Genomic DNA, 54295 nt, shown 5'->3' with positions numbered 1-54295 from the left:
CCCAGCACCTTCACGGCGTTGTCAAGGATTGCAGATTTCTCATTTCGCGATTTCGCTCTCATGTATTGATCAGCCAAGGTACGGATTACTTCACGTCGTGTTTTCATGCTCAGTTTCAAAACACATCCCTTCGGTAACATTTCGATGTGAGTGAACCGATGCCTCTTTAGTAACATTTTAACTGAGTGATCGCGCGGCATTTACTTTGCCCATCGGCTGTGGTATACTATGTAACGTTGTCATGCGGAAGAACATGTTTTTTCCAATCGGCAGCGAGAACCTTGGCTTGGTTGCACGGTTTCACCGCCGGCGACGAGGCTAACGGCGATTTGAGATAAAGGAGGTGAACAGGATGGCATTGACTCAAGAACGTAAACAACAATTGATCCAAGAGCACAGAACTCATGAGTCCGATACCGGATCCCCTGAGGTGCAAATTGCTATCCTTACGGAGAACATTGTGAATTTGACGGACCACTTGCGTACACACAAGAAGGACCATCATTCCCGTCGCGGTCTTCTGAAGATGGTTGGTCAACGTCGTAAGTTGTTGGCTTACTTGAAGAACAAAGACGTAAATCGTTACTCCGCTTTGATTGAGAAACTTGGATTGCGTCGTTAATTAAACAAGTTTGTACAAAAGCAGCCTAGTTGCATGGCGGACGCTGGCGAAGCGTGTGGTGTGCAGCCGGGTTGCTTTTTACAAATTAGGCTTTGTTGCGATAAGCTTCCATGAAGAGCTCCGTCAGGAGCTTTTGTTATGAGGACATTCTTCTCTTGTCAACGCCGCTTCTCATTATGAATTGGTGAAAAGCAGGAAATAATGAACTCAGTACCGAACTTGTATTGGTGATAAGGAGGGATTTCATGCAGACTGAAGTGAGAATGGATTTGGGAGGAAGACCTCTCATTCTGGAAACCGGCCGATTAGCGAAGCAAGCGAATGCGGCGGTCATGGTCCGCTACGGCGATACGGCGGTGCTTTGTACGGTTACGGCTTCTTCCGAACCTAAGGATTTGGACTTTTTCCCGTTAACCGTCAATTATGAAGAGAAACTGTATGCGGTCGGTAAAATTCCCGGCGGCTTTATTAAACGGGAAGGACGTCCAAGTGAAAAAGCGATTCTGGCCAGCCGTTTGACCGACCGTCCAATTCGTCCGCTCTTCCCGGAAGGCTTCCGTAATGATGTGCAAATCGTAAACCTGGTCATGAGTGTGGATCAGGACTGCGAACCGGAAATTGCCGCCATGATCGGGACTTCTGCAGCGCTGAGCATTTCCGATGTTCCGTTTAACGGGCCAATCGGAGGCGTGGCTGTAGGCCGGGTAAACGGGGAATTCGTCATTAACCCGGACGTAGCCCAGCAGGAAGCGAGCGACATTTACGTCGTGGTTGCCGGCACGAAGGACGCTATCATGATGGTAGAAGCGGAAGCGAACGAAGTTCCAGAAGAAGTGATGCTGGAAGCCATTATGTTTGGCCATGAAGAGATCAAACGGATCGTTGCCGTCATTGAAGATCTCGTAAAAGTCGCCGGTAAAGAAAAGATGCAAGTTCAGTTGCATACGGTAAATGAAGAAGTGAACCGTGAGGTTCGCGCTTATGCCCAAGATCGCTTGATTGAAGCGGTGAAGATCGCTGAGAAGCATGCTCGTCAGGATGCGATTGACGCGATTAACGACGAAACGGTAGCTCATTTCGAAGAGAAATACATAGAAACGCCGGAGCTGCTCGCCGATGTGAAGGAAGTACTTCACGACATCGTTAAGGAAGAAGTGCGCCGGTTGATCACTCATGAAAAAGTACGCCCTGACGGTCGTAAACTGGACGAGATTCGTCCGATTGAATGCGATATCAGCCTGCTGCCGCGTACGCATGGCTCCGGTCTGTTCACGCGCGGGCAAACGCAAGCGCTAAGCATCTGTACCCTTGGAGCATTGGGTGATGTTCAAATTCTCGACGGGATTGACCTCGAAGAGTCGAAACGCTTCATGCACCACTATAATTTCCCGCCGTTCAGCGTTGGCGAAGCTCGTCCATTGCGGGCTCCAGGCCGCCGCGAAATCGGTCACGGCGCATTGGGCGAACGCGCATTGTCGAAGGTGATTCCGCCGGAATCCGAATTCCCTTATACGATTCGTCTCGTATCGGAAGTGTTGGAATCTAACGGTTCGACCTCGCAGGCGAGCATTTGCGCTAGTACGCTGGCGATGATGGATGCAGGCGTACCAATCAAAGCTCCGGTTGCCGGGGTTGCGATGGGTCTGATTAAAGACGGCGAACATGTGTCGATCTTGACTGACATCCAAGGGATGGAAGATCATCTTGGCGATATGGACTTCAAAGTGGCTGGTACTGCGGAAGGCGTTACCGCGATCCAAATGGATATCAAAATTGATGGCATTGACCGGCAAATTTTGTCCGATGCTTTGAAGCAAGCAAGAGAAGGTCGACTGTTTATCTTGTCCAAAATGATGGAACGGATCCAGAAGCCGAAGGAGCATCTGTCCCCTTACGCGCCGAAGATTACGATCATGCAAATCAATCCGGACAAAATTCGCGATGTTATCGGAGCCGGCGGCAAGATCATCAACAAGATCATCGAGGAAACCGGCGTGAAGATCGATATCGAACAAGATGGCCGCGTGTACATCGCTTCTACCAATGAAGAGATGAACAACAAAGCGCGTTCGATCATTGAAGGGATTGTCAAAGAAGTGGTGGTTGGCGAGATTTACGTCGGGACCGTCAAACGGATCGAGAAATTTGGTGCATTCGTTGAGATTTTGCCAGGTAAAGACGGCTTAGTGCATATTTCGCAACTCTCAACGGAACGCGTCGCCAAAGTTGAAGACGTTGTGGCGATCGGTGATACGGTAACGGTAAAAGTGACCGAGATCGACAACCAAGGACGGATTAATCTTTCCCGCAAAGCGGTATTAACCGCCGAAACGGACAAAACTCCATCCAAATAAATTTATAATCTATCGACGCAGGCAACCCTTGCGGGAAAAGAGACAGAATAATTAAATTCTGGCTCTTTTTTATTGCTTTCGCATATCCCTAGGCTTGTCAACATATGATGGGGACAAAAACCGTTTAAGGGGATGAGCTGTTAGCATGGGGCGGAACAAGTTTGCAGTCATCGCGATCTGCATTGCGTTGATGATGATATTGGGGCAGTTTGCCGGCATTCGGGCTTTTGTTGCCAAAAGCTCGGGAGAAGACAGCTACGCTTTTCGCCTGATTCATGACTTGACCGGTGACTTGGGCGCTCAGGACCAGCCTGACCCGGCTAGCGGCGGGACAGCGAAGGATACGGATCCGTTGCTGGCCAAGATCCGGGAAGAGGCGGAGAAGCAGCGGATCGAGCCAATTGACGCGGTGGTCGACCGGGTCTGGAAAGCGATTCCCGGCTATAACGGTCGAGAGGTAGATATCGAACGTACCTATGAGAAAGCCAAATTGTTGCCGGAGGGCGCGAACATCGAGTATGTGTATCGGGAGCTACGGCCGAAAGTAAATCTTGAGGATTTAGGGCCGCAGCCGATTTACCGGGGGAACCCGAACAAGCCGATGGCAGCGCTCATGATCAATGTGGCCTGGGGCAATGAATACCTGGTGCCGATGCTGGATACGTTGGATCAGCAGAAGGTCAAGGCGACCTTTTTTCTCGATGGCAGCTGGCTGAAGAAGAACGGGGAGCTTGCGGCTGAAATCAAACGGCGTGGCCATCAAATCGAAAACCACGCCTACTCGCATCCGAATATGAGCCAGCTGGAACAAACGCGGGCACGGCTGGAGATCTCCAAAACGAAGGAGCTGCTGAAGGAGAAGCTGGGCGTGGAAAATCGCTGGTTCGCGCCGCCTTCAGGCGATTATAATATGCAGACCGTCAAGCTGGCAGCAGAGCAGGGGCTGAAGACGGTTTTGTGGACGGTGGATACCGTAGATTGGAAAAATCCGCCCGCAACCAGCATCGTGAGTAAGATTAGCAATAATGTAGGGCCGGGAACGCTGATCTTGATGCATCCGACGGCGGCCAGCCGCGACGCGCTGGAAGGGATGATTCAGGCCATTCGCAGCAAAGGGTTGGTGCTCGGAACCGTGGAACAAACGCTGTCGCCGGACCGAGTGGAAGTTCCTGTGCCGTAGAGTTGAGCTTTCCGCCTTTTTTTGGTAGGATAGGGATGCATTTATTAACGACGCTAACCAACGCATCGCATAACATTTAGGAGGGCCTTTCGTGAAGAAAACGCAATTGAAAAACGGCCTTCGGGTAGTCATGGAGAAGATCCCAACGTGCCGTTCGGTCTCGTTCGGGATTTGGGTCAAAACTGGCTCCCGCAATGAACGCCCTGAGCGGGGCGGAATTTCGCATTTTATCGAACACATGCTGTTTAAAGGGACGGAACGCTACAGCGCCAAGGACATCGCAGAACAGTTTGATGCGATTGGCGGCAACGTTAACGCGTTTACGTCCAAGGAATATACCTGCTATTACGCGAAAGTGCTGGATGAGCATTTACCGATTGCGGTTGACGTGTTGTCCGACATGTTTTTCCGTTCTTTGTTCGATGCGGAAGAGCTGCGGAGAGAGAAAAACGTCATCGTCGAGGAAATCTCCATGTACGAAGATACGCCGGATGATATGGTCCACGATCTTGTAACGCAGGCAGCCTACGGGGACCATCCGCTGGCTCTTCCGATTCTAGGGACGGAGGAGAAGCTGCGCGCTATGGAATCTGAGCATCTGCGAGAATACATGCGTGAGCACTATACGATCGAGAATACGGTTATTAGCGTGGCAGGGAATATCGATGAACAGGTGATTGACCTGCTGGAGCAATATTTCGGTGATTTTTCGAATCGGGGAAGTTCCAGTCCATTGGCTGCGCCTGAGTTCTTGGGCGGATTGAAGTTCCACCGCAAGAAGACCGAGCAGAACCATATTTGCTTGTCCTTCCCCGGATTGCCGATCGGGGATGAGAAGCAGTATGCGATGGTGCTGCTGAACAATGCGCTTGGCGGCGGCATGAGCTCGCGACTCTTTCAGGAAATCCGTGAGAAACGCGGGTTAGCCTACTCGGTGTACTCGTATCACAGCTCGCACGCTGACAGTGGACTGTTTACGGTGTACGCGGGAACCGCGCCGCGTCAAACGAAGGAAGTGCTGGATTTGACCAAGGAGATCCTGCACGATGTGTCGGTGAACGGGATTACTCCAAACGAGCTAAGCAAGGGGAAGGAACAGCTGAAGGGCAGCTTGATTTTGAGCTTAGAAAGCACCGGAAGCCGCATGAATCGACTTGGCAAAAATGAGCTGATGATCGGCAAACATTATTCTTTAGATGAAATGATCGCCCGCATTGAGGCGGTGACGATGGACGATGTTAACCAAGTATTGAAGGGCATGTTTAGTCATCCATTTTCGCTTGCTATGGTGGGGGCGTCTGATCGCGTGATATCGGGAGTTAGGAGAGATGAGCTTGTCGTTTGAAGTGCAAATTAATCGTTTGGCAGGAAATGAAGATATTGAGCTGCCGCGTAAAATGTCGGAGCTGGCTTCCGGCTTTGACCTCTACGCCGCCGTTACAGAGGAGCTGACGCTCCAGCCAGGGCAACGCGCCCTCGTACCGACCGGGATCGCGATCGCGATGCCCGGCGGCTTAGAGGCGCAAATTCGCCCGCGCAGCGGGCTGGCGTTGAAGCACGGGATTACGTGCCTGAATACGCCGGGAACCATCGATGCAGATTACCGCGGCGAAATCAAGGTGCTGCTGATCAATCTTGGTCAGGAACCGTTCGTGATCCGGCGGAATGAACGGATTGCTCAGATGGTGTTCCAGATCGTTCCCGAGGTGAACCTCGTGCAGGTAGACAAGCTGTCGGAGACGGTTCGCGGCGCCGGCGGGTTTGGGCATACGGGCACGAAGTAAGACGCTGAGGCGCGTTCAACCAGAACGGCTTAAAGATAAGGGTAAATAAGGTTCCTATTATCGGTTTGACCGGAAATAGCGAACTTTTTTACCCTTATTTTCTTTCTTTGCGTTCGTAAGTGGCTCACATGACGTGTTTAAAGGTCTCCGAATTTTGCTGAGGTCCGTGGCAAGAAAGACCGTCCACACTTTTTATAACCACCGAGTTCCCCCAGTATTGTTTCGTAAGTGTACAGCCGCGTGCTGAATCTTCATCTCCTGTATCTTAAGAGCATCCCATAATTTTTAACCAATGTTCATTTTCAGTTGGCACTACATTGGTCAGCTCGGACAGCTCGTCTAAGGTTTAGCTCGCTCTAACTCGAATAAAAGATCGCCCCCCTGAAACAGCGGCGTCGAGCGAATGACCATCGGTCCTTCCAAAGTCCAGTATAACGGCAGCTCTAGATTCAAGCAGGCCCTCTGCCTTTAAGCCGCTTTACAGCGCTGCAGTAGAAACGACGGTGCATCCGCATGACGCTCACAAGAACATCAACCCTAACTCCACTTCCCTATCCCATCGATCTGATAGTATCCCGTAACTTCTTACGTTGCTCCTTATGCCATCCATCGATTCACAAATACCTCGGATCGTTTTCCTAGCTTGTTCAAAAGACTGCAGCGGCTGCAATAATATGGAATGTATCCTATAAAATTGCTGGAAAGGTTTGCTATGACGATATACACATCGTCAGCTTCGCAACGCATTCTAGACTTTCACCACTTCGTAGGCCGCGGCATAAGATGGTCTATACTGTGTTGCTTGGAAGGAGTGCCGTCTAAGAATGCTGACCGGAATCACAATTGTATTCCTCGGTGGGGATGCCCGGCAGGTGGAGGTCATCAACAAATGTGTCGAGCTGGATGCTACAGTACGGGTTGTTGGATTCGACCGATGGGAAACACCCCTTAAAGGAGTCTCGCAGGAGACGTTAAGCCCCGGCTTGCTGGCCGGCGCGGACGTAATCATCCTTCCGGTAATCGGTTGCGATGATCACGGTGTCGTCCCGGCGCCGTTCTCTACAGAACAACTGGTCATTAAACGGGAATGGTTTGCCTCCGTCCGAACAAGCACGCTGGTCTATACCGGTATTGCCAAGAGCTTCCTAAAGCAAATGGGCGAGGAGCACGGCTTCCGGATCATCGAGGTGCTCGAACGTGATGACGTCGCCATTTATAACTCGATTCCAACGGCGGAAGGCGCAGTAATGATGGCGATTCAGAACACGGACATCACGATTCACGGTTCGAACTGTATCGTACTTGGGATCGGGAGGACAGGGTTTACGCTGGCAAGAACGCTGCAAGGTTTGGGAGCGAATGTGAGGGTAGGGGTACGTCGTGAAGCTGATGTGGCCAGGGCGGTGCAAATGGGCTGGAAGCCTTTTGTGACAAGGGATTTGGCCGCCAACACAGGGGATGTTGACTTGATTTTTAACACAATTCCGACTATGATAGTCACAGCGCAAATCATCTCGAAACTGCCCCGTACGGCGGTGATTATCGACCTGGCTTCGGCGCCTGGTGGAACGGATTTCCGTTTCGCTGAGAAGCGCGGAGTGAAGGCGATTTTAGCCCCTGGCCTCCCCGGAATCGTCGCTCCCAAATCGGCTGGAATTATTATGGCGAACACGATTTGTCAGTCGATTATGGATGAGTATCAATCACGGGGGGATGAACAGTGAATTGGCAGGGTAAAACGGTAGGTTACGCCATTACGGGCTCGCATTGTACGTTTGCTGAGGTAATGCCACAGATCCAACGATTTATTGACGGAGGGGCGAAGGTTGTGCCGATCATATCCCAGTCGGTACTGACGACCGACACCCGTTTCGGTAAATCGGAGGATTGGCGCAAACAGTTGAAAGATATTACCGGGAATGATATTATTTCTTCAATTGTCGAAGCCGAACCGCTGGGTCCAAGCAAGCTGCTGGACGTGTTGGTTATCGCTCCTTGCACGGGAACGACGACGAGCAAACTGGCGAATGCGATAACGGATAGTCCCGTATTGATGGCCGCTAAAGCCCAGCTGAGAAACGGGCGACCGCTTGTCATCGCGGTGTCGACGAATGACGGTTTAGGTTTTAATTTGGCAAATATCGCGAAATTAATTGTGGCCAAGAACGTATATTTCGTTCCGTTTGGTCAAGACAATCCGACCGGCAAACCGAATTCGCTCGTAGCAAATATGGAACTGATTCCTGAAACATGCTATGCCGCGCTTGAAGGCAAACAGCTGCAACCGTTAATTATCGAACGTTTTCATGGATAACGTTGCGCAGCCGGCATACCATGTATGAAGCACCGTTCGGGTTGTTTCACGCCGTGATCTTTACAGGACGGACTCAATATAGGTGGGAAGTATCGGAACAAATTGCTCAAAGGCGCAGCATGGAATGCCGTATACCATCGCGGAGATCATTGCGGCGAAGGGGTATGTTTTCGAAGCTCTGGGTTCGTTAATCTTGCTATTACTAACGGAATGAAGTCATCGCTTTACTCCGCACTTATTAACTGGAGGAATATCCATGCGCATTTTGGTGCAAAAATTCGGTGGCACGTCTCTTTCGACGAAAGAAGCGAGAGAGCATGTCATCTCACACGTACGCCGGGAACTGGATAACGGTTTCCGGCTCGTCGTGGTGGTTTCGGCTATGGGCCGAAAAGGGGATCCTTACGCAACGGACACCTTGCTTGATTTGGTGTCTGAAGGGGATTGCTATTTACCCCCTCGCGAACAAGATTTACTGATGGCTTGCGGCGAAATTATTTCCGCAGCCAAGCTGTGCAGCTTGCTAGCTGAGCAGCACATCTCTTCGGTCGTCTTGACTGGAGCTCAAGCTGGATTCCGAACGGACAGCCAGTTTGGCAATGCGAGAATTCTGGATATCGTTCCGACACGGGTGCTGGAAGAACTGCAGCAGAAGGATGTCGTGATTGTGACAGGGTTTCAAGGTCAAAATCAAGACGGCGACTTCACAACGCTGGGGCGTGGAGGTAGCGATACCTCGGCTACGGCGTTAGGGGCTGCGTTACACGCCGAAATGGTTGATATTTATACCGATGTGAACGGGATCTTAACTGCGGATCCCCGGATTGTCGAGGATGCGAAGCCGCTGGAATACGTCAGCTACGCAGAAATCTGCAACATGGCGCATCAAGGGGCTAAAGTTATTCATCCCCGCGCTGTAGAAATTGCGATGCAAGCAGGAATTCCGGTACGGGTTCGCTCGACTTTTTCGCAAGGGGAAGGAACATTGGTTGCTAACCCCGAAGGTTTTAAGGACGTACAACTGGGGATTGTGGATCGTTACGTGACTGGGATTGCCTATGTGGCGAACGTGACGCAAATCCGGGTGGAATCCGTTGGCAACGGCCCGCATCATCTACAGCTGCAAGTTTTTAAATCCATGGCAGAGAACGACATTAGTGTTGATTTTATTAATGTGACCCCAACCGGTGTCGTTTATACGGTCTTTGATAAAGATTCGGCGAAGGCAGAAGCGGTGTTGAGATCGCTGGACCTTTCACCGCAAATATGCACGGGATGCGCCAAGGTGTCCGTCATCGGCGGCGGCATTAACGGCGTACCTGGAATTATGGCCAAGATCGTTGAGGCTCTGACCGAGCAGGGCATTCAGATTTTGCAATCGGCTGATTCGAATACTACGATTTGGGTTTTGGTGCGGAAGGACGATATGGTGCAGGCGCTACGAGCGTTGCATGCGAAGTTCGAACTGGGCCGCTAACCAAGCATGTGAATTCATCGCTTAAGGAAATTGAAGGCATACTGAGAAGACGGCAATAAATAAGCGAAGCGGGAGACGGGAGGAGGATATGGCGTGATTGATTTCGGAAGAATGATTACAGCCATGGTAACGCCTTTTAATGATCAAGGAAAAATTGACTGGGACCAAACCGCAAGCCTGATCGACTATTTGGTGGAGGAGCAGCAATCTGACAGTTTGGTCGTAAGCGGAACGACGGGGGAGTCCCCTACACTAACGGATGAAGAAAAGCTTGAGCTGTTTGCCTTCGCGGTAAAACATGCAGCCGGACGCTGCAAAATTATTGCTGGCACAGGAAGCAATGATACTGCTCATTCCGTTCATTTGACGCGTGAAGCTGAAAAATGCGGAGTAGACGGGATTTTGCTGGTCGCTCCGTATTATAATAAGCCGAATCAGGAAGGCCTTTTCCGCCATTTCGAAGCGATTGCGGCTGTAACCAGCCTGCCGGTTATCGTGTACAACGTGCCTAGCCGTACAGTTGTCAGCTTGAGCGTGGAAACGACGCTGCGGCTGGCGCAAATCCCAAATATCGTGGGGACCAAGGAATGCGCGCCTCTGGATCAGGTTGCTATGATCGTTGCCCAGGCGCCGGAGCATTTTAAGGTTTATTCGGGTGATGATGCCTCGGCACTTCCAGCGATGGCGGTCGGAGCTTACGGTGTCATTAGCGTGGCCAGCCATGTCGCAGGCCGCTCCATCAAAGAAATGGTTGCACAATTCTTTAATGGGAACGTAGAGCGGGCAAGCCAGTTGCATCGCGAGCTTCTGCCGTTATTTAAGGTGTTGTTTGAATGCCCGAATCCAGTAGCCGTGAAGTATGCATTAAATGAAACCGGCCATCCAGTAGGAACGGTTCGTTTGCCGCTGGTGCCGCCAAGTGAACAAGAAGCGCAGCGGATTCGCAGCTTCCTCAAATAGCGGCTGTCTATCTTTGAATAACCAGATATGTGCTGTATTCCCAGAAACCGATGCCTGATTTGCAGGCATCGGTTTTTTTGTCGTGGCACAAGGTAAGGTTAGACGTAGGGAAAAGCGCTGACTTGTTTTTTGCCAATTTAATCATGTATAATGAGTTCAAGTGACTGGGTGCGGTGAATTATGAATTAAATGGCTTGTTCAAGAAGTTGGCTTCTGCCAGTGTAAGCGAGTACGGAGAACGTTTTACCAGACCGCTTGGTATGGATGAAGCTGTGGATTTTACTAGAACTTGATTGAACAACCATTTGATATGACTTTGAGAAACGGCGAGTTCGTCTTGATCAAGGCGATTGTTTATTCCTGCAATTTACAGGCTTTGGAATTTAGATGTAGCGTTTGGAGCTATTTCCATAGGGATTTTCGATACGACGTCCATAATAATAGGAGGGTTAGATTCACTTGTCTAAAAAAATAAATAATGAGAAATTGACGATTTTCGCATTGGGCGGCGTCGCAGAGATTGGGAAGAACATGTATGTCGTTCAATATGCCAATGACATTGTTGTCATCGACTCCGGACTTAAGTTTCCGGAAGAGGACATGCTCGGCATCGACATCGTCATTCCCGATATCACTTACTTGACGGAGAACCGCGATAAAGTAAGAGGCATCGTATTGACGCACGGCCATGAAGACCATATCGGCGGTTTGCCTTACGTGCTGAAGAACTTGAACGTTCCGGTTTACGGGACGAAATTAACTTTAGGTCTGGTTGAGAACAAACTGAAGGAAGCGGGACTGCTCGGCGAAACGAAACGCGTATTGATCAATGCCGATTCCGTGATTGAGCTTGGAACAACGATGAAAGCTTCATTCTTCCGGACGAATCATAGTATTCCGGATTCGGTGGGTGTATGCATCGAAACTCCGGAAGGGAATGTCGTTCATACCGGTGACTTCAAATTTGATCATACCCCAGTCAATGATCAATATGCGGATTTGCACCGAATGGGCGAAATCGGGAAGAATGGCGTGCTAGCGCTGTTATCTGACAGTACTAATGCGGAGAGAGCGGGCTTTACGCCATCGGAGAAGAATGTTGGCATCGTACTTAGCGATATTTTCCATAAAGCGAAGCAACGCGTAGTTGTAGCAACCTTCGCTTCCAATGTTCATCGGATTCAGCAAGTCATCGATGCGGCACACGCAACGAACCGGAAGCTGACCATCATTGGCCGCAGTATGGTGAACGTGGTGACAATCGCGGAAGAGTTAGGGTATCTGAACGTACCGGACGGAATCATCATTGAGCCGGAAGAAGTTAACAAGATGGCTGCAGATCGCGTTGTCATTTTGTGCACTGGTAGCCAAGGTGAACCGATGTCCGCCTTGACGCGGATGGCTCGCTCGACGCATCGCAAGGTTGATATTCTTCCAGGCGACACGGTTATCATCGCGGCAACACCGGTACCGGGTAATGAGAAGTACGTAGGCCGGACGATTGATGAATTGTTCCGCCTCGGAGCAGAAGTCATTTACAGCGGATCGAATTCCGGTGTTCACGTTTCGGGTCACGGCAGCCAGGAAGAGCTGAAGCTCATGCTGAACCTGATGCGGCCGAAATATTTTATTCCGATCCACGGGGAATATCGTATGCTGCGGAAGCATGCTTTGCTTGGGGAGTCGGTTGGTATTGATCCAGACAATATCTTCCTGATTGATATCGGGGATACGATTGAGATTCAGAACGGTGTAGCTCGCAAAGCTGGGAAAGTTCCAGCTGGTAATGTGCTCATCGACGGTCTTGGCGTAGGCGATGTCGGCAATATCGTATTGCGCGACCGCAAACTGTTATCCCAAGATGGGATCCTGGTTGTGGTTGTCACGCTGAGCAAGCAAGACGGAACGATCGTATCCGGACCGGATATTATCTCCCGCGGCTTCGTTTATGTACGTGAATCGGAAGGCTTGCTGGAAGAAGCGAACCGTATTGTCTCCAGTACACTGGAGAAGCTGATGAGCGAGAACGTAAACGAATGGGCTTCGTTGAAAACCAACGTGAAGGATGCCCTTGGCCGATTCTTGTATGAGCAAACGCGCCGTAGACCGATGATTTTGCCGATCATCATGGAAGTATAATGATGAATTAACCAACTTAAGCACACAGTCGCCCCTTTCCTGCCGGTTATTATGGACGGTTTCCGCAGGAAAGGGGCTTTTTGTCGTTTTCATGCGATATGGCGTGAGGTTCCTGATTTGAGGTCTCTCTTGCATAGATTGAAGAAGGTTGTCGGCATACTAAGGGCTGCATAGAGCAACGAGACTTCGTCGGATTGCCGACACCGAAAGGAAGGCTTAATCATGGATAAGAACCTAAGCAAATCAAGCGTTCGCAGTGAATCTGAACTTCCGCCAACGACCGAACCGGAGAAAAAAGAAGCCACAGTTCCAGAAATGATTCAGCAGCTCGGGCAAACGGCGGTGCCTACTCCCGGTGAATCGAATGTGTATTGCTTAACGATCATTGGTCAGATCGAAGGGCATTTAGTGCTTCCGCCGCAAAATAAGACAACGAAATATGAACATGTTATTCCTCAATTAGTGGCAGCGGAACAGAATCCGCGGATTGAAGGACTGTTAATTATATTAAATACCGTAGGCGGCGATGTGGAGGCTGGGCTTGCCATTGCAGAGATGATATCTTCCCTGTCCAAGCCTACCGTCACGGTTGTTATCGGCGGGGGACATAGCATCGGTGTTCCGATTGCTGTGGCCTCCGATTATTCCTTGATCGCCGAAAGCGCCACGATGACCATCCATCCGATTCGCATGACCGGGCTAGTGATCGGAGTTCCTCAGACTTTTGAGTATATTGAGAAGATGCAAGAAAGGGTCGTGCGTTTTGTAACAACCCATTCGAAGATATCCGAGGAGAAGTTCAAGGAGCTGATGTTTAAGACGGGGGAATTAAACCGGGATATCGGTACAGCAGTTGGCGGCAGCGATGCAGTGAAGTACGGGCTAATTGATGCCATCGGCGGGATTGGGGATGGATTAGCCAAGCTGAATTCGATGATTGAATCGAAGCGACAAGCGAAGCAAGCAGGAGGGATAACCCAATGACGCATTATACGATCTTGCCGGAGGAGGCTTATTGGGAGAATGCCGAAAACCAGGCGGCGTACGGTGAAATCGAACTGAACGGCGTGCTGATGCAGGTGCGGATGGAGGAGGGCAATCGGGCGACCATCGTACGGCTGCTGCGCTGCCGACTGGAGGATTATTTGAACCCCGATCTGGCGCCCGGGCGGCAAATTACATTTTACCCCACGTTATTAAAGTGAGAATCTATGCCGGCGACGGCATCTTTTCTAGGCCCCCCTCGGTGAATATGGTATAATATTCATCTAGGGGGTGTTTTCGTTTTGCCACGGAAACGGAAGAAGAGGAAAGCTGCGATCGGCAGCATACTGAAATACGAAATATACGGAATCATCCTAATCACTTTATCGATTATCGCCTTGAGCGGGGAGGCTGCCGTAGGAAGGACGCTATCGAAAATGGCTGCGTTGATCCTCGGCAAATTTTATTTTGTGATCCCCTTAATTGGCATTTACATAGGACTAGCTGTCATGATCAACCGGAAATGGCCGAATCGCTGGAACGCTCGCCGCAGCGGTGTGCTGCTGGCAGTGTTAGCGCTGACGCTGATGAGCACCATTTCGGCCATGCAGCATAAGCTGGCGCCAGCCGTGCCTTTATCTACAGGTAATGTGCTGGGCCAGATTCACCGCGATCTGCAAACAGCGTTGTTCCAGCCTGCGGTGAGCGATGCCGGCATCAGCCTGCTGGGCCTGGATATTAGCGGCGGCTATGTTGGTGCACTTGAATTTGCTTTGCTTTATTCTTTGTTTGGCATGGCCGGTGCGAAGCTGATTATGATCGTACTGTTGGCGATTAGCTTCATGCTGGTGACCGGATTATCGTATGTGGATTTATTCCGAATGCTGAATTCCCGATTGGCCGTGCTGGCCGAAAACTTCGGAAAAAAAATGCGCATGCTTCGTCCGATCCCCGTGCGGAACAAAGCTAAACGAGCGGTGAAGAAGACAGAGCCTGTGGTTACCACTTATGATGATTCGGAGGATGAAGAATCTTCTCTCGATGAAGAAGCGGTGCCAACTGCAAGCGGTAAGAAGCCGGTATTTTTCCAGCTGCTGAACTTCAAGGGAAGATCTGATGAACCAGTGGAAGCAGCGCCCATCGAAGATGAGAAGCCTGCGGTCGCGGAGTCTGCTGAGCAATCGGTGGATGCAGGAATCAACTGGAATGAAGTCAACTATATCGGCAGGGATGAGGACGAGTCTAGGAAGTCAGATGGATTCGCTGGCAGTGACACAGGGCCGATTATCCGTGATTTCTTCGACCACATTCAGCAGGAAAGCTTCCATCAAGATGAGGAACCCGATGAGGACGAGCCTGGGCTGCATAGCGCTCTCTCTCCTAGCGTCCCATTCGAGGAAACAGCACAGGATGTACTTGATCCAGTAGGAGGGGATATCTCCGGGGATAATGATAAATCCGGGCTTGGGAATCCTGCAGCCGATATGCTTGAGGGGGCTGGTGAGGCTGAGGGCGACGGACAAGCTGCGGCACCGCCGCCTGCGCCTAAGCCCGCTCCGAAGCCGTACAAGCTGCCTTCGTTCCGGCTTCTGTCGAAACCGGCTGGGGCAGGGAAGTCCGGTGATCAAGCGGATTATATGCAAACCGCGCGGAAGCTGGAAGCTACGCTCGAAAGCTTTGGCGTACGGGCCCGGGTGTTGGAGGTCGTACGCGGACCTGCGGTAACCCGTTACGAAATTCAGCCGGATATCGGTGTGAAGGTCAGCCGAATTGTTAACTTAACGGACGATATCGCCTTGGCTCTGGCAGCGAAGGATATCCGGATGGAAGCACCGATTCCAGGGAAATCTGCGATTGGTATCGAGGTGCCGAACAACGAGGTTTCGCTGGTGACGATGCGTGAGGTGATGGAGACGCCAACGTTTATGGAGGCGGAGTCTAAGCTAAGCATAGCGTTTGGGCGAGATATTTCCGGTCAAACGATCGTGGGCAATCTGGCGAAGATGCCTCACTTGCTGGTGGCCGGGGCTACCGGCTCCGGGAAGTCGGTGTGCATTAACGGCATTATCACCAGCATTCTGTTCAAAGCGAAGCCGGATGAAGTGAAATTTATGATGGTCGATCCGAAAATGGTCGAACTTAATGTGTATAACGGTATTCCGCATCTGCTCACTCCGGTTGTGACCGATCCGCGGCGCGCTTCACTAGCGCTGAAGAAGATCGTGGTGGAGATGGAGAAACGATATGAGTTATTCTCCAAATCGGGAGCGCGGAATATTGAAGGCTACAACCAAATGATGGCGGACCAACCTGAGGCGGTGTTGCCGTATATCGTGGTGATTGTCGACGAGTTAGCGGACCTCATGATGGTTGCAGCCAGCGATGTCGAGGATGCCATCGCTCGTTTGGCGCAGATGGCCCGGGCGGCGGGGATCCATCTGATCATCGCGACGCAGCGGCCTTCGGTAGACGTCATCACCGGCGTAATCAAAGCCAACATCCCGTCACGGATCGCGTTTGGCGTATCGTCTCAGGTCGATTCCCGAACGATTCTGGATATGGCTGGTGCCGAGAAGCTTCTAGGCCGCGGGGACATGCTCTATATGCCGATGGGCGCGTCTAAGCCGATCCGGGTGCAGGGCGCGTTTATGAGCGACCAGGAGGTCGAGGCGATTGTAAACTATGTGCGGGGGCAAGGCCAAGCCGAATACGACGAAAGCCTGGTACCTGAAGTGGATGAAGAAGTACAGGAAACCGAAGAAGTACAGGACGAGCTCTTTGATCAAGCCGTCCAAATCGTACTGGAAGCCAAGCAAGCCTCTGTTTCCTTGCTGCAACGACGGATGCGGGTTGGGTATACTCGTGCTGCGCGTCTGATTGACTCCATGGAGGCGCGAGGAATTGTTGGGCCATATGAAGGCAGCAAACCGCGGGAAGTGTTAATGTCCATCGATCAATATAAAATGGGAAGGATCTCTTCTTGATTCTGTAGAATCGAAGGGGCCTTCCCTTTTCTTTAATTCGTCTAGCTCGAACCTTATGGGTGCATAGGAAGGGACAACGGTTGTCATACTAAAGTTACCCATCCTTGTAGAACAACTTCTAAGAAGAGAGGTAGAGCTAAACGTATGAAGAAAGCAAAGATCTGGTTTGCCTCCGGTTTAGTGCTGCTCTTGTTCGGAATCGGATACGGGGCCGACGTGCTCCGGCATACGCTTACCGAGGGCAAAGTCAATACTTATAAAGCGCAGCCCGCGTTCAGTGAACAGGTTATCGATTATGGAGCTTTCGGGAAGGACGTGTATGAGCTGCAAGGACGGCTCGCTTATCTCGGTTTTTATCATGGGAAGCTGGACAGTTATTTTGGACCCAAAACCCTCGAGGCGCTTAAATGGTTTCAGTCGGAATTTGGCATGAAGGTTGACGGACTCGCAGGTCCCAAAACGAAACTGAAGCTGTACAATGCCACAAAAAACTGGAAGCCAGGCATGGAGTACGCGAATACCGGCGGAAGCAAGAAGTCCCAAGACGGTGCGGCCAATAAGTCCAGTGGCGGCGGCAGCGTCAAAGCCGAATCCGAAGATCTATCCGCCTCTAACACTATGGGGCTGTCGGAGAACGATTTAAAAATTATGGCGAATGCGGTATACGGAGAGGCACGGGGGGAACCCTTCGAAGGGCAGGTTGCCGTAGCTGCGGTTATTTTGAACCGGGTGAAGTCGCCGAGCTTCCCTAACACCGTATCCGGCGTGATATTTCAGCCAGGCGCATTTACAGCCGTTGCCGACGGTCAAATCTGGCTGGAGCCAAACGAACAGGCACGTAAAGCTGTGCAGCAAGCGCTAAACGGCTGGGATCCAACCGGCGGTTGCTTGTATTACTTTAACCCAAAAACGGCGACATCGAAATGGATCTGGTCGCGTCCGCAGGTGAAGACGATCGGAGAGCATATTTTCTGCATGTAAATAGCTAAGTTTCGAAGGAGCAGCCGCTTGTCGTCAGGTTGCTTCTTTCCTTTGAATTGGTATAGAATGGAACTGACTTTCTTGTAAAGGAGTTTTGGCTTTGAACAAAACGCGATTTGAGCGCGGCACCGTAGGCCATATTCGTCTGCATGTCCTGCCGACCAACCGATTCAAAACTTTTGCCATTTCTCTATATGCGGGACTGCCGTTGCAAGAGCAAACGGTTACCGCAACGGCCCTTACTCCGTTCGTACTGCGCCGGGGTACGGAATCATATCCGGAAACGACGCAGTTCCGCGAGCAGCTGGAGCATATGTACGGAGCGGGCTTCGGCTTTGATGTATATAAACGCGGCAATTACCAAATGGTCCAGTTCCGTATGGACACGATTAATGATTCTTTTGTCAAAAGCAACGATTCCCTCTTGGGACAAAGCTTTGCTTTTCTAGGGGAAGTCGTAACCAAGCCGGCGAAGGAGAACGGGGTGTTCCGCACCGCCTATGTGAACTCCGAACGGGAGTCCGTTCGTAAGAAGCTGGAAGGGATCATTAACGATAAAATTCGCTATGCGGCTGAACGCTGTACAGAAGAGATGTTTAAGGACGATCCGTACCGCCTCCATCCATTGGGTGAACGGAGCGAACTGGACGGCATAACGCCCGAATCCTTATACGCCTCCTACCAAAGCTGGCTGCAGCAAGCGCACCTGGATTTATATGTGGTGGGCGACACGACGCTGGCCGAGGTGGAGGAGCTGGTTGCCAAGCATTTTAGCTTGAATCGTTCAACCACTCCAGCATATAAGCCGGAGCAGGTGGATCTTCGAGGGAAGGAAGTTCGGACCGTAAAAGAAGTGCTCGACGTCAATCAGGGCAAATTGAATTTAGGTCTTCGTACACCGATCACTTATGGAGACGATCGCTATGCTTCCTTGCTGCTCTATAACGGCATTCTGGGCAGCTATCCACACTCTAAGCTGTTCCTCAATGTACGGGAAAAAGAAAGCTTGGCATACTATGCCGCCTCTCGTTACGACGGGCATAAAGGCATCGTCAGCATTCAATCCGGCATTGAAATTGCCAATTATGAGAAAGCCCTTCGCATTATCGAAGCGCAGCTGGACAGCATGCGTGCTGGAGAAATCAGCGAGCTGGAGATGAGTCAGACGAAGGCGATGATCCGCAACAGCTTGCTGGAGATGCAGGATTCCGCTTTTGATATGATCGCCTATGACTTCAACCGCGTTCTGTCTGGTAAAGACCGGTCGGCGGAGGAACTGCTTCATCAAGTCGAGCAGGTTCAACCTAAAGATGTTGTAGCGGCCGCGGAAACCGTCCAGCTTGATACGATATACTTTTTGACAGGCCAGAAGGAGGGGTAGGCGGATGGAAACGATACGTTATGACGCTTTGCAGGAAACGCTGTATCGCGAAACGATGGACAACGGTTTGCAGGTGTATGTACTCCCAAAACCGGGCTTCCAGAAAACGTACGCCACGTTCGCGACCAAATACGGCTCAATCGATAACCATTTCCGGGTAGAAGGGCAAGACGACATTTCGGTTCCAGATGGTATTGCCCATTTTCTGGAGCATAAAATGTTTGAGGAGCCTGAAGGCGATATTTTTGCCACCTTTGCTTCCCAAGGCGCTTCCGCGAATGCGTTTACCAGCTTCGACCAGACGGTCTACCTGTTCTCGGCAACGGAGAAGATTGCGGCCAACTTGGAGACGCTGATTAATTTCGTACAGCATCCTTACTTTACCGACCAGAACGTCGAGAAGGAAAAAGGCATTATCGGCCAAGAGATCGGCATGTATCGGGATAACCCGGATTGGCGGGTCTATTTTGGCCTGATCGAAGCGATGTATAAGGTGCATCCGGTTCACATCGACATCGCCGGCACCGTAGAATCGATTGGCACCATTACCAAGGAAACGTTGTATACGTGCTACAATGCGTTTTACCATCCGAGCAACATGCTGTTGTTCGTCGTTGGCGGGGTAGATCCGGAGGAAGTCTTCAAGCTGGTCCGGGATAATCAAGCGAAAAAGGAATACAAACCGCAAGGATCCATCGAGCGGTTGTTTGATCCGGAGCCGCGTGGAGTGTCGGAGAAACGGCGGGAATCCCGCCTGCCGGTGTCGCAGCCAAAATGCTTATTCGGCTTTAAAGAGACGCGCCTCGGCTTTACCGGCGAGGAATTGCTGCGCCGAGATCTGGCTACGAAGCTGGCACTGGATCTGCTGTTTGGGGCCAGCACGAAGCTGTACCAAAAGCTGTATGATCTCGACCTGATCTCTGACAGCTTTGGACATGAATACAACAGCAACCCGAATTACGCGTTTTCGGCGATCGGCGGGGATACGAAGGATCCAGACCGGATGCTGGCTGTAATTAAGGAGGAAACTGAGGCGGTGCTCGCTTCCGGATTCCGTCAGGAAGATTTTGAACGGGCGCGCAAGAAGAAGATCGGCGGATACTTGCGCATGTTGAACTCGCCGGAGAACATCGCTCACGAATTCACCCGTTACAAATTCCGCGGCGGCGATCTGTTTACGGTCCTTCCGATTTATGAATCGCTGACCTTGGAAGAGATTAACGCGCGGCTGCGCGAGCATATCGATTGGGAGCAGCTTGCCGTCTCGATTGTGGTGAGCCCGTAAATGCAGACCAATCATGGGATAGGAAAAAATATCGCGGACATGACCGTCCTCATCACTGGAGCAAGCCGGGGGATCGGCGCCGAGGTGGCGCTGCGGTTCGCTTCGGTGGGCATGAACGTGGTCATTCATTATATGAAATCTCACGAAGCGGCCAATGAGGTCGCCCGCAAATGCTTGGAGCTCGGAGCCAAGGCGTACACGGTCGCGGCAGACCTGCGCAGCAAGGAGCAGATCCTGCGGATGAAGGAACGGCTCGAAAATTACGGGTTGTATCCCGACATATTGGTCAACAACGCGGGCATCTCGCATTATGCACTCTTGTCCGATGTGACCGAAGACGAATGGGACGACATTATGAACGTCAATTTGAAAAGTGTGTTTCTCTGCAGCCAGCTGTTTATGCCGCATATGATCAGCCAACGCTTCGGGCGTATTATCAACGTTTCTTCCGTTTGGGGAATCACGGGTGGCTCTTGTGAGGTTGCCTATTCGGCAGCCAAAGGCGGAGTTAATGCATTTACCAAAGCGCTGGCCAAGGAACTGGCCCCCTCCGGTGTTACGGTGAATGCCGTCGCTCCAGGAGCGGTGAAGACCGAGATGATGGAGCGGTTTGATGCGGAGGAGTTGCGGCAGTTGGAGGAGGATATTCCTATAGGACGGCTGGGTTCACCGCAGGAGATCTCCTCATTAGTTTATTTTTTGGCGCTGCCGGAATCCGGTTATATCACCGGGCAAATCATCAGCCCCAACGGCGGCTGGATTACCTGAGTCCGATGTTTTCACAGGTTTTGGATTAAGTGTTGGAGCTCGGCGCGCGCATAAATTCCCCGGGATTTTCGCATATTACGACTGTTGATTTTAAATCGCCAAGCGAAGGAGGATTTATCATGTCAACAGTACTCAAAAATTTTGATACATGGAAGAAATTCCTGGGTGATCGCGTCAAGCATGCGGAAAATGCCGGCTTCAGCGAAGAGGAAATCACCAACCTCGCATACGAAATCGGCGGTTTTCTGGACGACAAAGTGGATCCGCAAAACGAATCCAACCGCGCGCTCAAAGAAATTTGGGATGTGGGTACGGAAGAAGAGCGGAAGACCATCGCTCGTCTGATGGTGAAGTTGGCCAAGAAAAACGCATAGTTCGATCTTTGGAAAAGCTCCCGCTTCGGGAGCTTTTCCCCCATTTTCTCCGCCCGCTTGCCTTTCAATTTTATTTTATATATCATAAAACACATATGAACATCTGTTATCAGGAATGGGAAGATTTGTTCTTTATAAATTGTTTTCTGCGAATTAGCAGGAATTAAGAACTATTTTGTCGAAAGAGCAAGAGGATATGGAGAAGGTGTCTGGGATGGATGAGAAGCAATGGTACTTAGAATATAAAATACATAAAAATCGCCCAGGACTTTTGGGGGATATCGCCTCCATGTTAGGGATGTTGGAGATCAACATCTTAACGATTAACGGCGTGGAAGGCAAGACGCGCGGGCTGCTGCTCGAGACCAATGATGACGGAAAAATCGAACAAGTCAGTCAGTTATTGAACAAGGTGGACAGTATTACGGTCACCGCTTTGCGGAATCCGCGTCTAGTCGATTTGCTCGCCGTCCGTCATGGACGCTATATCGATCGGGATTCCGATGATCGCAAGACGTTCCGATTTACGCGGGATGAGCTGGGGATCTTGGTTGATTTTCTAGGCGAAATCATGAAACGGGATGGCCATCAGGTGATCGGACTACGAGGGATGCCTCGTGTGGGGAAGACGGAATCGATTATCGCCGGAAGCGTCTGCGCGATGAAACGATGGACGTTTGTATCTTCAACGCTCTTGCGGCAAACGGTACGCAGCCAATTGTCAGAGAATGAAATGGACCCTAGGAATGTATTTATTATTGACGGTATCATAAGTACTCTTCGTTCCAATGAAAAGCATCATCAGCTCTTGCAAGAGTTGATGTCCATGCCTTCCACGAAAGTTATCGAACACCCGGATGTGTTCGTGAAAGAGTCTGAATATAGTTATGACAATTTTGACATAATTATTGAATTGCGTAACAATCCTGATGAGCAAATCGTTTACGATACGTTCACGACAATTTATACGGACGATCTCTAAACGATGAGCCGCATAAAGAAATCATAAGCAGGAGGTGATGGTCGTGTCGGATTTGGGCCAGCAGTTAAGAGAAGCCCGCCTTGCCAGAGGTTTGTCGCTGGATGACGTACAGGAAATGACGAAGATTCGCAAACGATATTTGGAAGCCATCGAAATGGGGGATTATAAGGTTCTGCCTGGTAGCTTCTATGTTCGGGCTTTTATTAAAACGTATGCGGAGACCGTCGGCTTGGACGCGGACGAACTGCTTGCCGAACATCGGCAAAACGTGCCTTCTACAGCTCCGGAACCTACGATGGAACCGGTGATTCAAAAGCGCCGCAGCCGGCAGCACAACGAGCGCAACTCGAAATGGCTGTCCACGACGCTGATGTGGTCGTTTACTGTGCTGATTTTGATTGTTATCTATCTGTATTTCACAGTATGGGGAAATAATAACGATCAAGCGGATAACAATAAGGAGCCGGATCCTACGCCGGTCACTCAGGGGACCAACCAAAATGGCAACAAAACCGGTAATACAGCCAGTGGCGATGCCGTAGGCGGGAACAATGGCGCCCAGAATGGGACAAACAATAGTGCGGAATCGGGATCAAATCAGGGTACCGATACGAATACCGGGAACGCGGGAGACGAATCCCCGACGAATGATACCGATAATCAGGCGGTGACGATCGTACCGGACGGAACGGAAGGTAGCACTACGAAGTTCAAGATTCAAAACCCTGGGACGGGGCCTGTGCAAGTCGTGATTACAGCTAGCGGAAAAAGTTGGGTTGAAGTACGCAAAGGCAACTCTAAGGGTGAGAAGTTGTTTTATGACAACACTAAAGAAGGCGACGTATTAACCTATGATATCGGACCGGAAGGGTTATTCGTCAAATCGGGTAATTCCTCTCAAACCGTGATCACGGTCGCCGGACAAACAATTGAGGATGGAAAGACGACGTCCAAGTTCCTATTGAACCTTGATGACGGAACAGGCGGCGGTACCACAGGGGATACCGGAACGGAAGACGCCGGTATGGGTAGAGACAATTCAACCACAGAAGGCAACGAATAAGCGAGGCTGGCCACAAGCTGATCGCTTATTCGCTTAATCAAAAGCGCGGTGAGGACCATCAGGTCAAGCAGCGCTTTTTTGGCTTTATTCGGCAGTATGGTAATGGCGGCGACGAATGGCTCGACTTTGCGATTTTTTTTACATATAATTTAATTATGTAAAGATTGGAAACCGAGAAAGGAATGTGACTTATGGCTTCGGAAAATTCTTTCGACATCGTTTCAAAAATGGACATGCAGGAATTGACCAACGCAATCGACCAAACGGAACGGGAAATTGCAAACCGCTTCGATTTCAAAGGTAGCAAGAGCGAGCTGAAGCTGGAGAAAGACGAACTGGTTATCGTTTCTGACGATGAATACAAGCTGGGAGCGGTCATCGACATCCTGCAATCGAAAATGATTAAGCGCGGGTTGCCGATCAAGAACTTGGATTACGGCAAAGTGGAACCGGCTTCCATGGGCACCGTGCGTCAGCGAATTAAATTGAAGCAAGGGATCGACCAGGAAAATGCCAAGAAAATTAATGTGCTGATTCGCGATTCCAAGTTGAAGGTCAAAAGCCAAATTCAAGGTGATCAAATTCGCGTAACAGGCAAGAGCCGTGACGATTTACAAGAGATTATTCAGATGCTGCGTAAAGCCGACTTGTCGGTGGATTTGCAGTTCACCAATTTTAAATAGTGCACAAGGGTCTCCTGCAGGGAATATCTAGCTGCGGCAGGCCCTTTTCATATTTTTGACAGCATTGGTCCCGGAATATTATACTTGTAGAGGTTGTTTAATCCTTAAGTTTGACGGGAATTTTGGCTTTCAACGATGGGGGAAATGGTTCATGACAGAAAAGGTAAAAATCGTGACATTGGGCTGCGAGAAAAATTTGGTGGACTCGGAAATCATGTCGGGTCTAATTGAGCAGCGCGGCTATTCCTTGGTGGATAATCGCGAGGATGCAACCGTCATTATCGTCAACACCTGCGGATTTATCGATGCGGCGAAGGAAGAATCGGTAAATACGATTCTTGAGCTGGCCGATTTGAAGGAAAGCGGAAGATTGAAAGCACTGATCGTTTCCGGGTGTTTGACGCAGCGATATAAGCAGGCTTTAATGGAGGAAATGCCGGAGATCGACGGTATTGTGGGGACGGGAGATTTTCACCAAATCAATCGGATCGTTGACGAAGCGCTGAAAGGCAAGAAGCCGGCGCTGGTCGGCAACCCTGTCTTTAATTATGAACAAGCGTTGCCGCGCAAGCTGTCTACAGCCCGCTACACGACCTACGTGAAGATCGCTGAGGGCTGCGATAACAACTGTACGTTCTGCAGCATTCCGATCATGCGCGGGAAGTTCCGCAGCCGTTCCATGGAATCGATTTTGGAGGAAGTCCGCAGCATGGCGGCCCAGGGCGTTAAGGAAATCAGCCTGATTGCGCAGGATTCTACCAATTACGGTACCGACTTGTATGGCGAGTTTAAGTTGGCAGAGCTGATGGATCGCGTCACTCAGGTGGAAGGCGTGGAGTGGGTGCGGTTGCATTATGCTTATCCCGGCTTCTTTACGGACGAGCTGATTGAGATGATGGCGACCAATCCGAAAATCTGCAAATACGTGGATATGCCGCTACAACACAGCGAAGACTCCATCTTGAAACGGATGCGTCGGCCTGGCCGGAATCGCGACATCCGCGAGCTGGTTGCAAAGATTCGTGCGCGGATACCGAACGTTTCTTTACGTACGTCTTTGATCGTTGGGTTTCCAGGGGAAACGGATGAAGATTTTGAGCGGTTATGTGAGTTTGTGCGCGAGATCAAGTTCGACCGCCTTGGTGTATTTACCTATTCCAAGGAAGAGGATACGCCGGCATCACGTTTGCCGGATCAAGTGGATGAAGAGGTCAAAGAATGGCGGGCGAATACGCTGATGGAGATTCAGCGGGAGGTTGCAAACGCCAACAGCAGTAAGTACATCGGTCAGGTTCTGGACGTGCTGATCGAACGTTATGACGGGCGTAGCGACGTTTACGTCGGCCGCTCGCAATATGACGCTCCGGAAATCGATGGCGAAGTTTACGTCACGAATTGCCCGGTCGGGCTAGGAGAACTGACCAAAGTGCGAATTACGCATGCTTTTGATTATGATTTGTCCGGGGAGGCTGTCCTGTGAATTTGCCCAACCGTATCACATTAGCTCGTATTTTCATGATTCCGGTGATGCTGGTCTTCTTGCTGTTGGATGCCGGATGGCTCGCCTATGAGCTGACGCTTGGCGAGTACTCGTTGCCGGTAAACCAACTGATAGCGGCAGTGCTGTTTATTATCGCTGCCAGCACGGACGGAATTGATGGTTACATCGCTCGTAAATATAATCTGGTCACCAATTTAGGTAAACTGCTTGATCCGCTTGCAGATAAGCTGTTGGTAGGAACGGTGCTGATTGGTCTTGTGGCCTTGGGCAAATGCGATGCCTGGATTGCAGTTATCATTATCGCCCGTGAGTTTGCGGTGACCGGCTTGCGCGAAGTTGCGCTTCTGGAAGGCTCCGTCATTGCGGCCAGCAAGTGGGGCAAGGCGAAGACCATCACGCAGATCATCGCGATTTCGGCGTTGCTATTGAACAATTTTCCGTTTGAATGGTTATCGATCCCGTTTGATGATATCGCGATTTGGCTGGCGGCAATCATCACGTTGTATTCAGGGATTGATTATTTCGTGAAGAATAAGAGCGTGCTTTCTTTTTCCAAAGTATAAATGGATTTTGGGAGTTAAGGCAGAACACTGAAGGAGGCATGCGAAAATGAAAGCGGAAATTATTGCGGTAGGGACGGAGCTGCTGCTTGGTCAAATCGTCAATACAAATGCACAGTACTTGTCTCAGGAGTTAGCCGCGCTTGGGCTCGATGTTTATTTCCAAACGGTGGTTGGCGATAATATGAATCGACTGGCCGAGGCGGTAAAGACGGCATCGGGGCGGGCGGATGTGCTGATCCTAACCGGCGGGCTGGGTCCAACCCAGGACGATCTTACGAAGGAGGCGCTGGCTGAGGTACTCGGTCGGACGCTATACATCGACCCGGAAGCGATGGCGAATATCGAGCGATTCTTCCAAGACCGCGGTGTCCCAATGACGGAGAACAATCGCCGTCAGGCGCTCGCCATTGAAGGGGGCACGCCGCTTCCGAATGAAACTGGTCTGGCGGTGGGCAATGCGATTGCGTTGAACGGCAAGTTCTATATCGTATTGCCTGGTCCGCCAAAGGAAATGAAGCCGATGTTCGAGCATCAGGCGAAGCCTTGGATTTTGAAGCATGTGCTGACCAGCGAGATGCCGATTTTTTCGCGAATGCTGAAGTTTGCGGGGGTTGGCGAGTCTGCCTTGGAGACCAAACTGCTCGACCTGATTCAGGCGCAAAGTGATCCTACGGTGGCGCCCTATGCGAAGGAAGGCGAAGTTACGATTCGCATCTCCACTAAAGCGGCAAACGAGCAGGAAGCGGCGGTGAAGCTGGATGCCATGGAGCGTGAGATTGCCTCGCGGCTGCCGGAGCATTTGTACGCGAACGTGGATGAGCCTATCGAGAAGACGATCCTCGATTTAATGGCTTCGCGCGGTCTTACGTTGAGCGCAGCCGAAAGCTGCACCGGCGGCCTACTCATGGAGATGTTCACCGCATTGCCCGGCAGTTCAGCCGTGTTTACGGGCGGGATCGTATGCTACTCCAATGCGATGAAGGAGAAGTTGCTCAACGTGCCGCATGACCTGCTTGAAGGTGAAAATGCGCCAGGCGCAGTCAGCTCGGAAACGGCCAAGTTCCTGGCGGAGCAGGTGCGCCTGACTGTAGGCACCGACATTGGGCTGTCGATCACCGGCGTGGCAGGGCCTGCTCATTCTGAGCGCAAGCCTGTGGGGCTCGTGTATGTTGCGATTGCGCGCGAGGGTGCGGATACTGCCGTCTTCGAACTGAACCTCAAGGGCAACCGTGAGATCATTCGACTGCGCGCTGTGAAGTCGCTGTTCTACCAATTGTGGCGGGTCTTGCAGGGAAGATAAGGTGGGCTTTTCACTGTACAGCAGCTTAGTGTATAGTGGCTTATTTTTACGCATTATCCCGATCAATCAGGGGAAGGGCAGGAGTGCTTTGCAATACGAGCGGGCTCAATGTTCCAATGTTCGTTCGTTGCTTTGCAACTCTTGTGTTTTGGAAGAATATGACATATAATCAAGATACGGAAGAACCGTAGCAAACGGATTGAGTTGTGCTGCGGTTCTTTTTTTGTTGGGAGAGTAACGTTGGAAGGGGGCATTGGAAATAGGGGAGTATGAACCGGTTGAGTTGATTGTCGCTTTGCTAGTTTAGTTATGGTGCGTCGGATTGGTGGGAACAGGGAATCTATTCGAAAATTTTATATAATTGTGCTTCATGAGGCCAAATCTACATGATCTGTATGAAAAATCGATTATAATCCGGTACGATGGAGTTGAAATGAGCAAATATAGATGAAAAATCGAGCATAATACGCGATTTCAGCCGATTTCAACGAAATTATATATGAAATTTCATTGAGATGGGCGCACCAAATATTACTATACAAACCAACTCAATATGTACTGTGTCACCACACCACCCAGAGCACAAATCCATAGTTACCCGCAGCAAGCAAGTAGTGCAAGCTAACCGTACTCAAGGTCATATGATAAATCACCGCACAATAGAGTATAGAGCACGTCTAAAGATTACCTCAGTTACAGCGTACCTGTCCTGTCCGGTTTACGGATTCTTACGTATTGGACCCTATTCATGCCTTCCTTTACGGCAAACGGGAGACAGGGAGGGGAGAAATCCTCAGTTTGTGAGGCGGAGAAATTTTGCGAATGTATGTTCGAAAAAACGCTTGGCAAACATTCCAAAACAAGGTACAATGATATACGAAAGCAGTTACGACAGAGCCGAAGTATACTGAATTCAGTAATTTTAAGAAGTAATTAATGATTTATATAACATTTAAGGATGTGAGCTGATTGTCAGATCGTAAAGCAGCGCTGGAGATGGCGCTTCGCCAAATAGAAAAGCAATTCGGTAAAGGTTCGATTATGAAGCTTGGAGAATCGACGCACATGCAGGTTGAGATCGTTCCAAGCGGATCGATTGCTCTGGATATTGCCCTTGGTACAGGTGGACTTCCACGCGGACGGATTATTGAAGTATACGGGCCGGAGTCTTCTGGTAAAACGACGGTAGCGCTGCACGCGATCGCTGAAGTTCAGAAGATCGGTGGACAAGCTGCCTTCATCGACGCAGAGCATGCGCTGGATCCTTCCTATGCCAGCAAGCTGGGTGTCAACATTGATGAACTCCTGCTGTCCCAGCCGGATACAGGGGAACAAGCCTTGGAGATCGCTGAAGCGCTCGTGCGAAGCGGTGCAGTGGACATTATCGTTATCGACTCCGTTGCGGCATTGGTGCCTAAAGCGGAAATCGAAGGCGAAATGGGGGACTCGCACGTTGGCTTGCAAGCTCGCCTGATGTCTCAAGCACTGCGGAAGCTGTCGGGGGCCATCAGCAAGTCGAAGACGATTGCGATCTTCATCAACCAGCTGCGTGAGAAAGTTGGCGTCATGTTCGGGAACCCGGAGACAACGCCAGGGGGTCGTGCGCTGAAATTCTATTCAACGATTCGTTTGGATGTACGCCGCGTTGAGACGATCAAGATGGGTAACGATATGGTCGGTAACCGGACACGGATTAAGGTTGTAAAGAACAAGGTTGCGCCTCCTTTTAAACAGGCTGAAATCGACATTATGTACGGAGAAGGTATTTCTAAGGAAGGCAGCATTCTCGATATCGGAACGGAACTGGATATCGTGGATAAGAGCGGTGCTTGGTATTCGTATGCCGGCGAACGTCTAGGACAAGGCCGTGAGAACGCGAAGCAATTCTTGAAGGAGCATCCGGAGATTGCGAATGCAATTGAGCAGAAGATCCGCGAATCCAGCAATCTGACAACGTCAGTAGCTCCGGCTTCCGCCAGCGATCTGGAAGCGGAGTTTGCGGAAGAGCAAGCGTTGTTTGCAGAAGAATAAGCTTGTTAAGCTGTAACATCAAGCGCTCTGATCGCGGCAATATGCCGGGTCAGGGCGCTTTTGCAGTAGTTAAGGAAGTTAAAGATTCGCCTAAGGTGCAGACTGGAGGGACAGGATGTGAGTACATGGGGACAATCGCGCAGGAAAGTTGCGGGGAGAAGAGATGGAGTTGACTCTGGTGAACGAAGAGAGGACGAAATCGTAGATATCTCCGATGAGGCATTCTGGGAACCGCGACCGAGGGATATCGGCTGGGATTCAAAACGAGAGAAGACAGAAGAGGAAGTTCCGGCCGGATTGGATGCTTTCCCCGAGGACACCGAGCTGGAGATTACGTCCGTATTGATGCTGAAGCGGCCGAAGCATCGTTATCGGATCTCTTTTGGGGCATATGCGCTGGAAGTTCACGAGGATGTGATGATTAAATACCGCATGATCAAAGGGGCGGTATTTACAAAAGAAGAACTGGAGGAAATCGTAGCAGCCGACGAGCGCCAACAGGGGTATGCCGATGCGTTGAAATATTTAAGCTTAAAGCCGCGAACCACCTATGAAATTGCACAACGTCTAGGCGAGAAAGGCTGGGGCGAAGAGACGATTCAAGATGTGCTTACCCGATTGCAATCAGAAGGTTACGTTAATGACGCTGCATACGCACAGGAATGGGCTTCTCAGCGCGTGAAATTGCGCGGGAAGGGGAAACTGTGGGTCAAGCATGAATTGCGCCAGAAGGGGATTTCCAAGGCGTATATCGAGGAGGCGCTTGGTGAGGTCAGCGAAGAGGACGAGTTTGAGAGTGCCTTACAGCTGGGCATGAAGAAGTGGCGTTCAACCACAGGGGAATTGCTTGACCGAAAACGTAAAACCGGGGCGTTCCTGCAGCGCCGCGGATATAGCGGAAGCGTCGTATCCCGGGTTATGCGGGAACTTGGCAACCGCGAAGAAATGCATGGAATGGATGAATGGGACGAAGAATAACAGGGCGAGGTAACTCCTGTCATTTGCTTGACAATATCTTTTCACAAATAATAAAATGAATTTGAGTCCATACCTTGAGGGCCCCTTTTTTCCTTCCAAAATTATGGGTCTGAAGGTATAGGATTTATGTTCTCCAATCAGGCAAAGTGCGTCCGCTAGGCTACTGCGGAGGAGTCATGCTTTTGCAGCATGAAGTGCTGAGCTGAAAGGGCAAGTCATGAATTCTTTGTATGGAATGATGAACCTAAGAAACGAAAAGTAACTACAACTGCAAACATCCCAAGGAATGCCTTGGAGGAAACAACGGGGAGGTGAACAGATGCACCCAGTAATCTGGATCGTTCTCGTTGCAGCCGCTTTATTCTTTGGGTTCGTGATCGGGTATTTTATTCGCAAGTCTCTTGCCGAAGCTAAAATTTCCAGTGCAGAGCACGCGGCCAGCCAAATCCTAGAGAATGCTAGGAAGGACGCGGAAGCACTGAAAAAGGAAACGGTTCTGGAAGCCAAAGACGAAGTCCACAAGCTCAGAGCCGAAGCTGATAAAGACATTCGTGAACGTCGGAATGAAATACAACGACAAGAAAGACGATTGTTGCAAAAAGAAGAGTCGCTGGATAAAAAATTAGAATCGCTTGAACGTAAAGAAGAGCAAGTGGTCAGCAAAGAGAAACGGATCGAAGAAACCCAGCAACAAATCGACTTGATTTATAAGAGTCAGGTTCAGGAACTCGAACGGATTTCCAACCTTACCATGGAAGATGCCCGTACGATCATTTTGAACAACGTAGAGCAGGAAGTTCGCCATGAAACGGCGCAGATGATTAAAGATATTGAACAGCAAGCGAAGGAAGAAGCGGATAAGAGATCCCGCGAGATCATTACGCTGGCCATTCAACGCTGCGCAGCTGATCATGTGGCGGAAACAACTGTTTCCGTCGTAACACTGCCAAACGAAGAAATGAAAGGACGGATTATCGGTCGGGAAGGCCGGAATATTCGTGCTCTCGAAACATTGACCGGGATCGATCTCATTATCGACGATACACCGGAAGCGGTGATTCTGTCGGGCTTTGACCCGATTCGCCGCGAAATTGCTCGGACCGCCTTGGAGAAATTGGTGGCGGACGGTCGGATACATCCAGCCCGGATCGAAGAGATGGTCGAGAAATCTCGGAGAGAAGTGGACGAACGGATTCGCGAATATGGCGAGCAGGCTACGTTCGAAGTGGGCGTACATGCTTTGCACCCGGATTTGATCAAGATCTTGGGACGTCTCAAGTTCCGGACAAGCTACGGCCAAAACGTCCTGAAACACTCGATGGAAGTCGCTTATCTGGCCGGATTAATGGCTGGAGAGCTGGGCGAAGACATCACTCTTGCCAAACGGGCAGGCTTGCTGCACGATATCGGCAAAGCGCTTGATCATGAAGTGGAAGGATCTCATGTCGAAATCGGCGTGGAATTGGCTAAGAAATACAAAGAACATCCGGTGGTTATCAACAGCATTGCCTCTCACCACGGCGATTGTGAAGCCACCTCAGTCATTGCCATGTTGGTTGGCGCAGCCGATGCTTTGTCGGCAGCAAGACCGGGAGCGCGTCGGGAAACGCTCGAAACCTACATTCGTCGGTTGGAGAAGCTTGAGGAAATTTCCGAATCGTTTGAAGGCGTCGAGAAATCGTTTGCCATTCAGGCGGGCCGCGAGGTTCGCGTAATGGTACAGCCGGATAAGATTGACGACGCGGAAGCATTCCGCTTGGCGCGTGACATTACGAAGACGATTGAAAATGAACTGGATTATCCAGGTCATATCAAAGTAACCGTCATCCGCGAAACGCGGGCGGTTGAATACGCCAAGTAAAGGTTATGCTGAAAAGTGGCCCCTCGGGGGCCGCTTTTTCATTGCTTGGATATGCCTTGAGCTCACATGCTGCAAGGGGTAGTAGTCAGAGGAGGGAACCAGCATTAAAGTTCTGTTTATCGGAGATATCGTCGGAAATACGGGGCGCAAAGCGCTAAAGGCCACGCTGCCTCATTTAAAATCGAAATATAACCCGCATATCATCATTGCGAACGGCGAAAACGCTGCGGCAGGCCGGGGCATTAACGCCAACATCGCCAAAGAGTTTTTCGATCAAGGCATTCACGGCTTAACGATGGGGAACCACACGTGGGACAATAAAGAAATCTTCGACTTCATCGATCAAGAGCCGCGAATGGTCCGGCCGGCTAACTACCCGCCGGGTACGCCCGGATTAGGGTACACTGTGATTAAGGCAAATGGGAAAGAGCTGGCCGTGGTCAATTTGATGGGCCGCACTTTTTTGCCGCCGCTTGATGACCCGTTCCGGGTTGCGGATGAAATCATCGGTCAACTATCCAAGAAGCACAAGTGTATTCTGGTCGACTTCCATGCCGAGGCCACTTCGGAAAAAATCGCCATGGGTTGGTATCTTGACGGTCGCGCTTCGATCGTTGTGGGGACGCACACTCATGTGCAAAGTAATGACGACACGATCCTGCCGCAAGGGACGGCTTATTTGACCGATGCCGGTATGGTTGGCTCACGTGAAGGCATCCTGGGCATGGAACGGACGGCCGTGCTGCGCAAGTTCACCACACAGCTTCCGGTTCGGTTCCAAGTCTGCGAAGGGAAATGGCATTTCCACGCGGTCATTGTCGATATAGATGAATCTACGGGCAAAGCCCAGAAGATTCAAAAAATTCGTTTGCTGGAAGACGAGTGGATTATGGACTAGTTCATCGCCAAGAAGTCCGATAAATCAAGGCCTCTCGAAACTTTCTCCTCGGGGAAAAAGAAGGAATATCCCAGATTCTCACGAATATCTTCTAAGTAGTGGAATCCAACGAATATTCCCAGGGAGGTACTAACCATGGAAGTATTAAAGGTTTCAGCAAAATCCAACCCCAACTCCGTTGCCGGTGCGTTGGCTGGCGTCCTAAGAGAACGTGGCGCTGCTGAACTTCAGGCCATTGGGGCGGGTGCTCTTAACCAAGCCATCAAAGCCGTTGCGATCGCCCGGGGATTCGTCGCGCCAAGCGGTGTGGACTTGATTTGCATTCCTGCTTTTACCGACATCGTCATCGATGGTGAGGATCGGACCGCGATTAAACTGATCGTAGAACCGAGATAAGTTTTGGATAGAATGATGCCTGTTTACGTTTCGTAGACAGGCTTTTTTGTTTGTTTTGAGCTAAAATGTTCGTAACGAGGAGGATTATTATGAACCTGCCCATTATCGATTTTCATTGTGATGCTTTGAGTAAATTGCAGTTAGACCCGAAGCTGGATTTTGCCCATGACCGCCGGTTGGACGTCAATCTTCGCCGATTGGAGGAAGGCGGAGTGAAGCTGCAGACGTTCGCCATATTTCTGTCCAGTGAGTTAGGGCCAGCGAAAATGGAACATATTCTTGAACAGATCGATTTGTTTCGTGAACGGGTTCTCCCGCTGGGTATGCTCCCTGTACAAACTGCTGAAGACTTGAATACCCTGGAGCAAGGAGGGGGGATTGGTGGGCTATTGTCGCTGGAAGGAGCGGACGGGCTTGAGGGAAACCTGCAATATGTCCGTGTATGTTATGAGAAGGGTGTGCGGTTACTCGGGTTGACATGGAACTATGCCAACTGGGCTGCGGACGGGGTGATGGAGCCGAGAAACGGCGGGTTTACTCCGGCTGGGTTAGAGCTGGTGAAGTTGTGCCATGAACTCGGCATCATTTTGGATGTCTCGCATTTGTCGGTCAAAGGATTTTGGGAGCTTCAAGAGCTGGCGGAGGCCGCGGGCAAGCCGTTTATCGCTTCCCATTCTAACGCCTATCAGATTTGCCCCCATCCACGAAACCTCCGTGACGACCAGATCCAGGCGATTATTAAGCTCGGCGGGCGAATTGGAGTGACCTTTGTGCCTTGGTTCGTCAAAGAGGGGAAACATGCAACCACCAAAGATTTGCTGCCGCATATCGAACGGATCTGTTCATTGGGCGGAGCGAAGCACCTGATGTTCGGATCCGACTTTGACGGGATCGACACCCATTTGACCGATTTCCGGCATACGGGTCAGTACGCAAATTGGCAGGAGACTTTGCTGAAATATTACCCGGAAGAGCTTGTTCGCGGATGGTTGTACGACAATGCAGCCGCATTCCTGCGCGCTTGGTTGCCTTCTCACAAGTAAGCGCTTTAATTCATCCAATTGTGAGAACGAATTGATCGAAAACTACTATATGAAAAAAGGCTAGAAAACGCTTGCTTTTTGCCAAGTGTAGACATAAAATTGACATGACTCTGAAACAGAATGTTCACAAACAGTTGGCCGGAATGTGACCTCTTGCACGTTAACATTCTACACTTTTATTATTATCTCTATTTTTCCATTGCGATACGATTAAAGGGGTGGGCGATCTTGATTAGTCAATTGTCTTGGAAGATCGGTGGACAGCAGGGAGAGGGCGTTGAAAGTACAGACCGGATTTTTTCGACGGCTTTGAACCGGCTGGGATATTATTTGTACGGGTATCGGCATTTCTCCTCCCGTATCAAAGGCGGTCATACGAATAACAAAATCCGGATCAGTACCAAGCCAATTCGTGCGATTTCCGACGACTTGGACATTTTAGTCGCTTTTGACCAAGAAAGTATCGATTTGAATGCACATGAATTGCGCAGCGGCGGGGTTATTGTAGCGGACGCTAAGTTTAACCCGACCGTACCGGAGGGCGTGGATGCCCGTTTGTTCCCGGTGCCGATTACGAGCATTGCCGAGGAGCTTGGAACTTCGCTGATGAAGAACATGGTTGCTTCCGGTGCCTCATGGGCGCTGCTCGGTCTTCCGCTTGAAGTCTTTAACAAAGCGGTGGAAGAAGAGTTCGGCCGCAAAGGACCTGCGATAGTTGAGAAAAATATCGAAGCAGTGAAACGGGGTGCGGATTTCGTACTTGAGCTTGCTGGAGGACCTCTGGAAGAGTTCAAACTCGAGCCGGCGGATGGCAAGCAGAAGCTGTTTATGATCGGCAACGAAGCGATTGGCCTTGGGGCTGTTGCGGCAGGTTGCCGGATCATGAGTGCTTACCCGATTACCCCTGCTTCTGAAATTATGGAATATTTAATCAAAAAATTGCCGAAATTTGGCGGTACAGTGATTCAGACCGAAGATGAGATCGCAGCGATTACGATGGCGATTGGTTCGAGTTATGCAGGTGTTCGTACGATGACTGCATCGGCGGGACCTGGCTTGTCCCTCATGATGGAAGCGATCGGACTGGCTGGCATGACCGAAACGCCAGTCGTAATCATTGATACACAACGCGGCGGTCCAAGTACAGGCCTGCCGACGAAGCAGGAGCAAAGTGATATCAACGCGCTCATCTACGGTACGCATGGGGAAATTCCGAAGATCGTGATTGCGCCTAGTTCGATTGAAGAGTGCTTCTACGATACGGTAGAGGCGTTCAACCTGGCTGACAAATATCAGGTGCCTGTTATCGTGGCGACGGACCTGCAATTATCCCTCGGGAAGCAGTCCTGCGAAATGCTCGATTTCAACAAAGTTATGATCGATCGCGGTTACCTGGTGAAGGATATTCCAGATCGTGAAGATTCAAGCATGTTCAACCGCTACGCCTTTACGGAAAACGGGATCTCCCCGCGGGTGCTGCCAGGTGAGAAGAACGGCATTCACCATGTGACTGGGGTGGAACACGATGAATCCGGTCGTCCGTCGGAAAGTCCGGTGAACCGGAAGAAAATGATGGATAAGCGGTTGCGGAAGCTGGCCAATCTGGAGGTCACGAATCCGATTCACCTTCAAGCCCCGCATGCTGAACCAGATCTGCTGATCATCGGCATGGGCTCTACGGGTGGCACGATTGATCAAGCTCGCATCCGCCTGTCGGAGGACGGCTTGAAGACGAACCACATGACGGTGCGCTTGCTGCATCCGTTCCCAACGGAGCAAGTGTTGCCGCAAATCGAGAAGGCGAAGAAAGTCGTTGTTCTGGAGAACAACGCAACGGGCCAATTGGCTAACCTGATTAAACAAAACGTAGGTTACCACGACAAAATCGTGAATGTCCTGAAATATAACGGCAATCCGTTCCTTCCTTCGGAAGTCTACGAAGAGTGCAAGAAGGCAGCCGGGAAGAAAGCGCAGGAGGAGTTGGTGAAAAATGGCAACGTTTAAAGATTTCCGTAACAACGTTAAACCTAACTGGTGTCCGGGATGCGGCGATTTCTCCATTCAAGCCGCAATCCAACGCGCTGCAGCGAATGTAGGGCTTGAACCTGAGCAACTCGCTGTGATTTCCGGGATTGGTTGCTCCGGTCGGATCTCCGGATATATCAACGCTTACGGATTGCACGGGATTCACGGCCGTGCGCTGCCAATCGCCCAAGGCGTGAAGCTGGCCAACCGCGACCTGACCGTCATCGCTTCAGGCGGCGACGGCGACGGCTTTGCAATCGGGATGGGACACACGGTACATGCCATTCGCCGAAACATCAACATCACTTACATTGTCATGGACAACCAAATTTACGGGTTGACCAAAGGGCAAACCTCCCCGCGCAGCGGTGAAGGCTTTAAGACGAAGAGTACGCCGGAAGGCTCGGTAGAATCGACTTTGTCTCCGCTCGAAATCGCTCTGGCGTCCGGTGCCACCTTCGTGGCTCAATCGTTCTCCAGCGATCTGAAGCAGCTGACTTCTTTGATCGAGCAAGGCATCCAGCATGAAGGCTTCTCCTTGATCAACGTGTTTAGCCCGTGCGTCACCTTTAACAAGGTAAATACGTACGATTGGTTCAAAGAGAACATCATCAATCTCGAGACCGTTCCAGATTATGATCCAAGCAACCGGGCGATGGCCATGGCGAAGCTGATGGAGACAAACGGCATGATCACCGGATTGATCTATCAGAACAAAGAGAAGAAATGCTACGAAGATCTGGTTCACGGCTTTAAGAAAGAGCCGCTGGTCCATCAATCGCTGGCACTTTCTGAAAGCGAGTTTGACAATCTTGTTGCAGAATTCAAATAATCAGGTGAAAGGTGTCCATTTCTGGTGGACGCCTTTTCCTTTTTTTCGCCATTAGGTGTATAATGAGTAGCGATGTGAATCGTCATCGATATAGAGAATATACGAGGAGTGTTTGTAGACATGAGCAAAACTGTACCTGTCGGCGTATCCGCGCGTCATATCCATTTGACGCAGGAGCACATTGAAATTTTGTTTGGACAAGGCTATCAATTAACGGAATTCAAACCGCTGTCCCAACCGGGACAATTTGCTGCGAACGAACAAGTGGCAGTCATCGGACCAAAAGGACAGTTCGATAAAGTTCGCATTTTGGGTCCAGCCCGTCCGGCGTCCCAACTGGAAATTTCCCGTACGGATTCCTTTGCGCTTGGGGTTAAAGCTCCGGTGCGCGAATCGGGCAACATTGAAGGCACGCCTGGCATCAAGGTGAAAGGCCCTGCCGGCGAAATCGACTTGGAGCAAGGCGTGATCGTCGCTGCTCGCCATATTCACTTCCATACTTCCGATGCTGAGAAATGGGGCATTAAAGACAAGCAACTGCTGAAAGTTCGTTTGAGCGGAGAACGTGGTTTGGTGTTGGAGAACGTCATTGCGCGCGTATCTGACAACTTTGCCCTCGATATGCATATCGATACGGACGAAGCGAACGCTGCCGGTGCGAAAACAGGAGACACGGCAGAAATCATCGACTAATCGGTTACACTTGAAAAAAAAGCAAAGGGCTTGCCCAGCGGCTGTAAATGCCGTGGGGCAAGCCCTTTTTGGTGTGAACAGCTTAAGCTTCGATGGACACCGCGTGGGCGATGCAGGGGATGCTCTCGCCTTGCTGGTAGGAGAGCGGAGAGAGCAACGCCCCGGTGGCCACGACGAGGATTCGTTTTAATTCCCCGCGTTTCATCCGGTTCAGCAGATGGCCGTAAGTGACGACGGCGGAGCAGGCGCAGCCGCTGGCGCCGGCTTGGACTTGTTGGTTCTCGTAGTCGTAAATCATCATCCCGCAATCCATATAGGTCGTCTGCTTGATGGGGAAGTTGTGCCGGACGAACAGATCGTTCGCGATGGCATAGCCGACTTTGGACAAGTCCCCAGTGACGATCAGGTCATAGTAAGATGGCTCGATCTCTAGGTCGCGGAAGTGAGCCTGGATCGTATCGACAGCAGCCGGTGCCATTGCAGCGCCCATATTAAATGGGTCGGTGATGCCCATGTCGATGACTTTGCCCATCGTAGCTGACGTTACCGAAGGCCCCTCTCCTTCAGGGGATAAAACGACGGAGCCCGAGCCAGTGACCGTGAACTGCGCGGTGGGCGGCTTCTGCGACCCGTATTCGGTCGGGTAGCGGAATTGCTTCTCCACACTGGCGTTATGACTGCACGTTCCAGCTACGGCATATTTCGCGCCTCCGGAATTGACGACATAGGCGGCCATCGCCAGCGTCTGCATCGAGGTTGAGCAAGCGCCAAACATGCCGATATACGGAATGCTTAACGTCCGTGCGGCGAAGCTGTTGCTGATGATCTGATTCATCAGATCGCCGCCGAAGTAGAATTGAATCTGTTCCTTCGTTAACCCGGCATGCCTGATCGCTAACTGCGCTGATTCTTCGAGCAGTGTCTTTTCGGCTTTCTCCCAGCTGTCTTGACCGATATAGAGGTCGGCATGGATCACATCAAAATCTTCAGCGAGCGGCCCTTGGCCTTCAAATGGCCCCACCACAGTAGCGCTGCTAATGATCTTAGGTTTATTTTCAAATACCCAGCTTTGATGGCCTTTCAGCATTTCAGTGCCCACCTCCGGCATACCCTGGGATAAACACCGCGTAAATCACCCCGATGATAAAAGCAGCCACCGTACCAAACACGATGACGGAACCGGCTAATTGAAACATGCCTGCAGCTACGCCCAGCACCAGACCTTCCGGGCGATGCTCAATCGCCGTCGATGCCATCGAGTTGGCAAAGCCCGTGACAGGAACAGCGGTACCTGCTCCGGCCCACTGAGCGATTTTGTCATAGACACCAAAGCTCGTGAGCAGCACGGACAAGATGACAAGAATAGCGACGGTCGGGTTAGCGGCTTCTCTTTCGCCCATATGGGCAAAATGGATAAAGGCCTGTCGGATACATTCTCCAATCAGGCATATCAATCCGCCGACCAAAAAGGCTCTCAGACAATTGACAGCTACCGGGCGCTTTGGCTCATGGGCATGTGCCAGCCGTTGATACTGTTGCTGTGTAGGAGTCAATTGCTTATTTTTTTTCTTGGCCATGCTCCCATCCTCCTATTGGATTAATAACGGTTTGACTTGATCGATGACCTTCTGCAGCTTCACCGAACAATCGCCGTACAGTTTCTTGGCTTCTTCCTCATCCGTCGAGAGAGCGAACATCTCCAGATCGGCTTCGCACTTCTTCAACTGGGCCAGCAAAACGGGTTTTTCTTGAGGCTGCGGCACGGTGATCTGGTCGTCGTACAAATCGACATAAAGCTGGCCGTACGCATCAACCTGCCCTAAATTGACGTTATCCAGGGATACGCCCAGCTTCTCAAGCTCGGTATTCAGCCACTTCCGGTTGAGACCCAGTGTAGCAAGCGGCTCGTCCATAATATTTCCGTCGATGATGACGGTTTGAGGCTCCGGCTGAGGGGCAACCTTGATCCCCAAGTGAGCCGGCGTAATTGGCTGATATTCGCTTTTCAGCATCGCATTGATTTGTCCATCGGGCTCCATGACCGCAAACTCAACTTCGGCCACTTTGAAGATGCTCTTCTTCCGCAGCTGCTCCATGAGCTCTTCGTTGGTCAGCTTTTCCTTCTTCAGATTCTCTTCAAGAATCTTGCCATCCTTGATCAGCACGGTGCTGCTGCTGTCAATCATATCCCGGGCTTTCTTGCTTTTGAGCTGTAAAAACTCGATTCCCAGCGATACGAGAAACCAGACGGTTACGGCAATGATGCCGAGATACCAATCTGTGTTAATATCCAGGGAGATGTAGGCGGTAATACTCCCAATCGTAATCCCGGTGATGTATTCAAAGAAGGAAAGCTGTGAAATTTGCCTCTTTCCGAGCAGCCGGGTGATCACAAATAACACGACGACGGCCACCAACGTTCGGACGATAACTTCCAACCACATTGGCATGGGGAATACTCCTTTCGTAGACAATCCAAGGCGAGATATCCCAATTATGCGCGGGGGTACGCAAATTTACTAAGGTAATATGTGGAAGGGAACAGGGCGTATGAATCAATTTCGAGCAGGTGAAATTATGCATTGTTCATAAACAACATGCCAAAACAAAGGTGGTGAAATTGTGACCGTAGCATCTCAAGTCAAAACGGCCTTAGCTTCGTTAAAAAGCGCGCAAGCGAGCCTGGAACAATTCGCGTTAAGCACGCAAAACCAGCAAGCGAAGGATCTGTTTACGCAATGCGCGCAACAAACGCAGCAAATCGTAACGCAAGTGGAAAGCCGCGTAGCGCAGCTGGAAAGCGAAGAACCTCAATACAAGGGATTCTAACTATGATTTAGAAAGGACCCGTTCATTCGAACGGGTCTATTTGCGTTTCCACGTATACGGCGTTTATCTGGATATCGAAGCCTGGCCATGTTATAATTTAGTGTAATGCATTTTTATGAATGATAACGATGCCCATATGGAACGAAGATAGATCAGGTAAAGGAGTGAACGGGCACATGGCTAAGGAAACGAAAGATTACGCCAAATACTTTGACTTCTCGGACGCCCGGGTCATTTCGGAGGATGAGCGAGGGAAGAAAATCCGAATCCGTGGCCGGGATATTCAAATTTTGTCCGAGCCGAACCAACGCAAAGAGAAACAACGCGGGAAAGAAGACGTGAAGGTGCTGTATGAAAATGCCGTTCCCGAAGAACTGAAGGGGATTGGCGTTGGCAAGCATTATATCGTCTATACGTTTGGCTGCCAGATGAACGAGCATGACACCGAAACGATCAAAGGTTTGCTGGAGCAGATGGGCTACCGTGCGACCGAGGACCGCAAAGTGGCGGACATTATCTTGCTGAATACTTGCGCGATTCGGGAGAACGCAGAGGATAAGGTGTTTGGTGAGCTGGGTCACCTGAAGAGTCTCAAGACGGAGAAGCCGGATCTGCTGCTGGGCGTTTGCGGCTGTATGTCGCAGGAGGAAGGTGTCGTGAAGCGGATCCTGCAGAAGCACAGTTTTGTGGATATGATCTTCGGGACGCACAACATTCACCGTTTGCCATATCTCATTCAAGAAGCTTTGTTCAGCAAAGAGATGGTGGTTGAGGTCTGGTCCAAGGAAGGCGACATCATCGAGAACCTGCCGAAGAAGCGCGAAGGCATGCGGGCATGGGTGAACATCATGTACGGGTGCGACAAGTTCTGTACGTATTGCATCGTGCCGTTTACACGAGGCAAGGAACGCAGCCGCCGTCCAGAGGACGTCATTGCCGAAGTGCGTGAGCTGGCGCGTCAAGGCTATAAAGAGATTACGCTGCTGGGCCAAAACGTCAATGCCTACGGCAAGGATTTTACAGACATCAACTATACGTTCGCGAATCTAATGGACGATATCCGTCAAATCGATATTCCGCGCGTTCGGTTTACGACCTCGCATCCACGCGATTTTGACGATGCGCTGATCGATGTTCTGGCCAAAGGCGGAAACTTGGTGGAGCACATTCATCTGCCGGTTCAATCGGGCAGCAGCGCAGTGTTGAAGAAGATGAGCCGCAAGTATACGCGCGAGCATTACCTTGAATTGGTGCGCAAAATCAAGGCGAAAATCCCAAACGTTGTCCTCACCACGGACATTATCGTTGGATTCCCGGGTGAAACTGAGGAACAGTTTGAGGAAACTTTATCCCTCGTGCGCGAGGTGGGGTACGATTCGGCGTATACCTTTATCTACTCGCCGCGGGAAGGTACGCCGGCTGCCGTGATGGAAGATACTGTCCCGATGGAAGTGAAGAAAGCGCGGCTTATGAAGTTAAACGATACCCTCAACGAATTTAGCCGCAACAGTAACGAAGCGCTGCGTGGACAGATCGTTGAAGTGCTGGTCGAAGGCGAAAGTAAGAACAACGCCCATATGTTATCCGGACGTACACGCACCAACAAGCTTGTCCATTTTGAGGGCGGAACGGAATTGATCGGAACGTTTGTCCAGGTGGAGATTACCGATCCGATGACTTGGTACATCAAAGGCAAGCTCGTAGAGCAAACCGCCAAATTGGCGTAATGCAGGGGAGGTTATTGACAGTGGAACAGCACAAAGATCAAACCGATTGCGGAATTCCGAAGTATGATTCGCGGGACCTGGTCATCCGCGAGGATATTATGAAGAAGGCCAAAGAGCTGGCTGAACTGATCGGTACCAGTGAAGAGGTTCAGCAATTTCAGAAGGCGGAGAAGCTGATCCAGAAGCATGAGCGTGTACAGACACTGATCAGTGCCATTAAGAAGAAACAGAAGGAAATCGTCGCATTTGAAACGTTCCAGAACCAAGCTATGGTGCAGAAGATCGAACGTGAAATCGAGGAGCTGCAGGACGAACTCGATCAGATTCCGCTCGTTACGGAGTTCCAGCAGAGCCAAAGCGATATCAATTATCTGCTCCAGCTCGTCGTTTCTGTCATCCGCGATACGGTAGCCAGCAAAGTGAACGTCGAGTCGGGCAGCGAGCCGGCTGTTTCATCCGGATACGGAGAGTAATACGAGGCAGTTGGTGCGGAGGCAACCCCTCCGCTTTTTTTCATCTTGTCTGTAATGATTGAAGCAACGTCGCATCGGAATACTATAATATAAAGAGAAGCAAGGATAGGGGGGACACCGAGATGGATGATTGGAGCGAAGAAGTGCTGCGGCGGGATGAGCAATCGTTCTGGGGTCTGCTGGGACTGCGCCTCATTTCTGCCGACAAATCCCTGGTAAAGTTGGGACTTACAGCGGGGGCTTCCCACCTCAATTCCATGGGCATCGTCCATGGGGGCGTGCTGTCGTCCATGATGGATCAAGCGATGGGCACGCTGGTAGCAACGATTAAAGGGAAGCTTGGGGTAACCACCCATTTGAATGTCAATTTTCTCAGCCCCATGCGAACAGGGGAACTGGTGGTGTCGGCGATGCCAATCCATGAGACCCATCGGACGATGACGCTCCGCTCCGAGGTTCGTAACGAAGAAGGAACCCTCGGATGCATATCGACGGCAACGTTCCGCTTGCCGAAGTGAGCAGGGGACCGTCTTTCGGGTTAGATCGCTTGAATTCGTAAGTGCCGGACTTCAATCGGCCGGCGTTATCCTAGACGATGTGGTGATACGTGATGAACGAAGAACAAAAGCAGGTAGTTAATGAGGTTAAAAAATATCGCACGCCGGACGGAATCCCGGCCGACATCGTCATGTTTACGTTGACGAGGCAGGAACGAAAAGCATCGACCAAATCGCTGCCGCGCTTCGATCTGAAGGTCATGCTGATCCGTCGGCGGAGCTGGCCGTTCGCCGGGGCCTGGGCGTTGCCGGGCGGTTTCTCGCAGGAGGATGAATCGCTGTACGAAACCGCGCGTCGCGAGCTGAAGGAAGAAACCGGTGTCGACGGCTCACATCTTGAATATTTGGGGGTCTACAGCAAGCCGGGGCGGGACCCGCGCGGCTGGATTATCTCCCACGCTTTTTTCGCGTTAGTAGAGGAATGGGTGCTGGAGAAACGGCAATCAGCAGATGATGCCCAAGAGGTTGGTCTGTTTACCGTTCGAGAAGCCTTAGAGGATCTGCAGCTCGCTTTCGACCACCGCGAGATTTTGCAAGACGCTTATAAACGGATTCAGCAGCAGATGCTGCATACGACAATTGCGAAGCAATTTTTGCCGCCGCATTTCACTCTCGGCGAATTGTATCAGGTGATTCAAACGGTCGTTCCAGACTTTGAAGAGCTGAATTTTATCCGCAAAATTACATCGACGCGCAGTCGTCAGGGGATACTGGAAGAAGTGCGTGACGAGAATGGCAAGCCGATGTTGTCTAACCAATATTCGCAACGGCCGGCTCAATTGTACCGATTTACTGGTTACACCCCGCGGCTTTCGATTTACACTTAAGATATTTTACATAATGAAATATTAGTTGCGGCAAATGGAATGTGTGAAGGGAGAGTGAAATCATGAAAGCTCTGATCGTCATCGATTATACGAAGGATTTCGTGGACGGTAACCTTCCGGTGGGCCAGCCAGCGATCGAAATTGAACCGGCGATTTGCCGGATCACCGAATCCTTTGTGAAGCAAGGGGATTTTGTTGTGATGGCTGTGGACTTGCACGAGCGGGAAGACCAATGGCATCCGGAAACGAAGCTGTTTCCTCCCCACAATCTGAGGGATACGGAAGGCCGTGCGTTGTACGGGCGGTTGTCTGAGGTGTATGCGAAGAACCAGGACCGCATTTATTGGATGGATAAGACAAGATACAGCGCGTTTTGTGGAACAGACTTGGAACTGAAGCTGCGGGAACGCGGCATTACGGAAGTGCATCTGATCGGCGTATGTACGGATATTTGCGTGCTTCATACGGCGGTGGATGCTTATAATAAGGGGTTTGCAATTACAGTATACGAAGATGCGGTCGCCAGCTTTAACCCGGAGGGTCATACCTGGGCGCTGGGTCATTTCCGCAGCAGTTTAGGAGCAAACGTAACGAACAGCCAGAGAGGATGAACAGGCGATGCCAACCACGGGTTTAGCACTGCATACCGATAAATATCAGATCAATATGATCTATGCGCATTGGATGAACGGAACGCATTTGCGGAGGACCGTATTTGAGGCTTACTTCCGCAAGCTGCCGTTTGGCAACGGGTATGCGGTGTTTGCAGGCTTGGAACGGATCGTGGACTATATTCGGCAGCTGCGGTTTACCGAAGAAGATATAGCGTATCTAGCCAAACAAGAAGAGAACTATAAGCCGGAATTTCTGGATTTACTGCGCAACTTTGAATTTAAAGGAACGCTCCTGTCTATGGCCGAAGGGGCGCTTTGCTTCCCGAACGAGCCGTTGATCCGCGTTGAAGGCACAATTATGGAAACACAGCTGATTGAGACGGCGTTGCTAAACTTTATGAATTTCCAGACCTTGATCGCCACCAAAGCTTCACGGGTGAAACGGGTCGCCGAGAACGACGTGCTGCTGGAATTTGGCACCCGCCGGGCACAAGAAGCAGATGCGGCCATCTGGGGGGCTCGGGCTGCTTATTTGGCCGGGTTTGATGGGACGTCCAACTTGCTGGCTGGGGAGATCTTTGGCATTCCGACCCGAGGAACGCATGCCCACTCGTGGGTGCAAATCTTCGACTCGGAGCAGGAAGCGTTTGAGTTGTATGCCAAAGCGCTGCCGGATCAGGTTTCCCTGCTGGTCGATACGTATGATACGCTCAAAAGCGGCGTTCCGCATGCGATCCGCACCGGCAAAATGCTGGAAGCCGCAGGCAAGCGGCTGGCGAGCATCCGCTTGGACAGCGGCGATTTAGCTTATCTGTCGATTCAAGCCCGCAAAATGCTGGACGACGCCGGCTTACCTTATGTCAAAATCGTCGCGTCAAACGACTTGGACGAGAATACGATTTTTAACCTGAAGGCACAAGGTGCGAAGATCGATATTTGGGGCGTAGGGACTCAGTTGATTACAGCAGCGGACCAACCGGCTCTCGGAGGCGTCTACAAGCTGGTTGAACGGGAGAAGGACGGTCAGATGGTGCCCACGATCAAGATCTCCGGTAATCCGGAAAAAGTCACAACCCCCGGCAGAAAAGACGTATTGCGCATTGTCAGCAAAGACAGCGGCAAAGCGATTGCCGATTACATCTGTTTTCCGCATGAACAGCAAGCGCGGACGGGCGGCAAACTCCGATTGTTTGATCCGGTACATCCTTATATCAAAAAGTCAGTCAAAAACTATGAAGCGGTGTCCATGCTGCAGCCGATCTTTGTGGATGGTCAGCTCGTGTACAAGCTGCCAACGCTGGATGAAATTCGTGAGTACCACCGCGAGCAGTTAAATTTATTCTGGCCAGAATATCTCCGCAAGCTGAACCCGGAAATTTACCGCATCAGCTTAAGCCAGGAAGCCTGGGAGTTAAAGCAAAAGATGATCGAAGAATATATGGGGCAGCATGAGGATTAACTTCTTCTAACCCCCTTAAGACAGAAAGATCGCTTCTCGCCAATCGGCGGCGAAGCGGTCTTTATTTGCGTGGGAAATTATTTCTCGGGAAAGCGCAAAAAGCGCTATAAATCGGCGGATCGAACGCTGAATTCGACAAGTTAACGACACGAATCATATTTCGCAAAATAATGATCAAACAGAATATCGATTTGCCGCTCAACGATTTCTTTGCTCGGACGGTTCTCCATTTGCTTAATCTGCTTGGCTAAGACGAGCGGGAAGAGGACGGCTGCATTGATCTGCATCATCATAATAAAGAGGATATCCGAATTGGACTCACCGGTAATTTCCTCCAACACGGAGGTGATTTTACTGAATCCCGTCGTCTTCATAAAATCGGTGAAGTCTTGCCGGGATTCGAAAGTAATTCGTCCTTTGCCTAAGACTTCATGCAGTAGACCAGGGTATTGCAATACTGAATCCACATATTGGAGTAGAAACGCTTTTAGACGATCTTTAGGAGATAGCGAAGTATCACCCAAGACATCAAAGTTGGCTTGAAACGTCGTCAGCAGCATTTTCAGCGCTTCGTTAATCAAGTTGTCCTTCGAACCAAAGTGGTAGTTCACCAGAGCTAAATTGACATTGGCCGCAGCCGTAATCTTGCGCAAGGTCACTTGATCGGCCCCTTCTGTTTTAATGAGGTCCAACGTCGCCTGAAGAATATTCTGTTTGGTTGTCAGCCCCTCGGCACAATTGCTCATGATTTCGCTCCTTTATGCCATCCAATCTACTGCCCGTATAGAAACTACCATAATACGCGCTTACTCCAAGTGTCAAGAATAAGACATCAGGGCGAAGGAAGTGAGAACCAGATCTTACAGAAGCCACCGAAGACAAATGCCTTGACAAAACTGCGGGTTCCGTTTAAATTTGTGTTAAACATTGTTTAAAACGGTGTTTAAAATTTAGAAAGAAAGCTGAGTGAGAGGATGCCGAATCATACTGTGGAGAGTTCGATCGATAACAAAGAATTTTCCATCCGTTCGATCATCGCACCGCTGATGGCTGTCATCGTTGGGATGATTATGGTCATTTTGGACAGCACGGTGGTGAATGTAGCCGTTCCTAAGCTGGTCGACTTCTTCGCAACCGATTTAAAGACGGTGCAATGGACGATCACAGGGTATACCCTTGCTTTATCTGCCGTCATTCCGTTAGCCGGATGGATGACCGATAAATTTGGGGAGAAACGTATTTTCTTAATGACGATCGCATTGTTTACGATAGGGTCGGTGTTATGTGCCGTGGCGCAAACGCCGGAGCAGTTGATCGTTTATCGCATCATTCAAGGTCTGGGTGGCGGGATGGTTTCGCCGATCGGGTTTGCAATGGTGTTTAAGCTGGCACCGCCTGAGAAACGAGGGGCTGTCATGGGGGCGCTGGGTGTACCGATGCTGATGGCGCCAGCCCTCGGTCCGGTGTTGTCCGGTTGGCTGGTGGAGAACGTCAGCTGGCATTGGATTTTTCTGATCAATCTGCCGATCGGAATTGTCGCATTTCTGATTGGTCTGCGTTTCTTGCCGAGATCCAGTCGGCGGGAGGCACCGCAGTTGGATAAACTGGGGATGATCTTGGCTCCCATCGCCTTTGCGATGTTGACCTATGGTGTGAGTGAAGGGGGAACCAGCTGGACCTCGGCGTCGACGATTACAGGTCTTAGCGTAGGGGGACTTGCCTTACTACTGTACATCATTGTCGAGATCAGACATCAACAGCCGCTGCTTGAATTGCGGGTGTTCCGTTCATCTCATTTTACCCGAGGGATCATCTTGGTGTGGATTGCCCAAGCAGCGTTGTTCGGTTCGATGATTCTGACTCCGTTATACCTGCAACAAGTTAGAGGCTACAACGCATTGGAAACCGGGATTTATCTGCTGCCGCAAGCGCTGATGTCAGCATTCTTCATGCCGATCAGTGGTCGCTTGTTTGACCGGGTTGGTGCGCGGCCGCTGGCCTTCATCGGCCTTGGCATCGTATCGACGGCCTTGTTCCTGTTATCGCGGATTACTGCGGAAACGCCGCTGGCGATGGTGCTGGTGCCGCTTGGCTTGCTTGGCGGCGGGATGGGCCTGACGATGATGCCGCTGAACACGCATATTCTAAACTCTGCGCCACGCCACTTGGTAGCTCGGGTGACCCCGCTCATGACGGCGGCGCAGCAAGTCATCGTCTCCTTCGCGGTAGCCGGCTTAACGGGTTATCTCACTTCACAAATCAGCAGTTACATGAAGGAGGCAGCACAGGGCGGAAATCCGCTGGAGGCAGCCGCGTCCGGTTTTGGGGACACCTACTTCCTGGCATCGTGCATTGCCGCGGTTGGTTTCCTATTGACCTTATTCTTATCTAAGCCGAAGAAGCAAGCCGAAGCGGGCAAGGATTCAGCAAGTGAAGGGACTCAGCCGGATCCTAGCCTAATGGCTGGTCATTAACATCGTGAAGTAACATGTGAAAAGCACTCTTTCCTTCTGGAAAGGGTGCTTTTTGTCGTTTCCCCAAAAGGGTTAACTCGTTATCATTGCACCGCCATTGACATGAATCGTTTGCCCGGTCACAAAGCTGGAATCGTCGGAGGCCAGGAATACGTAGACCGGTGCCAATTCAAATGGCTGCCCCGCTCGCTTCATCGGCGTTTCCAGGCCAAACGTGGACACGTATTCCGCAGAATAGCTGGAAGGGATCAGCGGAGTCCAAATCGGTCCCGGCGCCACCGCATTGACACGGATACCTCGATGGACGAGGGACAATGCCAAGGACCGGGTAAAGGAAACGACAGCGCCTTTGGTTGAGGAATAATCAATCAGCAGCGGAGCGCCGGCATAAGCGGTGATCGAGGCGGTGCTGATAATCGTGCTGCCGGGTCGCAAATAGGGTAGCGCAGCTTGGGTCAGGTAGAAATGAGGGAAGATGTTGGTGGCAAAGGTTTGGTACAGCTGTTCGGTCGAAATCGCCTCGATCCCTTGCTGCTGAGGAAATTGAACAGCTTGGTTGATCACCAGGATATCGATCTTCCCAAAATGATGCAGAGTATGATGAATCACCGCATGGCAGAAAGCTTCTTGGCGCAAGTCGCCGGGAATGAGCAAGCATCGCCGGCCCAGCTCCTCAACGCGCCGTTTCGTTGCTTGGGCATCCTCGTGTTCATCCAGATAAACGATGGCTAAATCTGCGCCTTCCTTGGCAAAAGCAATCGCAGTCGCTCTCCCGATCCCGCTGTCGCCGCCAGTTAGGATCGCGACCTTGTTCTTTAATTTGCCGCTGCCGACATAAGCGGGATTTTCGGAGATTGGGGGCGGAACCATCAGCGTTTCTAGGCCGGGTTGTCTTGGTTGATGTTGCGGCGGGAAGGTCATCGGTTGTTCTTGGCAAACCGTTTTCGAGCTGTAATAAGGGTACGTAGGTATCATGCTTTTGGGGTTCCTCCTGAAAGACGTTTTACCGCTATCCTATTCAATTCTGTGCGGGGGGGTGTATTCGCCCAGACAAGAATGTCTATATGACATTTGTTACATAAGTCACATCGCATCTATGATAAATTTTAAAATTAAGAAAGATATCTTTTGATGTGATGTTTAGCACTTATTTACGTCGTGAAGAGCTCGCATTTGCGAAGAAGGGAGACAAGCGCGTGGTACAATTACCGAAATTAAACGAGCTGGGATTTTTTGAAATCCGACTGGAATCCATTGGTGGGCTGGGTGCGAACTTGGCAGGGAAAATGCTGGCCGAAGCCGGGGTTGAAGGAGCCGGACTAAATGGGGTCAGCTTTTCTTCTTATGGCTCGGAGAAAAAAGGGTCCCCGGTTAAGGCGCATATCCGCTTCTGCGATCTGAATACACCGATTCGCGATACATCGCCTGTGGAACGCCCGCATATTGTAGGAATCTTTCATGAGGCACTTGCCAAAACGGTGAACGTGATCAGCGGCATTTATGAGGACAGCACCGTATTGGTGAATTCGCGCAAAACTCCGCAGGAGCTAAAGGAGAAAATGAAGCTGATCGGCGGCACGATCGCAGTGATCGATGCGACGGGTATTGCGCTTGAAGAGAAGAACCGGGTGAACATGGCGATGCTGGGTGCCTTATTCCGGTTATGCCCATTCCTCGATCCCGAAACGATGAAAGACGTAATCCGCAAGTCGTTGGAGAAGAAATATCCACAAACCGTAGCCCCCGCGATTGCGACGTTTGAGCGGGGATATCAAGAAGTTGTCTTTGAGACGTTTGCTTTGCCGGAAGGGGTAAGCATGCCGGCCTTCGTTCGTGCGGATACGCCGGTACTTGGTTATGAGACTCAACCGATCGGCGGGCTGATTATCAATCCGGGCAACAGTATCCTGAAGGATCTTAGCATTTCCCGTTCCGGGATGATGCCGCATTTTAAAGAGGAGTCTTGTATTCACTGCGCCCAATGCGATAACGTCTGCCCGGATAACTGCTTCGTCTGGGAGGAACGCCCCGATAAGAAGGGCCGACCGCAAATGTTCTTAAAGGGCATCGACTATCAATATTGCAAAGGATGCTTGAAATGTATTCACGCTTGTCCCACGGACGCCTTGTCCGGGGAGCGTGAGGAAGAAGGGTATGCGGAAGCGCATCGCGTACCGCATCTGTTTGATTTGGCGATACGCTAATACGCAGGAAAGGTGGTATGTTCATCATGGCGATCGATTTGGAGAAAGAACGCCGCTCCGGTACGGTTGAGCAGCGCGTGGTATATGAGTCAGGAAATGAAATGGCAGCTTATGCAGCCAGCCAGATCAATTATCATATTATGGGGTACTTTCCGATTTCCCCTTCTACCGAGGTAGCACAATTCCTTGATTTAATGAAAGCAAACGGCCAGCATGATATTAAGCTGATTCCATCGGACGGCGAACATAGCTCGGCTGGTATTTGTTACGGTGCTTCAACAGCCGGCGGCCGGGTTTTTAACGCGACCAGTGCTCAAGGATTCCTGTACATGCTGGAGCAATTGCCGGTACAATCCGGCACACGCTTTCCTATGGTTATGAACTTGGTTTGCCGCTCCATCTCCGGACCGCTCGATATTCACGGCGATCATTCGGACCTTTATTTTGCACTGAACATTGGCTGGCCGATTCTAATGTGCCGTGATCCGCAAGCCGTATACGATATGAACCTCATCGCGATCAAGCTGGCCGAGGATCCAGAAGTAAGACTGCCGGTCCTGGTTGCGTCCGACGGATACTTCACGTCCCACCAGAAACGGCGCGTGCATACCTTCGCGAACCGGGAAGATGTATTGAAATTCGTTGGGGAACGGCCGCCGGGGGACTTCCCGCATACGCTGGATCGCAACAACCCGATTACCGTCGGGCCGTATATGAACGAGCCGGATTACATCAATAACTGCTATCAGCAGTCTGTAGCGATGTACAATGCGGAACGCGTCTTTGAACGGATTGCCGGCGAATATGCCGAACTGACCGGACGCGAATATAAAATGCTGGATCTGTACCGGATGGAAGATGCCGAAGTCGCGGTGTTCCTCATGAACTCGGCATCTGAAATTATTAAGGACGTTGTAGACGATTTACGCCGTCAAGGTATCAAAGCCGGCTCGATCGCACCAAACATGATTCGGCCTTTCCCTTCAAAGCAAATTGCCGAAGCACTGAAGAACGTGAAAGCCATCACAGTAGGCGACCGCGGGGATTCCTACGGCGCTTATGGCGGCAATATGGTGAATGAGATTAAGGCGGCGTTGTTCACGCATGGCAATCATACAACAAAGGTCATCAGCCGGATATACGGGCTGGGTGGCAAAGAGTTTTATGCCGAGGACGGCCACCACTTCTTCCAATTGGCGATTGAAGCGGCGAAGACGGGCCAGGTCGAAGTTCCATTTGATTACTATGGACATACCCCGGGGGATCCGGAGAAAGCGCCTAAGCGGGTGCTGAATCCGCTGAAGTTTAAGGACTTGAAGACCGGCCTGATTACGGTCACGAAGAATGAAGAAACCGGCAAGCTGGGCGTGCGTATTCCGCCGCTTCGCGCATTAACGAAGAAGCCTAAGCGGATTGCACCGGGGCATGGGGCTTGCCCAGGCTGCGGAATTTTCTCCGGTCTAGAGCTGTTCTTTAAAGGGATTGAAGGCGATATTGTGGCTCTGTTCCACACCGGCTGCGCGATGGTCGTCACGACCGGATATCCGTATTCATCCCATAAAGCGACGTACATCCATAACCTGTTCCAGAACGGTGCCGCTACGTTGTCCGGTGTCGTTGAAATGTTCTGGGAAAGAAAACGCCGCGGCGAACTCGACGAGCTTGGCCTGAAGGACGATTTTACGTTCGTGATGGTTACTGGCGACGGGGGCATGGACATCGGCATGGGGCCAGCAATCGGTGCAGCCCTGCGCGGTCATAAAATGATCATCATCGAGTATGATAACGAAGGATACATGAATACGGGAGCACAACTGTCGTATTCGACCCCGTTGGGTCATCGGACCTCTACGTCGAACATCGGCAAAGTGCAGCAGGGCAAAGCGTTCCAGCACAAAGACACACCTCAAATCATGGCGGCCACCAACATTCCTTACGTGTTTACCGGCAGCGAGGCTTACCCGCAGGATTTGGTGAAGAAAGCAGCCAAAGCTCAATGGTACGCCCAAAATGAAGGACTTGTTTATGGTAAAATATTAACAGCTTGCCCGCTCAACTGGATTTCGCCGGACGATCAGGGCACCAACATCATCGATGCTGCCGTCAACTCCTGCTTCTTCCCGCTGTACGAGGTAGAGCATGGTCAAACGACAATTACGTATAACCCGGAGGAGAAGGGCAAACGTATTCCGCTGGCGGATTGGCTGAAGACGATGGGCAAGACTCGCCACTTGACGAAGCCAGAGAACGCCGAGGCTTTGGCGGAATTCGAACAAGAAGTAGAACGGCGTTGGAAAATCCTTCTGGCTAAACACGAACACCCGTATCTCTAAAAACAGGCTGGAAGTGAGACGAACAAGATTGGAAGGGAAGCGGCCAAGCGCCGCTTTCTTTTGTTATGGCTTTAGCCAGTTGAGCTCGCGAAGCGTGCGAAACAAAAAACCACCCGCTATGCGGGTGGAGGAACGAAGGTTTGACCAACTAGACCATTCCCATAAAATTGAGATGTTCAGGCTCAATAAAAGAAAGGAATGGTCTTAGATGGCAAACAAGAGCTATAGTTTAGCTCACACGAAGTGGATGTGCAAATACCATATCGTGTTCACCCCGAAGTATAGACGGAAAGAGATCTATAATCAAGTGAGGAGAGATTTGATCGAAATATTTAAGCGTCTGTGCAAATACAAGGGAGTGG

At 50.8% G+C, this 54295-nt stretch carries 49 protein-coding genes; 44 read left to right on the top strand and 5 right to left on the bottom strand.

Annotated elements, in window-relative coordinates:
- The first annotated feature begins 352 nt into the window (after positions 1–352).
- From rpsO to pduL, 33 genes are all read left to right on the top strand, one after another.
- Positions 353–622: a 30S ribosomal protein S15 gene (gene rpsO, locus M891_RS0112955; RefSeq protein WP_009223056.1), complete on the top strand. Its 270-nt coding sequence runs from the start codon at positions 353–355 to the stop codon at positions 620–622.
- A gap of 245 nt (positions 623–867) precedes the next feature.
- The gene (gene pnp / locus M891_RS0112950; protein WP_016312398.1) at positions 868–2976 is read left to right on the top strand and encodes a polyribonucleotide nucleotidyltransferase; all 2109 of its coding nucleotides are present in this window, start codon (positions 868–870) and stop codon (positions 2974–2976) included.
- 145 nt (positions 2977–3121) lie between these two features.
- The gene (locus M891_RS0112945) at positions 3122–4156 is read left to right on the top strand and encodes a polysaccharide deacetylase family protein (protein WP_028539137.1); all 1035 of its coding nucleotides are present in this window, start codon (positions 3122–3124) and stop codon (positions 4154–4156) included.
- A gap of 91 nt (positions 4157–4247) precedes the next feature.
- Positions 4248–5501 (top strand): M16 family metallopeptidase, encoded by a 1254-nt coding sequence (locus M891_RS0112940; RefSeq protein WP_028539136.1) that lies wholly within the window; start codon positions 4248–4250, stop codon positions 5499–5501.
- Positions 5485–5940 carry a dUTP diphosphatase gene (dut, locus tag M891_RS0112935; protein WP_016312395.1) on the top strand — a complete coding sequence of 152 codons (456 nt, stop codon included), beginning with the start codon at positions 5485–5487 and terminating at the stop codon, positions 5938–5940. Before M891_RS0112940 ends, dut begins: the two co-directional genes overlap by 17 nt.
- Positions 5941–6764: 824 nt before the next feature.
- Positions 6765–7664, top strand: a complete 900-nt coding sequence (gene dpsA, locus M891_RS0112930; RefSeq protein WP_028539135.1) for a dipicolinate synthase subunit DpsA — start codon at positions 6765–6767, stop codon at positions 7662–7664.
- Positions 7661–8254 (top strand): dipicolinate synthase subunit B, encoded by a 594-nt coding sequence (locus M891_RS0112925; RefSeq protein WP_028539134.1) that lies wholly within the window; start codon positions 7661–7663, stop codon positions 8252–8254. Before dpsA ends, M891_RS0112925 begins: the two co-directional genes overlap by 4 nt.
- A 256-nt stretch (positions 8255–8510) precedes the next feature.
- Complete coding sequence (gene dapG / locus M891_RS0112915) at positions 8511–9731, top strand: aspartate kinase (RefSeq protein WP_016312392.1); 1221 nt, start codon at positions 8511–8513, stop codon at positions 9729–9731.
- A 93-nt stretch (positions 9732–9824) separates the two neighbouring features.
- Entirely contained in the window at positions 9825–10691 is an 867-nt protein-coding gene (gene dapA, locus M891_RS0112910; protein WP_016312391.1) for a 4-hydroxy-tetrahydrodipicolinate synthase, read from the top strand.
- A 459-nt stretch (positions 10692–11150) separates the two neighbouring features.
- Positions 11151–12830: a ribonuclease J gene (locus tag M891_RS0112905; RefSeq protein WP_028539133.1), complete on the top strand. Its 1680-nt coding sequence runs from the start codon at positions 11151–11153 to the stop codon at positions 12828–12830.
- A gap of 222 nt (positions 12831–13052) precedes the next feature.
- Positions 13053–13814, top strand: coding sequence for a ClpP family protease (locus tag M891_RS0112900; protein ID WP_028539132.1), 762 nt, complete (start codon positions 13053–13055; stop codon positions 13812–13814).
- Complete coding sequence (locus M891_RS0112895) at positions 13811–14035, top strand: YlzJ-like family protein (RefSeq protein WP_016312389.1); 225 nt, start codon at positions 13811–13813, stop codon at positions 14033–14035. The genes M891_RS0112900 and M891_RS0112895 overlap by 4 nt, the downstream gene beginning before the upstream one ends.
- 81 nt (positions 14036–14116) lie before the next feature.
- A complete protein-coding gene (locus tag M891_RS0112890) occupies positions 14117–16798 on the top strand; it encodes an FtsK/SpoIIIE family DNA translocase (protein ID WP_028539131.1) in 2682 nt (893 codons plus the stop codon).
- A 144-nt stretch (positions 16799–16942) separates the two neighbouring features.
- On the top strand, positions 16943–17779 hold the full coding sequence (gene sleB / locus M891_RS0112885) for a spore cortex-lytic enzyme (protein WP_028539130.1): 837 nt from the start codon (positions 16943–16945) through the stop codon (positions 17777–17779).
- Positions 17780–17879: 100 nt separating this feature from the next.
- Entirely contained in the window at positions 17880–19160 is a 1281-nt protein-coding gene (gene yfmF, locus M891_RS0112880) for an EF-P 5-aminopentanol modification-associated protein YfmF (RefSeq protein ID WP_028539129.1), read from the top strand.
- 4 nt (positions 19161–19164) lie between these two features.
- On the top strand, positions 19165–20445 hold the full coding sequence (gene yfmH / locus M891_RS0112875) for an EF-P 5-aminopentanol modification-associated protein YfmH (RefSeq protein ID WP_028539128.1): 1281 nt from the start codon (positions 19165–19167) through the stop codon (positions 20443–20445).
- Entirely contained in the window at positions 20446–21213 is a 768-nt protein-coding gene (gene ymfI, locus M891_RS0112870; protein WP_028539127.1) for an elongation factor P 5-aminopentanone reductase, read from the top strand.
- Positions 21214–21332: 119 nt separating this feature from the next.
- Complete coding sequence (locus tag M891_RS0112865) at positions 21333–21587, top strand: DUF3243 domain-containing protein (RefSeq protein ID WP_016312383.1); 255 nt, start codon at positions 21333–21335, stop codon at positions 21585–21587.
- 214 nt (positions 21588–21801) lie between these two features.
- Entirely contained in the window at positions 21802–22569 is a 768-nt protein-coding gene (locus tag M891_RS0112860; protein WP_016312382.1) for a DUF3388 domain-containing protein, read from the top strand.
- Positions 22570–22612: 43 nt separating this feature from the next.
- A complete protein-coding gene (locus M891_RS0112855; RefSeq protein ID WP_028539126.1) occupies positions 22613–23632 on the top strand; it encodes a helix-turn-helix domain-containing protein in 1020 nt (339 codons plus the stop codon).
- A 191-nt stretch (positions 23633–23823) separates the two neighbouring features.
- The gene (locus tag M891_RS0112850) at positions 23824–24315 is read left to right on the top strand and encodes a YajQ family cyclic di-GMP-binding protein (protein WP_009223078.1); all 492 of its coding nucleotides are present in this window, start codon (positions 23824–23826) and stop codon (positions 24313–24315) included.
- 151 nt (positions 24316–24466) lie between these two features.
- Positions 24467–25795: a 30S ribosomal protein S12 methylthiotransferase RimO gene (rimO, locus tag M891_RS0112845; protein ID WP_016312380.1), complete on the top strand. Its 1329-nt coding sequence runs from the start codon at positions 24467–24469 to the stop codon at positions 25793–25795.
- The gene (gene pgsA / locus M891_RS0112840) at positions 25792–26379 is read left to right on the top strand and encodes a CDP-diacylglycerol--glycerol-3-phosphate 3-phosphatidyltransferase (RefSeq protein WP_028539125.1); all 588 of its coding nucleotides are present in this window, start codon (positions 25792–25794) and stop codon (positions 26377–26379) included. The genes rimO and pgsA overlap by 4 nt, the downstream gene beginning before the upstream one ends.
- A gap of 46 nt (positions 26380–26425) precedes the next feature.
- Positions 26426–27679 (top strand): competence/damage-inducible protein A, encoded by a 1254-nt coding sequence (locus M891_RS0112835; RefSeq protein WP_028539124.1) that lies wholly within the window; start codon positions 26426–26428, stop codon positions 27677–27679.
- A gap of 969 nt (positions 27680–28648) precedes the next feature.
- A complete protein-coding gene (gene recA, locus M891_RS0112830) occupies positions 28649–29710 on the top strand; it encodes a recombinase RecA (RefSeq protein WP_016312377.1) in 1062 nt (353 codons plus the stop codon).
- Positions 29711–29827: 117 nt separating this feature from the next.
- Complete coding sequence (locus tag M891_RS0112825) at positions 29828–30688, top strand: regulatory protein RecX (protein WP_084628889.1); 861 nt, start codon at positions 29828–29830, stop codon at positions 30686–30688.
- A 319-nt stretch (positions 30689–31007) separates the two neighbouring features.
- Positions 31008–32549, top strand: a complete 1542-nt coding sequence (rny, locus tag M891_RS0112820; RefSeq protein ID WP_009223084.1) for a ribonuclease Y — start codon at positions 31008–31010, stop codon at positions 32547–32549.
- A gap of 103 nt (positions 32550–32652) precedes the next feature.
- The gene (locus M891_RS0112815) at positions 32653–33447 is read left to right on the top strand and encodes a TIGR00282 family metallophosphoesterase (RefSeq protein ID WP_028539122.1); all 795 of its coding nucleotides are present in this window, start codon (positions 32653–32655) and stop codon (positions 33445–33447) included.
- 135 nt (positions 33448–33582) lie between these two features.
- Entirely contained in the window at positions 33583–33843 is a 261-nt protein-coding gene (locus tag M891_RS0112810) for a stage V sporulation protein S (protein ID WP_006286829.1), read from the top strand.
- 89 nt (positions 33844–33932) lie between these two features.
- Entirely contained in the window at positions 33933–34886 is a 954-nt protein-coding gene (locus M891_RS0112805) for a dipeptidase (RefSeq protein ID WP_028539121.1), read from the top strand.
- A gap of 228 nt (positions 34887–35114) precedes the next feature.
- A complete protein-coding gene (locus tag M891_RS0112800) occupies positions 35115–36890 on the top strand; it encodes a 2-oxoacid:acceptor oxidoreductase subunit alpha (protein WP_028539120.1) in 1776 nt (591 codons plus the stop codon).
- Positions 36877–37743: a 2-oxoacid:ferredoxin oxidoreductase subunit beta gene (locus M891_RS0112795; protein WP_009223088.1), complete on the top strand. Its 867-nt coding sequence runs from the start codon at positions 36877–36879 to the stop codon at positions 37741–37743. The genes M891_RS0112800 and M891_RS0112795 overlap by 14 nt, the downstream gene beginning before the upstream one ends.
- 120 nt (positions 37744–37863) lie before the next feature.
- The gene (gene pduL, locus M891_RS0112790) at positions 37864–38436 is read left to right on the top strand and encodes a phosphate propanoyltransferase (protein ID WP_016312371.1); all 573 of its coding nucleotides are present in this window, start codon (positions 37864–37866) and stop codon (positions 38434–38436) included.
- 82 nt (positions 38437–38518) lie between these two features.
- Here pduL and spoVAD read toward each other — a convergent pair whose 3' ends face one another.
- From spoVAD to M891_RS0112775, 3 genes are read right to left on the bottom strand one after another with little or no spacing between them, the layout of a single operon-like run.
- Positions 38519–39523: a stage V sporulation protein AD gene (gene spoVAD, locus M891_RS0112785; protein ID WP_016312370.1), complete on the bottom strand. Its 1005-nt coding sequence runs from the start codon at positions 39521–39523 to the stop codon at positions 38519–38521.
- 1 nt (position 39524) lies between these two features.
- The gene (gene spoVAC, locus M891_RS0112780; protein ID WP_009223091.1) at positions 39525–40013 is read right to left on the bottom strand and encodes a stage V sporulation protein AC; all 489 of its coding nucleotides are present in this window, start codon (positions 40011–40013) and stop codon (positions 39525–39527) included.
- A gap of 12 nt (positions 40014–40025) precedes the next feature.
- Positions 40026–40886: a DUF421 domain-containing protein gene (locus M891_RS0112775; RefSeq protein ID WP_028539119.1), complete on the bottom strand. Its 861-nt coding sequence runs from the start codon at positions 40884–40886 to the stop codon at positions 40026–40028.
- 172 nt (positions 40887–41058) lie between these two features.
- Here M891_RS0112775 and M891_RS0112770 point away from each other — a divergent pair, with 172 nt between their 5' ends.
- The 7 genes from M891_RS0112770 to M891_RS0112740 all read left to right on the top strand — a co-directional run bounded on the left by M891_RS0112770 (position 41059) and on the right by M891_RS0112740 (position 46922).
- Positions 41059–41265, top strand: coding sequence for a DUF1657 domain-containing protein (locus M891_RS0112770; protein ID WP_009223093.1), 207 nt, complete (start codon positions 41059–41061; stop codon positions 41263–41265).
- Between the two features lie 176 nt (positions 41266–41441).
- Positions 41442–42992, top strand: coding sequence for a tRNA (N6-isopentenyl adenosine(37)-C2)-methylthiotransferase MiaB (gene miaB, locus M891_RS0112765; protein WP_028539118.1), 1551 nt, complete (start codon positions 41442–41444; stop codon positions 42990–42992).
- Positions 42993–43012: 20 nt separating this feature from the next.
- Positions 43013–43465 (top strand): RicAFT regulatory complex protein RicA family protein, encoded by a 453-nt coding sequence (locus M891_RS0112760; protein WP_028539117.1) that lies wholly within the window; start codon positions 43013–43015, stop codon positions 43463–43465.
- Positions 43466–43587: 122 nt separating this feature from the next.
- Positions 43588–43983, top strand: a complete 396-nt coding sequence (locus M891_RS0112755) for a PaaI family thioesterase (RefSeq protein ID WP_028539116.1) — start codon at positions 43588–43590, stop codon at positions 43981–43983.
- Between the two features lie 92 nt (positions 43984–44075).
- Positions 44076–44849 (top strand): NUDIX domain-containing protein, encoded by a 774-nt coding sequence (locus M891_RS0112750; protein ID WP_028539115.1) that lies wholly within the window; start codon positions 44076–44078, stop codon positions 44847–44849.
- Between the two features lie 62 nt (positions 44850–44911).
- Complete coding sequence (locus M891_RS0112745) at positions 44912–45460, top strand: cysteine hydrolase family protein (RefSeq protein WP_028539114.1); 549 nt, start codon at positions 44912–44914, stop codon at positions 45458–45460.
- 7 nt (positions 45461–45467) lie between these two features.
- Positions 45468–46922: a nicotinate phosphoribosyltransferase gene (locus tag M891_RS0112740; protein ID WP_028539113.1), complete on the top strand. Its 1455-nt coding sequence runs from the start codon at positions 45468–45470 to the stop codon at positions 46920–46922.
- A gap of 140 nt (positions 46923–47062) precedes the next feature.
- On the opposite strand, the gene M891_RS26015 is transcribed toward M891_RS0112740, so the two are convergent.
- The gene (locus M891_RS26015; RefSeq protein WP_028539112.1) at positions 47063–47668 is read right to left on the bottom strand and encodes a TetR/AcrR family transcriptional regulator; all 606 of its coding nucleotides are present in this window, start codon (positions 47666–47668) and stop codon (positions 47063–47065) included.
- Between the two features lie 228 nt (positions 47669–47896).
- Between M891_RS26015 and M891_RS0112730 the strand changes: the two genes are divergently transcribed.
- Positions 47897–49396 (top strand): MDR family MFS transporter, encoded by a 1500-nt coding sequence (locus tag M891_RS0112730; RefSeq protein ID WP_028539111.1) that lies wholly within the window; start codon positions 47897–47899, stop codon positions 49394–49396.
- Positions 49397–49468: 72 nt separating this feature from the next.
- Here the strand turns inward: M891_RS0112730 and M891_RS0112725 are convergent, their stop codons facing one another.
- Positions 49469–50371: an SDR family oxidoreductase gene (locus M891_RS0112725; RefSeq protein ID WP_028539110.1), complete on the bottom strand. Its 903-nt coding sequence runs from the start codon at positions 50369–50371 to the stop codon at positions 49469–49471.
- 221 nt (positions 50372–50592) lie between these two features.
- Here M891_RS0112725 and M891_RS0112720 point away from each other — a divergent pair, with 221 nt between their 5' ends.
- The 3 genes from M891_RS0112720 to M891_RS0112710 all read left to right on the top strand — a co-directional run.
- Positions 50593–51600, top strand: a complete 1008-nt coding sequence (locus M891_RS0112720; protein WP_028539109.1) for a 2-oxoacid:acceptor oxidoreductase family protein — start codon at positions 50593–50595, stop codon at positions 51598–51600.
- Between the two features lie 26 nt (positions 51601–51626).
- Entirely contained in the window at positions 51627–53933 is a 2307-nt protein-coding gene (locus M891_RS0112715) for a thiamine pyrophosphate-dependent enzyme (protein WP_028539108.1), read from the top strand.
- A gap of 208 nt (positions 53934–54141) precedes the next feature.
- The coding region (locus M891_RS0112710) for a transposase (RefSeq protein WP_028537773.1) at positions 54142–54295 on the top strand (154 nt) is incomplete at its 3' end.

The sequence above is a fragment of the Paenibacillus sp. J14 genome (genome assembly GCF_000518465.1).
Lineage (GTDB): Bacteria > Bacillota > Bacilli > Paenibacillales > Paenibacillaceae > Fontibacillus > Fontibacillus barengoltzii.
Note: the sequence above shows the minus strand (reverse complement) of the source record. Positions and strands in the feature narration are given on the sequence as shown.

Bases quoted from the DNA above. Each gene is read 5' to 3' on its own strand.
- rpsO (WP_009223056.1), top strand. From the start codon at position 353: ATGGCATTGACTCAAGAACGTAAACAACAATTGATCCAAGAGCACAGA.
- pnp (WP_016312398.1), top strand. From the start codon at position 868: ATGCAGACTGAAGTGAGAATGGATTTGGGAGGAAGACCTCTCATTCTG.
- M891_RS0112945 (WP_028539137.1), top strand. From the start codon at position 3,122: ATGGGGCGGAACAAGTTTGCAGTCATCGCGATCTGCATTGCGTTGATG.
- dut (WP_016312395.1), top strand. From the start codon at position 5,485: ATGAGCTTGTCGTTTGAAGTGCAAATTAATCGTTTGGCAGGAAATGAA.
- dpsA (WP_028539135.1), top strand. From the start codon at position 6,765: ATGCTGACCGGAATCACAATTGTATTCCTCGGTGGGGATGCCCGGCAG.
- dapG (WP_016312392.1), top strand. From the start codon at position 8,511: ATGCGCATTTTGGTGCAAAAATTCGGTGGCACGTCTCTTTCGACGAAA.
- M891_RS0112900 (WP_028539132.1), top strand. From the start codon at position 13,053: ATGGATAAGAACCTAAGCAAATCAAGCGTTCGCAGTGAATCTGAACTT.
- M891_RS0112895 (WP_016312389.1), top strand. From the start codon at position 13,811: ATGACGCATTATACGATCTTGCCGGAGGAGGCTTATTGGGAGAATGCC.
- sleB (WP_028539130.1), top strand. From the start codon at position 16,943: ATGAAGAAAGCAAAGATCTGGTTTGCCTCCGGTTTAGTGCTGCTCTTG.
- yfmH (WP_028539128.1), top strand. From the start codon at position 19,165: ATGGAAACGATACGTTATGACGCTTTGCAGGAAACGCTGTATCGCGAA.
- ymfI (WP_028539127.1), top strand. From the start codon at position 20,446: ATGCAGACCAATCATGGGATAGGAAAAAATATCGCGGACATGACCGTC.
- M891_RS0112865 (WP_016312383.1), top strand. From the start codon at position 21,333: ATGTCAACAGTACTCAAAAATTTTGATACATGGAAGAAATTCCTGGGT.
- M891_RS0112860 (WP_016312382.1), top strand. From the start codon at position 21,802: ATGGATGAGAAGCAATGGTACTTAGAATATAAAATACATAAAAATCGC.
- M891_RS0112850 (WP_009223078.1), top strand. From the start codon at position 23,824: ATGGCTTCGGAAAATTCTTTCGACATCGTTTCAAAAATGGACATGCAG.
- rimO (WP_016312380.1), top strand. From the start codon at position 24,467: ATGACAGAAAAGGTAAAAATCGTGACATTGGGCTGCGAGAAAAATTTG.
- M891_RS0112835 (WP_028539124.1), top strand. From the start codon at position 26,426: ATGAAAGCGGAAATTATTGCGGTAGGGACGGAGCTGCTGCTTGGTCAA.
- rny (WP_009223084.1), top strand. From the start codon at position 31,008: ATGCACCCAGTAATCTGGATCGTTCTCGTTGCAGCCGCTTTATTCTTT.
- M891_RS0112810 (WP_006286829.1), top strand. From the start codon at position 33,583: ATGGAAGTATTAAAGGTTTCAGCAAAATCCAACCCCAACTCCGTTGCC.
- M891_RS0112805 (WP_028539121.1), top strand. From the start codon at position 33,933: ATGAACCTGCCCATTATCGATTTTCATTGTGATGCTTTGAGTAAATTG.
- M891_RS0112795 (WP_009223088.1), top strand. From the start codon at position 36,877: ATGGCAACGTTTAAAGATTTCCGTAACAACGTTAAACCTAACTGGTGT.
- pduL (WP_016312371.1), top strand. From the start codon at position 37,864: ATGAGCAAAACTGTACCTGTCGGCGTATCCGCGCGTCATATCCATTTG.
- spoVAD (WP_016312370.1), bottom strand. From the start codon at position 39,523: ATGCTGAAAGGCCATCAAAGCTGGGTATTTGAAAATAAACCTAAGATC.
- spoVAC (WP_009223091.1), bottom strand. From the start codon at position 40,013: ATGGCCAAGAAAAAAAATAAGCAATTGACTCCTACACAGCAACAGTAT.
- M891_RS0112775 (WP_028539119.1), bottom strand. From the start codon at position 40,886: ATGCCAATGTGGTTGGAAGTTATCGTCCGAACGTTGGTGGCCGTCGTC.
- miaB (WP_028539118.1), top strand. From the start codon at position 41,442: ATGGCTAAGGAAACGAAAGATTACGCCAAATACTTTGACTTCTCGGAC.
- M891_RS0112755 (WP_028539116.1), top strand. From the start codon at position 43,588: ATGGATGATTGGAGCGAAGAAGTGCTGCGGCGGGATGAGCAATCGTTC.
- M891_RS0112750 (WP_028539115.1), top strand. From the start codon at position 44,076: ATGAACGAAGAACAAAAGCAGGTAGTTAATGAGGTTAAAAAATATCGC.
- M891_RS0112745 (WP_028539114.1), top strand. From the start codon at position 44,912: ATGAAAGCTCTGATCGTCATCGATTATACGAAGGATTTCGTGGACGGT.
- M891_RS0112740 (WP_028539113.1), top strand. From the start codon at position 45,468: ATGCCAACCACGGGTTTAGCACTGCATACCGATAAATATCAGATCAAT.
- M891_RS26015 (WP_028539112.1), bottom strand. From the start codon at position 47,668: ATGAGCAATTGTGCCGAGGGGCTGACAACCAAACAGAATATTCTTCAG.
- M891_RS0112730 (WP_028539111.1), top strand. From the start codon at position 47,897: ATGCCGAATCATACTGTGGAGAGTTCGATCGATAACAAAGAATTTTCC.
- M891_RS0112725 (WP_028539110.1), bottom strand. From the start codon at position 50,371: ATGATACCTACGTACCCTTATTACAGCTCGAAAACGGTTTGCCAAGAA.
- M891_RS0112715 (WP_028539108.1), top strand. From the start codon at position 51,627: ATGGCGATCGATTTGGAGAAAGAACGCCGCTCCGGTACGGTTGAGCAG.